General features: G+C 71.5%; 50 protein-coding genes and 1 tRNA gene (2 of these 51 only partly in view). 21 read left to right on the top strand and 30 right to left on the bottom strand.

Translation table 11 applies throughout. From position 1 onward, the window contains the following. Together ABEA10_RS36160 and ABEA10_RS36155 are read right to left on the bottom strand one after the other, a co-directional pair. Positions 1–576, bottom strand: partial view of an alpha-galactosidase gene (locus ABEA10_RS36160; protein ID WP_345471760.1) — the start only. It extends 1,560 nt beyond the left edge of the window; only the first 576 of its 2,136 coding nucleotides appear in the window; the start codon lies at positions 574–576; its stop codon lies beyond the left edge, outside the window. A gap of 8 nt (positions 577–584) precedes the next feature. Then, positions 585–3,014: a carbohydrate binding domain-containing protein gene (locus ABEA10_RS36155; protein ID WP_345471758.1), complete on the bottom strand. Its 2,430-nt coding sequence runs from the start codon at positions 3,012–3,014 to the stop codon at positions 585–587. Between the two features lie 151 nt (positions 3,015–3,165). Between ABEA10_RS36155 and ABEA10_RS36150 the strand changes: the two genes are divergently transcribed. The 7 genes from ABEA10_RS36150 to ABEA10_RS36120 all read left to right on the top strand — a co-directional run bounded on the left by ABEA10_RS36150 (position 3,166) and on the right by ABEA10_RS36120 (position 11,825). Then, positions 3,166–5,190: a hypothetical protein gene (locus tag ABEA10_RS36150; protein ID WP_345471756.1), complete on the top strand. Its 2,025-nt coding sequence runs from the start codon at positions 3,166–3,168 to the stop codon at positions 5,188–5,190. Positions 5,191–5,331: 141 nt separating this feature from the next. Then, positions 5,332–6,936 carry an ABC transporter substrate-binding protein gene (locus tag ABEA10_RS36145; protein ID WP_345471754.1) on the top strand — a complete coding sequence of 535 codons (1,605 nt, stop codon included), beginning with the start codon at positions 5,332–5,334 and terminating at the stop codon, positions 6,934–6,936. Positions 6,937–7,009: 73 nt separating this feature from the next. Continuing rightward, positions 7,010–7,969, top strand: a complete 960-nt coding sequence (locus ABEA10_RS36140; protein ID WP_345471752.1) for an ABC transporter permease — start codon at positions 7,010–7,012, stop codon at positions 7,967–7,969. Beyond that, positions 7,966–8,853 carry an ABC transporter permease gene (locus ABEA10_RS36135; RefSeq protein WP_329255126.1) on the top strand — a complete coding sequence of 296 codons (888 nt, stop codon included), beginning with the start codon at positions 7,966–7,968 and terminating at the stop codon, positions 8,851–8,853. The genes ABEA10_RS36140 and ABEA10_RS36135 overlap by 4 nt, the downstream gene beginning before the upstream one ends. Positions 8,854–8,867: 14 nt before the next feature. Further along, positions 8,868–9,887, top strand: a complete 1,020-nt coding sequence (locus tag ABEA10_RS36130) for an ABC transporter ATP-binding protein (RefSeq protein ID WP_345471749.1) — start codon at positions 8,868–8,870, stop codon at positions 9,885–9,887. Beyond that, on the top strand, positions 9,884–10,894 hold the full coding sequence (locus ABEA10_RS36125; protein ID WP_345471747.1) for an ABC transporter ATP-binding protein: 1,011 nt from the start codon (positions 9,884–9,886) through the stop codon (positions 10,892–10,894). Before ABEA10_RS36130 ends, ABEA10_RS36125 begins: the two co-directional genes overlap by 4 nt. A 37-nt stretch (positions 10,895–10,931) precedes the next feature. Beyond that, complete coding sequence (locus tag ABEA10_RS36120) at positions 10,932–11,825, top strand: IclR family transcriptional regulator (protein ID WP_345471745.1); 894 nt, start codon at positions 10,932–10,934, stop codon at positions 11,823–11,825. A 10-nt stretch (positions 11,826–11,835) separates the two neighbouring features. On the opposite strand, the gene ABEA10_RS36115 is transcribed toward ABEA10_RS36120, so the two are convergent. Both ABEA10_RS36115 and ABEA10_RS36110 read right to left on the bottom strand, forming a co-directional pair. After that, on the bottom strand, positions 11,836–12,726 hold the full coding sequence (locus tag ABEA10_RS36115) for a YwqG family protein (RefSeq protein WP_345471743.1): 891 nt from the start codon (positions 12,724–12,726) through the stop codon (positions 11,836–11,838). A 54-nt stretch (positions 12,727–12,780) separates the two neighbouring features. Then, on the bottom strand, positions 12,781–13,164 hold the full coding sequence (locus ABEA10_RS36110; protein WP_345471741.1) for a RidA family protein: 384 nt from the start codon (positions 13,162–13,164) through the stop codon (positions 12,781–12,783). A gap of 100 nt (positions 13,165–13,264) precedes the next feature. On the opposite strand from ABEA10_RS36110, the gene ABEA10_RS36105 reads away from it, so the two are divergent. Together ABEA10_RS36105 and ABEA10_RS36100 are read left to right on the top strand one after the other, a co-directional pair. After that, positions 13,265–15,031 carry a sialidase family protein gene (locus ABEA10_RS36105; RefSeq protein ID WP_345471739.1) on the top strand — a complete coding sequence of 589 codons (1,767 nt, stop codon included), beginning with the start codon at positions 13,265–13,267 and terminating at the stop codon, positions 15,029–15,031. Next, a complete protein-coding gene (locus ABEA10_RS36100) occupies positions 15,028–15,873 on the top strand; it encodes a PIG-L deacetylase family protein (protein ID WP_345471737.1) in 846 nt (281 codons plus the stop codon). The genes ABEA10_RS36105 and ABEA10_RS36100 overlap by 4 nt, the downstream gene beginning before the upstream one ends. Positions 15,874–15,962: 89 nt before the next feature. Here the strand turns inward: ABEA10_RS36100 and ABEA10_RS36095 are convergent, their stop codons facing one another. From ABEA10_RS36095 to ABEA10_RS36070, 6 genes are all read right to left on the bottom strand, one after another. After that, positions 15,963–17,045, bottom strand: coding sequence for an alanine racemase (locus tag ABEA10_RS36095; RefSeq protein ID WP_345471735.1), 1,083 nt, complete (start codon positions 17,043–17,045; stop codon positions 15,963–15,965). Further along, positions 17,042–17,869, bottom strand: coding sequence for an amidohydrolase family protein (locus ABEA10_RS36090; protein WP_345471733.1), 828 nt, complete (start codon positions 17,867–17,869; stop codon positions 17,042–17,044). Before ABEA10_RS36090 ends, ABEA10_RS36095 begins: the two co-directional genes overlap by 4 nt. After that, positions 17,866–19,440: an N-acyl-D-amino-acid deacylase family protein gene (locus ABEA10_RS36085; RefSeq protein WP_345471731.1), complete on the bottom strand. Its 1,575-nt coding sequence runs from the start codon at positions 19,438–19,440 to the stop codon at positions 17,866–17,868. Before ABEA10_RS36085 ends, ABEA10_RS36090 begins: the two co-directional genes overlap by 4 nt. A gap of 64 nt (positions 19,441–19,504) precedes the next feature. Next, a complete protein-coding gene (locus ABEA10_RS36080; RefSeq protein WP_345471729.1) occupies positions 19,505–20,353 on the bottom strand; it encodes a fumarylacetoacetate hydrolase family protein in 849 nt (282 codons plus the stop codon). After that, on the bottom strand, positions 20,350–21,309 hold the full coding sequence (locus ABEA10_RS36075) for a Gfo/Idh/MocA family protein (protein WP_345471727.1): 960 nt from the start codon (positions 21,307–21,309) through the stop codon (positions 20,350–20,352). Before ABEA10_RS36075 ends, ABEA10_RS36080 begins: the two co-directional genes overlap by 4 nt. Next, on the bottom strand, positions 21,306–22,325 hold the full coding sequence (locus ABEA10_RS36070; RefSeq protein ID WP_345471725.1) for a Gfo/Idh/MocA family protein: 1,020 nt from the start codon (positions 22,323–22,325) through the stop codon (positions 21,306–21,308). The genes ABEA10_RS36075 and ABEA10_RS36070 overlap by 4 nt, the downstream gene beginning before the upstream one ends. 195 nt (positions 22,326–22,520) lie before the next feature. Here ABEA10_RS36070 and ABEA10_RS36065 point away from each other — a divergent pair, with 195 nt between their 5' ends. Together ABEA10_RS36065 and ABEA10_RS36060 are read left to right on the top strand one after the other, a co-directional pair. After that, on the top strand, positions 22,521–23,849 hold the full coding sequence (locus ABEA10_RS36065; protein WP_345471723.1) for an aspartate aminotransferase family protein: 1,329 nt from the start codon (positions 22,521–22,523) through the stop codon (positions 23,847–23,849). Between the two features lie 152 nt (positions 23,850–24,001). Further along, the gene (locus ABEA10_RS36060; RefSeq protein WP_345471721.1) at positions 24,002–25,291 is read left to right on the top strand and encodes an SGNH/GDSL hydrolase family protein; all 1,290 of its coding nucleotides are present in this window, start codon (positions 24,002–24,004) and stop codon (positions 25,289–25,291) included. A 24-nt stretch (positions 25,292–25,315) separates the two neighbouring features. Here ABEA10_RS36060 and ABEA10_RS36055 read toward each other — a convergent pair whose 3' ends face one another. From ABEA10_RS36055 to ABEA10_RS36035, 5 genes are all read right to left on the bottom strand, one after another. Then, the gene (locus tag ABEA10_RS36055) at positions 25,316–26,155 is read right to left on the bottom strand and encodes an alpha/beta fold hydrolase (protein ID WP_345471719.1); all 840 of its coding nucleotides are present in this window, start codon (positions 26,153–26,155) and stop codon (positions 25,316–25,318) included. Between the two features lie 124 nt (positions 26,156–26,279). Further along, positions 26,280–28,277, bottom strand: a complete 1,998-nt coding sequence (locus ABEA10_RS36050; protein ID WP_345471717.1) for an N-acetylmuramoyl-L-alanine amidase — start codon at positions 28,275–28,277, stop codon at positions 26,280–26,282. Positions 28,278–28,431: 154 nt separating this feature from the next. Next, positions 28,432–29,610, bottom strand: a complete 1,179-nt coding sequence (locus ABEA10_RS36045) for an FAD-dependent oxidoreductase (RefSeq protein WP_345471715.1) — start codon at positions 29,608–29,610, stop codon at positions 28,432–28,434. Positions 29,611–29,663: 53 nt separating this feature from the next. Next, positions 29,664–30,590 (bottom strand): 2-hydroxyacid dehydrogenase, encoded by a 927-nt coding sequence (locus ABEA10_RS36040; protein WP_425551008.1) that lies wholly within the window; start codon positions 30,588–30,590, stop codon positions 29,664–29,666. Further along, positions 30,587–31,882, bottom strand: coding sequence for an MFS transporter (locus ABEA10_RS36035; RefSeq protein ID WP_345471713.1), 1,296 nt, complete (start codon positions 31,880–31,882; stop codon positions 30,587–30,589). The genes ABEA10_RS36040 and ABEA10_RS36035 overlap by 4 nt, the downstream gene beginning before the upstream one ends. A 163-nt stretch (positions 31,883–32,045) precedes the next feature. On the opposite strand from ABEA10_RS36035, the gene ABEA10_RS36030 reads away from it, so the two are divergent. After that, on the top strand, positions 32,046–32,819 hold the full coding sequence (locus ABEA10_RS36030; protein ID WP_345471711.1) for an IclR family transcriptional regulator: 774 nt from the start codon (positions 32,046–32,048) through the stop codon (positions 32,817–32,819). A gap of 28 nt (positions 32,820–32,847) precedes the next feature. On the opposite strand, the gene ABEA10_RS36025 is transcribed toward ABEA10_RS36030, so the two are convergent. Further along, the gene (locus tag ABEA10_RS36025; protein WP_345471710.1) at positions 32,848–33,828 is read right to left on the bottom strand and encodes a threonine ammonia-lyase; all 981 of its coding nucleotides are present in this window, start codon (positions 33,826–33,828) and stop codon (positions 32,848–32,850) included. A 309-nt stretch (positions 33,829–34,137) separates the two neighbouring features. Further along, positions 34,138–34,899, bottom strand: coding sequence for an SDR family oxidoreductase (locus tag ABEA10_RS36020; protein ID WP_345471708.1), 762 nt, complete (start codon positions 34,897–34,899; stop codon positions 34,138–34,140). A gap of 190 nt (positions 34,900–35,089) precedes the next feature. Between ABEA10_RS36020 and ABEA10_RS36015 the strand changes: the two genes are divergently transcribed. Then, positions 35,090–35,905 carry a helix-turn-helix transcriptional regulator gene (locus ABEA10_RS36015; protein WP_345471706.1) on the top strand — a complete coding sequence of 272 codons (816 nt, stop codon included), beginning with the start codon at positions 35,090–35,092 and terminating at the stop codon, positions 35,903–35,905. Here the strand turns inward: ABEA10_RS36015 and ABEA10_RS36010 are convergent. Next, a complete protein-coding gene (locus ABEA10_RS36010) occupies positions 35,902–36,540 on the bottom strand; it encodes a TetR/AcrR family transcriptional regulator (protein WP_345471703.1) in 639 nt (212 codons plus the stop codon). The two genes, ABEA10_RS36015 and ABEA10_RS36010, sit on opposite strands and share 4 nt — an antisense overlap. A 167-nt stretch (positions 36,541–36,707) precedes the next feature. On the opposite strand from ABEA10_RS36010, the gene ABEA10_RS36005 reads away from it, so the two are divergent. Beyond that, positions 36,708–37,508: an SDR family oxidoreductase gene (locus ABEA10_RS36005; protein WP_345471701.1), complete on the top strand. Its 801-nt coding sequence runs from the start codon at positions 36,708–36,710 to the stop codon at positions 37,506–37,508. 158 nt (positions 37,509–37,666) lie between these two features. Here ABEA10_RS36005 and ABEA10_RS36000 read toward each other — a convergent pair whose 3' ends face one another. Then, positions 37,667–38,434, bottom strand: a complete 768-nt coding sequence (locus ABEA10_RS36000) for an alpha/beta hydrolase family protein (RefSeq protein WP_345471699.1) — start codon at positions 38,432–38,434, stop codon at positions 37,667–37,669. Positions 38,435–38,463: 29 nt separating this feature from the next. Between ABEA10_RS36000 and ABEA10_RS35995 the strand changes: the two genes are divergently transcribed. After that, the gene (locus tag ABEA10_RS35995; protein ID WP_345471697.1) at positions 38,464–39,003 is read left to right on the top strand and encodes an AraC family transcriptional regulator; all 540 of its coding nucleotides are present in this window, start codon (positions 38,464–38,466) and stop codon (positions 39,001–39,003) included. A gap of 301 nt (positions 39,004–39,304) precedes the next feature. Continuing rightward, on the top strand, positions 39,305–40,486 hold the full coding sequence (locus ABEA10_RS35990) for an IS481 family transposase (protein ID WP_345471695.1): 1,182 nt from the start codon (positions 39,305–39,307) through the stop codon (positions 40,484–40,486). Positions 40,487–40,910: 424 nt separating this feature from the next. On the opposite strand, the gene ABEA10_RS35985 is transcribed toward ABEA10_RS35990, so the two are convergent. Next, positions 40,911–41,825, bottom strand: a complete 915-nt coding sequence (locus ABEA10_RS35985; RefSeq protein ID WP_345471693.1) for a hypothetical protein — start codon at positions 41,823–41,825, stop codon at positions 40,911–40,913. 668 nt (positions 41,826–42,493) lie between these two features. On the opposite strand from ABEA10_RS35985, the gene ABEA10_RS35980 reads away from it, so the two are divergent. Further along, positions 42,494–42,664 (top strand): hypothetical protein, encoded by a 171-nt coding sequence (locus ABEA10_RS35980; protein WP_345471691.1) that lies wholly within the window; start codon positions 42,494–42,496, stop codon positions 42,662–42,664. Between the two features lie 595 nt (positions 42,665–43,259). Beyond that, positions 43,260–43,652, top strand: a complete 393-nt coding sequence (locus ABEA10_RS35975) for a hypothetical protein (protein WP_345471689.1) — start codon at positions 43,260–43,262, stop codon at positions 43,650–43,652. 155 nt (positions 43,653–43,807) lie between these two features. Here the strand turns inward: ABEA10_RS35975 and ABEA10_RS35970 are convergent, their stop codons facing one another. The 5 genes from ABEA10_RS35970 to ABEA10_RS35950 all read right to left on the bottom strand — a co-directional run bounded on the left by ABEA10_RS35970 (position 43,808) and on the right by ABEA10_RS35950 (position 48,786). Then, a complete protein-coding gene (locus tag ABEA10_RS35970) occupies positions 43,808–44,449 on the bottom strand; it encodes a hypothetical protein (protein WP_345471687.1) in 642 nt (213 codons plus the stop codon). A gap of 251 nt (positions 44,450–44,700) precedes the next feature. After that, a tRNA-Arg gene (locus tag ABEA10_RS35965) sits at positions 44,701–44,777 on the bottom strand. A 336-nt stretch (positions 44,778–45,113) separates the two neighbouring features. After that, positions 45,114–47,330, bottom strand: coding sequence for an ArnT family glycosyltransferase (locus ABEA10_RS35960; RefSeq protein WP_345471685.1), 2,217 nt, complete (start codon positions 47,328–47,330; stop codon positions 45,114–45,116). A gap of 68 nt (positions 47,331–47,398) precedes the next feature. After that, positions 47,399–47,746, bottom strand: a complete 348-nt coding sequence (locus tag ABEA10_RS35955) for a TraR/DksA family transcriptional regulator (protein ID WP_345471683.1) — start codon at positions 47,744–47,746, stop codon at positions 47,399–47,401. Positions 47,747–47,781: 35 nt separating this feature from the next. Next, complete coding sequence (locus ABEA10_RS35950) at positions 47,782–48,786, bottom strand: LacI family DNA-binding transcriptional regulator (protein ID WP_345471681.1); 1,005 nt, start codon at positions 48,784–48,786, stop codon at positions 47,782–47,784. Between the two features lie 60 nt (positions 48,787–48,846). Here ABEA10_RS35950 and ABEA10_RS35945 point away from each other — a divergent pair, with 60 nt between their 5' ends. Next, positions 48,847–49,629, top strand: a complete 783-nt coding sequence (locus ABEA10_RS35945) for an SDR family NAD(P)-dependent oxidoreductase (protein ID WP_345471679.1) — start codon at positions 48,847–48,849, stop codon at positions 49,627–49,629. On the opposite strand, the gene ABEA10_RS35940 is transcribed toward ABEA10_RS35945, so the two are convergent. After that, positions 49,623–50,459 (bottom strand): TNT domain-containing protein, encoded by an 837-nt coding sequence (locus ABEA10_RS35940; RefSeq protein ID WP_345471677.1) that lies wholly within the window; start codon positions 50,457–50,459, stop codon positions 49,623–49,625. The genes ABEA10_RS35945 and ABEA10_RS35940 overlap by 7 nt on opposite strands. Before the next feature lie 198 nt (positions 50,460–50,657). Here ABEA10_RS35940 and ABEA10_RS35935 point away from each other — a divergent pair, with 198 nt between their 5' ends. After that, positions 50,658–51,278 (top strand): class F sortase, encoded by a 621-nt coding sequence (locus ABEA10_RS35935; RefSeq protein ID WP_345471675.1) that lies wholly within the window; start codon positions 50,658–50,660, stop codon positions 51,276–51,278. 34 nt (positions 51,279–51,312) lie between these two features. After that, a complete protein-coding gene (locus ABEA10_RS35930) occupies positions 51,313–52,062 on the top strand; it encodes an alpha/beta fold hydrolase (protein WP_345471673.1) in 750 nt (249 codons plus the stop codon). Here the strand turns inward: ABEA10_RS35930 and ABEA10_RS35925 are convergent. The 4 genes in view from ABEA10_RS35925 to ABEA10_RS35910 are tightly spaced (at most 10 nt apart) and all read right to left on the bottom strand, a layout consistent with a single transcriptional unit that may run on beyond the window. After that, entirely contained in the window at positions 51,984–52,868 is an 885-nt protein-coding gene (locus ABEA10_RS35925) for an IclR family transcriptional regulator (protein ID WP_345471671.1), read from the bottom strand. The two genes, ABEA10_RS35930 and ABEA10_RS35925, sit on opposite strands and share 79 nt — an antisense overlap. Before the next feature lie 10 nt (positions 52,869–52,878). Then, positions 52,879–54,525, bottom strand: a complete 1,647-nt coding sequence (locus ABEA10_RS35920) for a thiamine pyrophosphate-binding protein (protein ID WP_345471669.1) — start codon at positions 54,523–54,525, stop codon at positions 52,879–52,881. Continuing rightward, positions 54,522–56,288 (bottom strand): GMC family oxidoreductase N-terminal domain-containing protein, encoded by a 1,767-nt coding sequence (locus ABEA10_RS35915; protein ID WP_345471667.1) that lies wholly within the window; start codon positions 56,286–56,288, stop codon positions 54,522–54,524. Before ABEA10_RS35915 ends, ABEA10_RS35920 begins: the two co-directional genes overlap by 4 nt. Continuing rightward, positions 56,288–56,980, bottom strand: the 3' portion of a protein-coding gene (locus ABEA10_RS35910) for an SDR family NAD(P)-dependent oxidoreductase (RefSeq protein ID WP_345471665.1). 39 nt of this gene lie beyond the right edge of the window; only the last 693 of its 732 coding nucleotides appear in the window; its start codon lies off the right edge, out of view; its stop codon occupies positions 56,288–56,290. Before ABEA10_RS35910 ends, ABEA10_RS35915 begins: the two co-directional genes overlap by 1 nt.

Below are 56,980 nucleotides of genomic sequence, written 5' to 3'. Positions count from 1 at the left end.
CCGCAGCCGGGTCTCCGCGCCCCACATGCCCGTGACGTGGGACAGCCGGTAGTCGTCGCGGTGCGGCAGCGCCCAGGAGGCCGCGTCGAACCGCAGCACCTCGATCGGTTCGGCGTCGCCGAGGTTCGTCAGCGACACGGAGCGTTCGAGCACGTCGGAGTCGGGCCGCAGGCGGTAGCGCAGGGCCACCTCCACGGGGTAGTGCCGGTCGCGCAGCCGGATCGTCAGCCGGTCCACGGTGATCTCGTCGCCGACGGGTTCTAGGTCGAGGCCGCGCGCGCCGTCGGCGAACCGGACCTGCAACGACGGCACGCCGTACCGCACGCCGCCGTCCCAGGCGTACTCCTCGGTGCCGTCGTAGCGGGCCTCGAAGCTGGTGCTGCCCCGCTGCCGGGCCCCCGACTCGGCCCGCACCGGCAGCGCGGCGGCCTCCGCGTCGGTGAGGGCGGCGCCCCAGTAGACGTGCGCCAGGCGGCCGTCGGTGAGCCGCAGGGCGTACGTGGTGTTCGGGGTGTGCAGGAACCAGGTCGCGGTGTCCGGGTCGAACCCGGTTCCCGTGGGCCGGAGCGCCGTCACTGCCCCTCCTAGTCGATCGTGTACGAGTACAGGTCGCCCGCCGTCAGGTCGAACCGCAGCCGGATCGGCCCGGTGGGCAGGGTCGTCTTCGATCCCCAGCTCACCGTCGTGCCGAGCGTGTCCGTGGTGATCGGCGTCGCGTCGGCGGCGGTGTAGCCGGGCACCGGGTTCCCGTCGGCGTCGAGAACCTCGACCCGCAGGGCGCCGGAGCCGGGGGCGGCGTTGACCGTGAGCCGGGTGCCCGAAGGGCTGAGCGTGCGCGTGGTGACCTCGCCGCCGCCCGTACCCGCGTGGAAGGACTCGAACCGGTCCTTCGGCCAGGTCACCAGGCCGACGCGGGCGTTGCCGAACGGCGTCGTGCACAGCCCGGCGGACACGTCGGCGGCCGAGCAGCTGTGCTGGCCGGCGAACGCCGCGTAGTAGAGCCGCACCTGGTCGCCGACGGTCAGCAGGGTGGTGCCGGTCATGTCCCAGCCCCAGTCCCAGGAGCCGGCCGCGCCGGGCGTGATGAGGTTCGCGCGGCTCGGGCGGCTCCAGGTCAGCAGGTCCTGGGAGGAGGCGAGCTCGACGTGCTGGCGCCCCTTGTCGGGGCCTGGATCGGCCAGGGGCGCCGGGCTGTCGGTGATATCGAAGACCCACGGCAGGCCGAGGTACTGCTCGCCGTACCGGATCGCGGGCATGCCGTAGACCTCCGACCAGCGCGCCTGTCCGGACGGCGCCGGGTCGGTGATCGCGGCGTCGTCGCGCGGGTCGGCGGCGAACGACGGGCGCGGCGACGTCCAGTGAACGAAGTCGGTGCTCGTCGACATCCACACGGTGCGCGGCCCGGCCGGGTTGGTGTTCGCGGCGTAGTTCACCGGATACTGCTTCGACATCGCGACGAACCGGGACGTGTCCGGGTCGTAGGTCACGTTGACGACGTCCCAGCCGTTCAGGACCGGCTCGCCGGAGTTCATCTCCGTCCAGGTCCTCCCGTCGTCGGACTGGGCCGCGTAGTAGCGGTTCGGCTGCGGGCTGCCCGGACCGTGGGCGTGCAGCATGAAGTAGCGCGGGCCGGTGGAGGCCGGGTTCGCCACGACGCCGCCGGGGCCGTACGGGTAGACCGAGTGGGTCGCCGTCGACCGGTCCCAGCGGACGCCGTCGGTGCTCTCGGCGTAGCCGGTGCAGTAGCCGCAGGCCGAGCCGTCGGCCGCCGTGTACCACATGCGGTAGCCGCCGCCGGGCGCGGGCAGCACGGTGCCGCTCAGCCGGGGGTTGGCGTCCCAGGTCCCGCCGTTCAGCACGACTCCGGCGCCGACGCTCGCCAGGGCCGGGTCGCCGGTCTTGGTGCCGGGGTGCACCACGCGGGTGAGACCGGAGTAGGACTCGACGCGTTGGTCGCCCACGAACAGCACCGCGCCGGTGCCGACCGCCTCGGCGTACGCCGCGTCCTGGCTCGACCGCAGGACGACGTCGTCCCAGAGAGTCGTGCCCGTCGAGGCCTGGTCGTCGTACAGCCGCACGGTGGTGGTCGTGGCGCCGCTCGGCACGGCCGCGGACGCGGTCACCTTCGTCCAGCCGCTCCCCGCGCCGACGTCGACGCGAGTCGGCGGCTCGATACGGCTGCCGTCCGCGCGGCGGTACTCCAGGTAGAGCGCGCCGGTGCCGCCCGAGGCCCAGGCGGAAGCGGTGATCGTCTCGCCGGTGGTGACCGGCACGGCGCGGCTGAGCGCGGACACCTCGGCGGTCGTGGAACTGTCGGTGATCTTGAGTGCTCGCAGACCGGAGTGCGCGCCCGAGGTGACGACCGTGGCCGAGCCGCCCGGCGCGAAGACGGTCCATTCGGTCGGGCGGGTGCCCTCGCGCCGTTCCTCGAACCCGGCGTTCGGCACGCGCCGCGCCGGAGGCGGCGTGGTGGCGACGGCGACGTCGTCCCACAGCGTCGTGCCCTGGTCGGCGACGGTGCTGTAGGCGAGGACGGTCGCGGTGACCGCGTCGTCCGGCACCACGCCGCGCGCGATGACCTGCTGCCAGCCCGTGGCCGCGCCGGCCGCGGTGCTGACCGCGGCGACGCGGGAGCCCTCGGCGTTCCAGAACTCCAGGTAGAAATGGCCGCCCTGTCCGGAGATCCGATCCATCCAGATGCTCGCGGTCAGCTCCTCACCGGGGGAGGCCGCGAGGTGCTCGCTGCGCAGGCTCGCGCCCGCGGTCGCGGAGGCGTCGGCGATGCGAGCCGCGCCATGGCCGGAGTGGGCCGGGGAGGCGACGACGGAGACGGCGCCGTCCGTGGTCCACCGGGCCGCCGACGAGTCGCTCTCCTCGAAACCGGCATTGGGGACCAGCCGCATGCCGGTCCACGACGTCGCGTACGCGGTGACCGGTAACGCGACGACGGAGCCGCTCACGAGCGCCGCACCGAGGCCCAGCCGGGCCCTCCGCCGGGCGTGCCATCGCACCATGGCCTCCCACCTTCGGTCGGGGGATCCCGGTCGCGCCGGGTGCACCGTTTCTCCATGAAAAGGCATTCCATGTCAAGGCCTGAAGTCTTGACATGGAATGACATTCCACACCACTCTGAGCGCCCCGGACCCGGCCCACAGGAGGTCGTTCATGGTTCAACGCGCTGGCCGGGCGGCGGTACGACGACGTGTCGCGCCGGTCGCCCTGGTGACGGTCATGCTCGGTGCGTTCGTGGCGTACCGGCCCGCCGCAGCGGGCGGCCAGACGCCGCCCGGCACCGACCCCGGCAAGGCCATGACGTTGGTGCCGAACGCCGGCTTCGACGCCGGCGACCGCGCCGGCCATCCGATCGGCTGGTCCGTCGAGGGCGACGAGGCCGGCGCGAACATCGTGAACCTCTCCGCGTACCGCACGGCGGGGCTCGGCTCCCTGGAGGTGAACGACCGGGGCGACGCGGTCACCGTCTCCAGCGACCGGATCGTCGCCGCCGCGGGCCGGGAGTACCGCCTGTCGGCCAAGGTCAAGGGCAAGAGCGGCAAGCCGGCGGCGCTCTCGCTCGGCTTCACCGGCTTCGACGGCAAGGACCTGGGCGACCACGTCGCCACGCCGGAGCCGAGCACGGACTGGCAGACCGTCACGGTCTCCGGCGTCGCGCCGGCCGGCGCCGCACACGTGACGGTGCGCGTCGCCGCAGGGGACGAGGGCGTCTCGTACTGGGACGAGGTGAACCTCGCCGAGGCGCCGCAGGCCTACGACCCGAACCTCGGGCCGGCGCGGGAGCTCTTCCTCGACGACTACCGGATCGCCTCCTCCAAGGACGTCGGCCGGGTCGTCCATCCGGCGAAGAAGCTGCCCGAGCCGGTCATCCGGCCCGACCGTCCGTGGGAGTCGTCGGCCTACACCTACGGCTCGGTGTTCAAGATCGGGGGTGTCTACCGGCTCTGGTACGACTGCAACAACGACGTCGCGCCCGGCTACTACCTGTGTTACGCCGAAAGCCGTGACGGTAGGAAGTGGACCAAACCGCTGGGCCGGGGGAGCGTCGGCTACAAGGACATCCCGGCGTCCAAGACCAACATCGTCATCGCCGGCGGCGGCACCGTCGCGTACAACCCGGAGGCGAGCCCGGACCGGCGGTTCGCCCTGATGCAGTTCCACTCGGGCGTGGTCAACCAGACGCTCGGTTACTACGTGTACTTCTCCAAGGACGGCTACAACTGGACGCTCGGCGAGGACAGGCCGGCCCTCCTCGACGGCGACGTCTCGCAGGTGACCTGGGATCCGCGTACCAAGCGGTACATCGCCACCATCAAGAAGCGGATGTTCACCTCGCGCACGCCTGGCATCTACGACCGCGCGGCGTTCGTCTCGACCAGCAAGGACTTTCTCACCTGGAGCACACCCCAGCTCGCGGTGGCCGGCGACTACGCCGACGACGGCGCGGCCGAGGCCCTGAACGGGCTGGAGGGGCAGATCTACGGCATGCCGGTGCTGCCGTACGAGAGCACCTATGTCGGCATCCCGTGGGTCTTCCTGACCACCGACTACACCACGGGGTCCCAGTCGTCGGCCGGCGCCGGACCGGTGCTGCCGCAGGTCGCCTCCTCGCGTGACCTGACCGACTGGAGCCGTCCCGTACGCGACCCGGTCCTGCGGCCCGGCGACCCCGGGGCCTGGGACGACGGCGCGCTCTACACCTCCTCCAACGCGCTGGTGACGGACCGGACGATCATCATGTACTACGGCGCGTTCAACGCCGGGCACGGCGGTCAGGACCAGACCGCGCCCGACCCCGACGCCTACGTCGGCCAGACCGGCATGGCGACGTGGCGGCGCGACGGCTTCGTGTCGCTGACCAACGCCTCCAGGCCGGGTACCGGCGAGCCGGGCGAGCTCACCACCAAGCCGGTCGTCTTCCACGGCGACACGCTCAAGGTGAACGCCGTCGTGCACTCCCGTGGCTCGCTCACCGTCGAGGTGCTCGACGCCGCGACCGGCAGCCCGATCTCCGGTTACGCCGAAAGCGACGCGCTACCGGTCACCGGCGACCAGTACGCGGCGACGGTGAGGTGGAAGGGCGGCAGGACGCTCGCGTCGCTGTCCGGCCGCCAGGTGCAGTTTCGGTTCCACCTCACCGGGACGGATCTGTACTCCTATTGGGTGCCGTCGGCCTGATGGGGCCGAAAACCCCCTGATCGGCCACGATGCCCTCTTGACGTGGGGGACTCCGCACCTTCATTGTGTACGTGAAATTTCGTTCCATGTCGGTGCGGACCCCCCGGTTCCCCATGAACAGACCGACTTTGCGAGGTTGCGATGGCAAGACGGTTCAGATACGGCGCCTTCGGCGTCGCCGTTCTCGCGGCCGTTTCGGCCGCCGCTTGCACCGGTCCGGCGGCGGACTCGGGCTCCGGCGGTGCGTCCGGTAAAAGCGCTATCAACGTCTACCTCTACCAGGAACCGGCCGGGATCTTCAGTCCGCTGGCCCCCTCCAGCGGCCCGGACAACCAGGTGATGTCGTTCCTCGACCAGGGCCTGCTGGCCGTCGACCCGAACTACAAGCTCCAGCCGCAGCTCGCCCAGAGCTACGACGTCTCCCGCGACGCCAAGACCTTCACGTTCCACCTGCGCCAGGGGCTCAAGTGGAGCGACGGGCAGCCGTTCACCTCCCAGGACGTGCTGTTCAGCTACCGGCTACTGGCCGACCCGAAGAGCACCAGCGCCACGGCGGGCAGCTACACCGCCGTCGAGGGCGTCAGCGACTTCGTGTCCGGCAAGGCCAAGGCCATCTCCGGCTTCAGCGCGCCGGACGACGCCACCTTCGTCATCAAGGCGACCAAGCCGGACATCGGGCTGCTCGCCCAGATCGGCACCGCGTACGTCATGCCCAAGCACATCCTCGGTGACGTGCCGGTCGCCCAGGTCGCCAAGAACTCCTACTTCCGCGCGCCGACGGCGACGCTCGGGCCGTACAAGTTCGTGGACTACAAGACCAACCAGTACGTCCATGTCACCGCCAACCCGGGCTACCCCTCGCCGGCGAAGATCAAGGACGTCTACCTCAAGCCGATGACCTCGGACGTGGCGACCGCCCAGCTCGGCAACGGCGGCATCGACATCGCGTCGTTCTCCCCGGCCGACCTCAAGACCGTGCAGGGCTTCGACGACGTCGCCGTGCAGGAGAAGCCCGGCGCCGGGTTCGTCCGCATCGCGCTCAACCAGACCAAGTCCTCCTTCAAGGACGTCCGCGTACGCCAGGCGTTCCTGTACGCCATCGACCGCAAGGCGCTCGTCGACAAGGTGCTCGGTGGCAAGGCGACCGTGCAGAACTCCGACTTCTTCGCCGGCAACACCCCGTCCGGGATCAACGAGTACGGCTACGACCCCCAGAAGGCCAAGTCGCTGCTCGCCGCGGCCGGCTGGGACCCGAACCGTACCGTCGAGCTGCAGTGGGTGCCCGGCCAGCGCGACCGTGACTCGACCACCACGATCGTGCAGAGCCAGCTCGCCGCGGTCGGCGTGAAGGTCAAGCTCAAGCAGGTCCAGGCCGCGCAGATCGCGCCGACCTACGACAAGAAGTCCTACGACATGACGCTCTACGGCGGCGGCAACTACGCGGTCGACTCGTGGAACGTCAATGTGATCACCGCCTGCGACCAGCAGTACCCCAAGGGCGGCAACATCGTCTGGTTCTGCGACAAGAAGCTGGACGACCAGATGGCCAAGGCCAACGGCACCGCCGACGCCGCGCAGCGCAAGGCGCTGTACGACCAGGCCGTACTGGAGGAGAACTCCCAGGCCGACCTGATGTGGCTCTACGACCCGACGGGTCTGTGGGCGGTGAACAAGCGGATCAAGGGATTCCAGGCGCCCGGCTCGCAGGACAGCGCCTTCTGGAACCCGGCCGGCTGGTCCCTGTGACGACGGTACCGATCTCGGCGGGCCGCGCGCCGACGACGCCGCGCGGCCTGGCCGTACCCACGAGGGGAGGACGATGGGCGCCTACATCATCCGCCGCCTGCTGATCAACATCCTGGTCTTCTTCCTCATCACCGTCGTGATCTTCTGGCTGGTGCACAAGGCGCCCGGCGACCCGATCGCGATGATGGTGCCGCCGGACCAGCTCAACGCGGGGAGCGCGGCCTTCATCGCCGCCAAGCGGCACGAGCTGGGCCTGGACCAGCCGCTGGTCGTGCAGTACTGGCACTGGCTGACCGACGCCCTCCACGGTGACTTCGGGTACTCCCTGGTCAACGGCCGGTCGGTGACGTCGCTGCTGGGCGAGCGGTTCGGCCCGACGATCGAGCTGATGGGCACCGGTCTGCTGCTGTCGCTGGTGATCGCCTTCCCGCTGGGCATCGTCGCCGCGCTGCGGCGCAACAGCAGAGTCGACTACGCCGCGACCGTGGTCAGCCTCGGCTCGGTGTCGATCCCCGCGTTCTTCCTGGCGCTGATCGCCATCTACCTCTTCACGGTGAAGTTCCCGATCCTGCCGTCGTCGGGCATCTCCGACCCGAGCGCGCCGAGCCTGGTCGACTCCCTCCGGCACCTGGTGCTGCCCGCACTGATCCTGGGATTCGCCAACTCAGGGCCGTACATGCGGTACGTCCGCAGCAGCATGATCACCGAGCTGGGCGCCGACTACGTGCGCACCGCCGAGGCCAAGGGCGCGACGCGGCGCCGGGTCGTGGTGCGGCACACGCTGCGCAACTCCCTGATCCCGGTGCTCACCTATGTCGCCGCGAACCTGCCGCAGCAGCTCGCCGGCGCGGTCGTCATCGAGCAGGTCTTCGCCTGGCCGGGCATGGGGCAGCTCGCGGTCAGCTCGGTCGGCCGGCACGACTACTCGGTGATCATCGGGTTCGCCTTGATCATCGCGGTGCTGGTGCTGATCTCCAGCCTGCTCGCCGACGTTCTGTACACACTGGTCGACCCGAGGGTGAGGCTCGGATGAGCGCGATCGAGCTGGAAGCGCCGGCGCCCGAGGTCGCGCGCCGGTCGCCGGGCCGCCGGGCGCTGCGCCGGTTCCTGCGCCACCGGATGGCCGTGGCCGGTGCGGTCGTGCTCCTGCTGATCGTGCTCGCGGCGGTGTTCGCCGGCCCGATCTCCGGGCACGACCCGAACGCCACCGACCTGTTCGCCACCCGCGCCGCGCCCTCGGGCGGACACTGGCTCGGCACCGACGCCACCGGCCGCGACGTCCTCGCGCGCCTGCTGTACGCCGGCCGGGTCTCGCTCGGCGTCGGCATCGCCGCCGCGCTGCTCGCCGTCGTGGTCGGCACGATCGTGGGCAGCCTGTCCGGCCTGCTCGGCGGCTGGGTGGACCAGACGGCGATGCGGCTCGCGGACGTGTTCATGTCCTTCCCGTCGCTCGTCGTCATGGTGGTGATCGCGGGTGTCATCGGGCCCAGCGTCACCGCGATGGTCATCGCCATCGGCCTGTTCCAGTGGCCCCAGTGCGGGCGGCTGGTCCGCGGCGTCACCCTGGCGGTGCGCGAACAGGAGTACGTCCAGGCCGCGCGCGCGGCCGGCGCCGGACCGCTGTGGCTGATGCGCCGCCACATCGTCCCCGCGGCGCTGCCGCCCGTCAGCGTCGTCGCCACCCTCGCGGTGGCGCAGGCGATCGGCCTGGAGGCCACCATGTCCTTCCTCGGCCTGGGCGTGCAGCCGCCCGCCGCGAGCTGGGGGAACATGCTCACCGACGCGCAGAGCCTGACGGTCATCTCGAACATGCCGTGGCTCTGGCTGCCGCCGGGCCTGGCGGTCGCCGTCACGGTGCTGGCGGTCAACTTCATCGGCGACGGCCTGCGCGACGCGGTCGACCCCCGGCGGACGTGAGGAGGAGGACGCCCATGACCGATGCCCCGCTTTTGTCCATCGAGAACCTCGTCGTGGACTTCGACACCGACGACGGCCTCGTGCACGCCGTCGACGGCGTCAGCCTCACCGTGCGCGCCGGCGAGATCGTCGCCGTGGTCGGCGAGTCGGGCTCGGGGAAGAGCGTGACCGCGATGTCGATCCTCGGCCTGGTCCGCACCCCGCCCGGCATCATCCGCGAGGGCCGCGTCCTGCTGCGCGGCGAGGACCTGCGGGCGGCGAGCGGCGAACGGCTTCGCGAGATCCGCGGCGGTGAGGTCGGGATGATCTTCCAGGATCCGATGACCGCGCTGAACCCGGTCATGACGGTGGGCCGCCAGATCGCCGAGGCGCTGCGGCTGCACGACCACGACCTGGGCGCCGACGAGGCGCGGGCCCGTGTCGTCGCGCTGCTGCGCGAGGTCGGCGTGCCGGACGCGGACAAGCGCTACGGCCAGTACCCGCACGAGTTCTCCGGCGGCATGCGCCAGCGCGCGATGATCGCCATGGCCATCGCGAACGACCCGGACCTGCTCATCGCCGACGAGCCGACGACCGCACTGGACGTCACCATCCAGGCGCAGGTGCTCGACCTGCTGCGCACCGCGCAGCGCGACACCGGTGCGGCGACCATCCTCATCACCCACGACCTGGGTGTCGTCGCCGAGCTGGCCGACCGGGTGATCGTGATGTACGCCGGGCGGATCGTGGAGGAGGCCGACGTGCGCGCGCTGTTCGCCCGGCCGCGGCACCCCTACACCGTGGGGCTGCTGTCGAGCGTGCCGCGCGCGGACCTGGACGGCGAGCTGCTGTCCATCCCCGGCAGCCCGCCCAACATGATCGATCCGCCGAGCGGGTGCGCGTTCCACCCGCGCTGTCCGATGGCCCGCGAGCGGTGCCGCACCGAGCGGCCCGAGCCGTACGACCTCGGCGACGGGCGGCGCAGCGCGTGTCACTACGCGGACGAGCTCGACGAGGGCCTGGCGCTGTACGCGGCGGGGAAGGAGGCCGGGTGAGCACGGAGACCGAGCGCGAGGAACTGCTGCGGGTGGAGAACCTGCGCAAGTACTTCCCGATCCGAGGCGGCGTGCTGCGCCGGCACCAGGGCGACATCCGGGCGGTCGACGGCGTCAACTTCACGCTGAACGCGGGGGAGACGCTGAGCGTCGTCGGGGAGTCCGGGTGCGGCAAGTCCACGACCGGCCGGATGATCGTCCGGCTGCTGGAGCCGACCGGCGGCCGGATCCTCTACCGGGGCGAGGACCTGACCGCGGCCCAGGGCGGCCGGCTGCGGGCGCTGCGCCGCGAGATCCAGATCATGTTCCAGGACCCGCACTCCTCACTGTCGCCGCGGATGACCGTGCACGACATCGTCGCCGAGCCGCTGCGCGTCCACGGCCTCTACCGCGACGGGGGCCCGGCGCGGGTGCGGGAGCTCCTCGACCTCGTCGGTCTGTCGGCGGAGTACGAGAACCGGTACGCGCACGAGTTCTCGGGCGGCCAGCGGCAACGCGTCGGGCTGGCCCGCGCTCTGGCCCTGGACCCGAAGCTGCTCGTGCTGGACGAGCCGGTCAGCGCCCTGGACGTGTCGATCCGCGCCCAGGTGGTCAACCAGATGCGCCGGCTCCAGCGGACGCTCGGGCTGGCGTACGTGTTCATCTCTCACGACCTGTCGATCGTGCGGCACATCTCGCACCGGATCGCGGTGATGTACCTCGGCACGATCGTGGAGATCGGCACCCGCGACCAGGTCTTCACGGCGCCGCGGCACCCTTACACGCGTGCGCTGCTGTCGGCCATCCCGGTGCCCGACCCGGAGCTGCGCGGCGAACGCGAGCGCATCACGCTGACCGGCGATGTGCCCGATCCCAGCGATCCGCCCTCCGGATGCCGGTTCCGTACCCGATGCTGGAAGGCGCAGGACGTCTGCGCCACCGAGACACCCGCGCTGACCGGCCGTACGGGCGATGGCCATGCCAGCGCCTGTCACTTCCCCGACAATGAGGTCGCGGTGGTCCCCTGACCGGGATCCCGCTCCCCGTTCCTCGACCGTACCGCCCGTGCAGGAGGCAGATCAGGTGGCCGCTACATCGCGCCGCAAGCAGGCGCCGATCGACGATGCGCGTCCCGCGTCGGCGAACTACCACGCCAACGCTCTGGCCCGCGGCCTCGCACTGCTCGAACAGATGGCCATGCGGCCCGAGCCGCCCACACTGGGCGACTTCAGCGAGTCCACCGCGCTGCCCAAGAGCACCCTCGTACGGCTGCTCAGCGTGCTGTGCGAGCTGGAGTACGCCGTGCGGGTCGACGACCGGCCCTCCTACCGGCTGGGCCACAAGGTGCAGCGGCTGGCGACGGCCTACGTCTCCTCGCTGGACCTGTCCGAGGTCGCCGGGCGCTACCTGCGGCCGGTGGCGGACCGGACCGGCCAGACCGCCAACCTCGGCGTGCTGGACGGCTCGCAGGTGCTGCACATCTGCGTGACCGAGCCGGACCGGCCGCTGCGGTTCATGGCGCCTCCGGGCACGCGCGACCACGCGTACTGCACGGGCCTGGGCAAGGTGCTGCTCGCGCACACCGACCCCGCGCAGGTGCCCGCCTCGACGCCGGACGAGCCGTTCCCGGCCTTCACCGAGGCCACCATCACGACGCTGGAGGCGCTGACCGAGGAGCTGGCGCTGACGCGCGAGCGCGGCTACGCGCTGGACGACAACGAGCGCAGCGGCGGCCTGCGGTGCGTCGCCGTGCCCCTGCTGATCGGCGGTGAGTGCCTGGCGGCGATCAGCGTGTCCGGGCCGTCGGGGGAGTTCACCGAGGAGCAGCGGGAGCGGTACGTCGCGGAGCTGCGCGCCGCCGCCGAGGGCCTGACCTCCGACCCGGACTTCGACGCGGCCCTGCGCATCGTGCACCGTTCCCTGCGCCCGGCCGGTTTCACCCCGGCCGGGGAGCCGTGACCGGCACGCTCTACTGGGTGAAATAGCGCGGCGGGTGCGCGGGGTCGGCGGAGCAGACGAACAGGCCCCCGTGGCCGGCGCGGCCGACCGTCATCCCGACCGGCTGCCGTGCCAGGTCGAACTCCGGGTCCTCCCGCTCCAGGTGGCGTTCCTCCAGCGGCCAGAACCGGTGCGGCTCCCCGTCCGGTCCCCAGGCGCCCAGGGCCCACTCGTAGGTGTCGAGTTGCAGGAGGAGGGCGAGCGGAGCCTCGCAGGCAAGGCAGGTCAGCGACCTGGGCATGTCGCTCACCGACCAGTTCATGCTGCCGCCGACCTTGTAGCCGGGAATGGCGGAGCCGTCGTCGTACAGGTCGCGCTCGGCCGGCCAGGCCGCGACGCGGTCGCGGAGGTCCTCGGGGAGCTCTTCCTCCCATGGGTACTCGACCACGCGTTCCGGCTGAAGGACGCAGGCCCGGGGGATCATGTCCCACTCGTAGTCCCAGTGTTCCTCCGGATCCGGCTGGTCGGTCAGGACGTCGGTGACGTCCGCGGCCCGGCGCCAGAACACGCGGCACGCCTGGCCCCAGCCCTCGGGGTGCGGCCGGTCGTGCCATTCGGGGCACCACAGGATCTGGAGCAGATCCGTACCGGCGGGGAAGCCGGCCTCGGGGACATCGGCGGCGGTGAGCTGCGCGATCGGGACCATCGGGTACGGGTCGGCGGCACCGCCGTGGCTCTTCTGGTCGGTGCACTCCGGCCATGCCTCGCCGGCCGGCCACAGCAGCGGACCGCCGATGTGGCTGTCGCGCATCCCCGGTTCGCCCCGCCGAGGATGCAGCCGGACGGTGGTCCGGGCGTACGGGATCAGTTCGGGGAACACCTGGGCGAGGTCGACGGAGGGCGCGCCGGTCGTGAGAGACATGCCCGGAAGCATCCCAGGTCCGGCGGGGCCTCCGGCCCGGAGGCCCCGCCGGGGTCAGTCCTTGTCGCCGAGGTAGGCGACGGCCTCGATCTCGACGCGGACGTCGGGGTGGCCGAAGTCGACCACGACGGTCGTCCGGGCCGGCGGCACGTCGCCGATGCGGCGGGCGTACAGCTCGTTGAACGGGGCGAACAGCGTCGCGTTCGCCAGGTAGGCGTTGACCTTGACCACGTCGGCCAGGCTCGCTCCGCCGGCCCGGAGGACGGCCTCGACGTTGTCGATGGTGGAGTTCACCTCGGCCGCGAAGTCACCGATGAACACCGAGCCGTCGGCCGCGGTGGCGACCTGGCCGGAGACGAACAGCAGGTCACCGGCGCGTACGCCGTGGCTCAACGGGACGGCCGGCGTGGGGAAGTGCTCGGGGTGGATCGTTCGCATCGCAGTGCCTCTCTCACTCGGGTGCTCCGACCATACCGTTGACATGGAACGGTATTCCGTGTCGTATTCCGGGGGGATGCCGAGAGAGAGGGCACAGCCGATGTCCCGGACCACCAGACTCCTGCACGTCCTGCCCGCCTTCGTCCTCGCCGTCGCGGCGGCCGGCTTCATCGCGGGCCCGGCGAACGCCGCCGTCACGGTGCGGACCTATGAGACCGACCCGGTCGGCCAGGTGCCGTCCGGCTGCTCCACCCCGTCGGGCGCCGCGTCCGCCGTGGTCAGCTCCACCCGCGGGCGGGCCAGCGCACGGTCCCTGCGCGTGTACGACCCCAGCACCACCGCGATCACCAAGATCGCCTGCTCACAGCCGGCGCAGCAGGGTGCGGAGCTGAGTTTCTACGCCTACCCGGCCGCGCTGCCGAACGGCTTCCTGGTCGACCTCCTCGGTCACCAGAAGGACGTCGCGGCCCAGCAGACGGCGTTCCACCTCGTCGTGGACGGCAACGGCCGGATCCGCTGGTACGACGCCGCCAACTGGACCCAGGTCGCGCCGGCCGGCACCGTGCCGCTCACCAAGTGGACCAGGATCGACATCCAGGTGCCCGCGGACATGAGCGCCGCGCACGTCTACGTCGGCGGCAAGTACGTCGGCGACGGCGGACCGGTCGGCGTGCGGGCCCTCACGGACATCACCGGCTACCAGTTCTCCAGCGACGGCACCGCCCCCACGGGCGACGACGTCTACCTCGACGACGTCGGCTACGGCCCGGCGGTGAACACCCCGCCGCCCGGCGGCACGGCGCCGTTCACCATCGCGCCGCCGGTGACGATCGACCAGTCCTCGGACATCGTGGAGATGCCCAACGCCGCCGTCATCGAGCCGCACGGCTCCGGCCGGCGGGTGCTGGTCGCCTACCCGGCGCACGGCGACAACAACACCACGAGCGGCACCCGGATGGCCTACTCCGACGACATGGGCAGGACCTGGGTCGACGACCAGGCCGCCAACCCGATGCCGGACGCGGCCTCCTTCAACCTGACCCGGCTGCGCAACGGCGATGTGCTCGCCGTGTCCTACCACACGTACATGGTCGCGGGCTCCGGCGACCTCAAGGCCGAGGTCGACTCCAGCGTCTCCCACGACGGCGGCGCGACCTGGACCGCCCGTACGGGTCAGATGACGACGCCGACCGCCATGCGCCCGATCTCCACGCAGACCGACCGGCCGGGGTACTCCCAGGGCGGGTTCGTGCTGGTCCACCCGGCCGTGGAGGACCCGGACGGCACGCTCCACCAGTCCGGATACGGTTACTACGCGGGCGACACCAAGTACCGGCAGATCGTGCTGAAGTCCACCGACGGCGGCGTGAACTGGACCCTCGACGCGACCGTCGCGGTGAACCCGAACCTGACGACCGCCGCCGGGTACGAGGGCTTCTGCGAGGGCGCGCTCGAACGCGTCCGGGACGGGTCGCTGCTCATCGTCATGCGGATCGGCAGCTACCTGCCGATGTACGTCTCGCGGTCCACCGACGACGGCAGGACCTGGTCGGCGGCGACACCCCTGGCGGCCGGGCCGGACAGGCAGAACGTGGTGAGCGTGTACCCGTCGCTGTCGCTGCTGCCGGGCGGACCGCTCGTGCTGATGGTCGGCCGCCCCGGGCTGGCGCTGCTCAGCTCGCCCGACGGCAGCGGCCACACGTGGACCCGCCCGGTCGAGGCGGACTACCAGAACTCCGCGAACGGTGTGCTCCTGCCGACCGGCTCGCACAGCATGCTGGTCTTCGGCGACCGCGGCGCGAACTGGTCCCACCCGACGCCGTCGCCCTACTCGATCTGGTCGCGCGCGGTCACGGTGGCCCGATGAAGATCCTCACCATCTACGCCCACCCGGCCGACACGATCACCAACTGTGGCGGGACGCTGGCCCGTCACGCCGCGGCCGGTGACGAGGTCGTGGCGCTGATCCTCACCCACGGCGGGCGCATCCACGCCAACCGGTACGCCGAGGAGTGGCGCAAGGAGGCACCCGACGAGGCGATCGCCGGCGCGGGGCTGGACGACATCGTGGCGCACAAGAAGGGCGAGCTCGAACGCGCCGCCGAGATCGTCGGGATCGGGAAACTGCTCACCCTGGACCTCGACGACACGATGGCGGTGGTGCGCGAGGAGGTCGTGGACGAGGTCGCCGCGGTCATCGCCCGGGAGCGGCCGGAGGTCGTCATCTGCGACTACCCGCAGAACCCGGCGATGACCGCCAACACCCACACGGTCGCCACGATGACCGCGCTCGCCGCCCTCGGCCGCGCCGCCACGCACCTGAAGAACCTGGACGGACGGGCGGAGACGAACGTCCGTCAGGTCTTCTTCACCTCGGTGCCGGTCGCGGTCACCGACGGGCTCAGCCTGTACGGGGTGCGTAACGACCTGTTCGTCGACATCACCCCGGTCGTGGGCACGAAGCTGGCCGCGATGGACTGCTTCGAGAGCCAGGGCTACGCGGGCCTGTTCGCGCGCAAGCTGGTCGAGTCGAGCAACGGGGAGTTCGGCCGGGCGGCCGGGGTCAACTTCGCCGAAGCCTACTCCCGCCTCTACAACGAGACCCACGATCTGCTTCCGCTGACGGAGGCCGCGCTGCGGACCGACCCGCTCACGAGGCACGTGGAGTACTCCCGCATCGACGTACGGGCGAGCTTCCCCACGTCGTGAGGGTGAGGGACGGTGTCCCCGGACGAGCTGGGGACACCGTCTCCTCCGGTGCGGATCGCTCGGTGCCGCTCGTTCGTGTGCGTGCTCGTTCAGTGGCGCGCGTGGACGGGCCAGTGGTCCACGACCTGCTCGTCCTCGACGACGTGCAGGCGGCTCCACATGTTCGTCGTGCCGCAGGCGTGGTTGGGGACCACGCGAAGCAGGTCGCCCACGCGCAGGCTCGCCGTTCCCGAACCGGTCAGGTAGCCGTGCTCCTCGTTGCCGTTGCCGAACACCACGCCCTCCAGCGGCCGGCCGGACACGTCGCAGACGGTGCCCAGGGTGCCGCCCGCGAGGCCGTCGGAGCTCATCGCCTTCACGCCCGCGTCGATGATGACGGTGCCCGGCCGCTGCGCGCTGACCACCCGGGTGAGCACGGTCTGGGCGCAGCGGTCGAGCGTCGCGCTGCCGAGGCGTACCTGGCCCGAGTCGTAGTACACGTAGGTCCCGGGCCGGGCCTCGGTGACGCCCTCGGCGAACGGCGCGGACGTCGCGCCCGGCGTCGAGCCGACCGACACGATCGGGCAGTCGAGCCCGGCCGCGCGCAGGTCCGACACGACGGAGGCCAGCAGATGCCCCGCTCGCCGGCCCGCCTCCTCCAGAGCCGTACGGTCCCGGTGTTTGCCCAGGTGTCCCTCATGGGTCATGACGCCGCGCAGCTCCAGGCCCGGCAGCCCGGCGATCCGCGTCGCCGTCTCCACCGCGCGGTCCGGGTCGACGCCGGTACGGCCGAGGCCCGTGTCGACCTCCAGCAGGAACGGCACGGTCACGCCGCTCGACGCCAGCGGCGCGGCGACCTCGGCCGAGTCCAGCCCGAGCGTCAGCCCGCCGCGCCGGAGCGCCTCCACCGCGAAGGCGACCTTGGCCGGGCCGACCGGCTGGTGCGCCCACAGCAGGTCGCCGACTCCCTCGTCCTGCAGTAGCCGTACCTCGGCCGGCGTCGAGCAGGTGAAGCCGATCGCGCCATGGTCGAGCTGGCGGCGGGCCACCTCCAGGCACTTGGAGGTCTTGAAGTGCGGGCGCAGCGCGACGCCCGCGCCTCGCAGGGAGGCGGCCATGTCCGCGACGTTGCGCTCCAGTCTCGTACGGTCCACCAGCAGCGCGGGGGTCGCCAGCTCGGCGAGCGGTGTCACGCTAGCCCCATCTCGGCCCGCGGGTCGCCGTCCAGCAGCCACTCGATCGTCGAGGACTTGATCGGCGGGAACCCGGACGGATGGGAGGACGCGAGCGACCGCAGGCCCTCGGTTGCCTCGGCCGGGGTCCACAGCGGGAAGTCCGAGCCGAACACCAGCTTCTGCACGACGTCCCACTCTTGCGCGCGGGCCAGTGCGAGGTAGCCGTCCAGCGGCCGGGCCCAGGAGGCCGACACGTCGGAGTACACGCGCCGGTTCTTGCGCAGTGTCACGATCGTCTCGCGCTGCCACGGGTGGCCGAGGTGCGCGATGATCTGTACGAGGTCCGGGTGCCGCCGCGCCACCTCGTCCACGACGAGGGGGTTGCTGACGGACAGGTCGCCGGCCGGGCTCGGCGTCGCGCCCATGTGCCAGAGCACGACCAGCCCGTTGTCGGCGGCGGCCCGGTAGAACGGGTCGTGCTTCTCGTCGCGCGGGTCGAACAGGGCCAGTACCGGGTACAGCTTGATGCCGCGCAGCCCCCGCGCCACACCGTCGGCGAGCTGGTCGAGCACGTCCGGGTCGGTCGGGTCCAGCGCCATGAACCCGATCGTCTCGGTGGAGGTCTCGGCGCAGAAACGCTCGGTGAAGTCGTTCGGCGTGAGCACCCCGGCGGCGGTCGCCCGGATGCCGAACACGCACGCCGCCGTCACCGGGGCCATCGCCCGGTCGTACTCCTCCGGCCCGTAGTCGTGCGCGTCGCGGCCGTACACCGGCCGCCAGTGCTTCTCCCACTCACAGCCCCAGTGCTCGGGCCGGTGACAGTGGGTGTGAAAGTCGATCACTTGTCCTCCTGCTTGGCGCGGAGCACCTCTCCGGGGCGTTCGCCGAGGTGGGTGCCGTCCTGGACGACGATCCGCCCGTTGACCAGGACGGCGCGGACGCCGTCCGGGTACTGCTGGGGGTCGGCGTAGGTGGCCCGGTCGCCGATCCGGTCCAGGGCGAACACGACGACGTCGGCGGCCTTGCCGGGTACCAGCTCGCCGCGGTCGGTCAGCCCGGCGCGGGCGGCGGCGGCCCCGGTGCACTTGCGGACCGCCTCGGCGAGCGGGATCCGCCCGGTCCGTACGTGGTCGGCGAACAGGCGCGGATAGCAGCCGAACGAGCGCGGATGGGGAACGCCGGCACCGGTCGGCCCGCCGGGGTCGAGGGCCTGACCGTCGGAGCCGATCACGGTCGCCGGATGCCGCAGGACGGCCAGCAGGTCCTCCTCGCTCCGCCCGCCGGCCACCATCATCACCGCGTTGCCGAACTCCCCGACCAGGTCGAGGACGACGTCCGCACCGTCATCGGCCAGGTCCGCGACGGTACGGCCCTCGATCCCGGGCCGTTCGGCGGGGATGCGGCTGACCGTGATGTCGGACCAGGAGTTCGGCAGGTCCCGCCACTCCTCGCGGATCCGGTCCCGTACGCCGGTGTCGGCGAGCCGCTGCCGCATGGCGGCCTCGCCACCGGCCTGGGCCCAGGCGGGCAGCAGCTGGGACAGCGGCGCGTTGCCCGCGAGGTAGGGGTACACGTCCGCGGCGACGTCGACGCCGCGGTCGCGCGCCGCGTCGATCAGCTCCAGCGCACGGGCGACCTTGCCCCAGTTGCGCCGCCCGACCGCGATCAGGTGGGAGACTTGGGTGCGGCACCCGGTGGCCTCGGCGACGCGTAGCACCTCGCGCACCGAGTCCAGCAGGTGGTCGCCATAGTCGCGGATGTGCCAGGAGAACAGCCGGTCGCGCGAGGCGGCGACACGGCCCAGCGCGGACAGCTCCTCCTCGCGGGCGAAGGTGAGCGGCGCGTACATCAGTCCGGTGGAGACGCCGGCGGCGCCCGCGTCGAGGGCGTCGCCGAGCAGCCCGCACATCCGGTCCAGCTCCTCCGGCGACGCCGGCCGGTCGCCGAACCCGACCACGCCCGCGCGCAGCGGGATGTGCGCGACGAGTGAGGCGACGTTGACGGCCGGGCGCGCGGCGGCCAGCACGTCGAGGTAGCCGGGCAGGTCGGTCCAGTCCCAGGCGACCGCGGGGTCCAGATCGAGGTACCCGGCCGCGCCGCGCAGCGCGGCGACGTCGCCCAGCACGGGCGTGACACCGAGGCCGCAGTTGCCGATCAGCTCGGTGGTGACGCCCTGCCGGACCTTGCTGTGCGCGTACGGGCTGGACAGCAGGGTCAGGTCGGAGTGCGTGTGCACGTCCACGAACCCGGGGCACACCACGCATCCGGTCGCGTCGAGGGTTCGGGCGGCGGGCCGCCCGGCCAGGTCGCCCACGGCCTCGATCCGCCCATTGGAGATCGCCACATCGGCGGCGCGCTCCGGCGCCCCCGTCCCGTCGGCGACCACGCCGCCCGTGATCAGCAGGTCGGTCATGGGACCTCCTTCGTCGGTCCCATGACCAAGGTGCTCTGCTTGTCGATTCCCTCGCTTCGCTCGGTCATAGGCGCACGCTGTTGACCAGGTCGCCGATGCCGGCCAGCCGCGCGGTCATCCGGTCTCCGGCCTTGAGGAAGCGGCCCGAGGCGAGCCCGACGCCGGAGGGCGTCCCGGTGTAGATCAGGTCACCGGGCTCGAGGGTCATGATGCGGGAGGCGAAGGCGATCTGCTCGGCCACATTGAAGATCATGTCACCCGTGCTGGCGTGCTGCATGACCTCGCCGTTCAGCTCAAGCGAGATCTCCAGGGCCTGCGGGTCGGGCACCTCGTCGGAGGTGAGCAGCCACGGGCCGAGCGCGGCGAACCCGTCGAGCCACTTGCCGCTCAGCCAGTCGAAGAACCCGACGGCGGAGTCATCGGTGTCCCGCTCGTAGCCGTAGTCCATGGCCCGCGCGGACACGTCGTTGCCGACGGTGTAACCGGCGACGTGGTCGAGCGCGTCGTCCACCGCGATGTCCTTGCCGCCGCGTCCCAGCACGACGACCAGCTCGACCTCCCAGTCGATCCGGTCGCTGACCGAGGGCAGCGCGATGTCCTCGCCGGGGCCGCTGATCGCGGTGGGCGGCTTGAGGAACAGGCGCGGCGAGATCCGCGACTTGTCGATCCGCTCGCCGCCGGTCTCGGTGACGTGGTCCTGGTAGTTCGCGGCGACCGCGAGGATCTTGCCCGGCCGCAGGAGCGGCGCCAGCAGGGTCACGTCCTCCAGCGGGTACCGCACGCCGTCCGTGCCGGGTCCGGGGCGGCCGAGCAAGGGGGTGACGTCGCCGGGACCGAGGTCGGTCACGTGGGTGTCGTCGATGATCCGGCCATGGCGGACCTGGCCGTCCTTGCGGTACGTGGCGAGCTTCACTTGCGGCCTTCCTGCGAGTGTTCGGGGGAGAGGGAGACGGGCCGGCCGGTGTCCAGCGACCGCCGCGCCGCCTCGACCACGCGGATCGCGGCGAGCGCGTCGGCGGGGCCGACCTCGGCGGGGCGTCCGCCGGTGATCGCGGCGTGCAGTTCGGTGAGCATCCGCGCCAGGGTGTCCGGCCCGGTCCAGGCGGTCCGTACGCCGGCGGCCGTGCGCAGCGTGGCGCCGGGCTTGGTGGCGTCCACGTTCATGACGCCGTTCGAACCGCTGATCCGGTAGCGGTGCACCGCGAGGCCGCCGGGCCGTACATCGGCCGTACCGGTGATCCGGCCGACGGCGATCGCGCTGGTCAGGGCGCGGTCGTGGTCGAGCAGGAGCAGCGTGACGCCGTCGCCCGCGCGGGCGTGCACGCGGCGTACGGGCAGGCCGGTGAGGGCGAGGACGACGTCGACCGGGTACACGCCGAGGTTGGTCAGCTCGCCGAGCGGGCACGGGTCGCCGCCGGCGACGAGGAAGTCCGCCTGGACGTTCCAGGGCAGGCCGACCCGTCCGGAGGCGAGCGCCGTCCTGGCCGAGCGGAGCGCCGGCGCGAACCGCTGGTGGTGCGCCGGCATGCAGACGGTGCCGGACTCGGCCGCCGCGGCGGCGACCGCCTCGGTGTCCTCGGCGGTGAGGGCGAGCGGCTTGTCGGCGAGCACGTGCCGGCCGGCGCGCAGCGCGGCGACGATCGCCCTGGCGCGCTCGCCGGGCGGCAGGCACACGCTCACGACCTCCGCGTCGCTCTCCGCCAGCGCCGTGTTGAGGTCCGGGTAAGAGGGGACGCCCAGGTCGTCCGCGCCGACGGCGCCGGCGACCGTGAAGCCGGGGTGGGCCTGGAAGGCGGGCAGGTACATGGCGCGCTGGTGGTCCTGCCCACCGCCGAGGCCGCCGAACCCGGCCAGCAGAACGCGCGTCATGAGCCTTCCTCCGTCAGTACGTCGTCGATCCGTACGGGCTCGCCGGTCGCGATGGACCGCTCGGCCGCGACCCCCATCGCGACGGCCAGCACACCGTCGTCGGGACTCATGAGCGGCTCCGCGCCGCCGATGGCGTCGAGCCAGGCTCCGAGCTGGACGGCGAAGCCGTTGGCGCCCGCGGGCGGGAGCAGTCCGGCGCCGGACTCGCCGGTGACGAGGCTCGCCTCGGCGTCCCAGGGCAGGGTCAGCACGCCTCGCTCGCCCACGACCAGCACGTCACGCGCGGCGTACGTGGCGGGGCGGTGGCCCCGGCTCATCTCGCACACGGCGGTCGCGCCGCCCGCGAACCCGACCGTCATCTCCAGGTAGTCGTAGATGTCCAGCTCGGCGGATGTCTGCTTGCCACCTCGCGCGTACACCGTCTCGGGCCGGTCGCCGGTCCACCAGGTGACCAGGTCGAGCAGGTGGACGCCGTTGTGCAGGGCGTGTCCGCCCGAGCGCGCCGCGTCGAGCACCCAGGCGCGCCAGTCGGGCCAGATCCACCCGCCGAGGATGGCCAGGCGGAGGAACTCCGGGCGGCCGAGGTCGCCGAGCGCCTCCTTGACCGCGCGGGCGTAGTCGTAGCAGCGGTGCGTGTGGGCCGGCATGAGCACGCGGCCGGAGTCGGCGAACGCGGCGGCGATGCGGCGCGCGCCGGCCACGTCCGTGGCGAGCGGCTTCTCGATGAGCAGGTGCCGGCCGGCCTCGGCGACGGCCACCGCGATCGGAGCGTGGGTGTGGTTGGGCGTGCAGACGACGACCGCCTCGACCTCGGGCCTCGCGAGCGCCTCGGTCAGATCGGTCCACCAGGGCACGCCGCCGTTCGCGCGCGCGGCCGTGGCCGCGCGACCCGCGTCGACGTCGACGATGCCGGCGAGGTGCGACCGCGGGTCGGCGTGGATCGCCGCGGTGTGCTGTTCGGCGATGAACCCCACGCCCACGACCAGCATGCCGATCGACGCGGAATGATGTTCCATGTGAACGGATACTGAAGCGCCGCGCCGAGGGCTGTCAAGGGTCCGCCGGGGCGATATGGACCAGGTCACACGCTGGGGCGACTCTTGACATGGAATGACTTTCCATGAACGCTTCGTGGAACACGGCCGCGGCCCGGTGCCCGCCGCGACGGTGGCCACGCATGCGCCGGGGCACCACGACTTGGGGGCCTGTCCATGACACCCGCGGACCACACCGGCGACACCTCGACCGGCGCGAAGCTCCTCACCGCCGCCCGGGACGTGATCCCCGGCGGCGTCAACTCGGCGACGCGTCTGGTCGGCGCGCCGTACGTCCTCACCGAGGCCGCCGGCGCGTACGTGACCGACGCCGACGGCCGCCGCTACCTCGACTACCACGCCGCGTTCGGGGCGATCCTGCTCGGGCACAACGCCCCGGAGGTGGACGACGCCGTACGGCGTGCGGTCGGCGGCATCGACCTCGTCGGCTGGGGCGTGACCGAGCCGGAGATCGAGCTGGCCCGGCTGGTGGTGGAGACGATCCCGTCCGCCGAGCAGATGATCTCCGCGATGAGCGGCAGCGAGGCGGTCGCGCAGGCCGTGCGGCTGGCCCGCGCCGTCACCGACCGGCCGCTGATCCTGAAGTTCCAGGGCGGCTTCCACGGCTGGCAGGACGCGGTCGCGCGCAACGTCATCTCCACGCCCGAGCGGGCGTACGGGCGCGACCCGCTCTCGCGCGGCATCCTCGACGACGCGATCGAGTCGACCGTCATCGCCGAGTTCAACGACCTGGACTCCGTACGCGAGCTGTACGAGCGGTACCCCGAGCGCATCGCGGCGGTGATCCTGGAACCGATCCCGCACAACGTGGGCGCCCTCGTGCCGGAGACGGAGTTCCTCCAGGGGCTGCGGACGATCACGGCCGAGCAGGGGTCGCTGCTCATCTTCGACGAGGTCATCACCGGGTTCCGGCACGCGCTGGGCGGCTACCAGCAGATCTGCGGCATCCGTCCCGACCTGACCACGTTCGGCAAGGCGATGGGCAACGGTTACCCGATCGCCGGGCTGGCCGGGCCGCGCGCCCTCATGGAGCGGTTCAGCTCCGCGGGCGGCGACGTGCTGCTGGCCGGCACGTTCAACGGCAATGCGGTGTCCTCGGCGGCGGGCATCGCCACCATCACGTACCTGCGCGACCACCCGGACTTCTACGAGCGCACGCACGCGCTCGGCGACCGGATGCGTACGGGCCTGGGGGCGATCGTGTCGGAGCTCGGCATCCCCGCGGTGCCGGCCGGCTTCGGCGGCGTCTTCGCCCTCTACTTCACCGAGGGCCCGATCCGCGGCTACCGCGACCTGCTCCGCGACAACGACGAGGCGTACGTGGCCTTCCACCGTCGCATGACCGACCGCGGCTTCTTGATGCTGCCGCTGGCACTCAAGCGGAACCACATCTCCGCCGCGCACACGGAGGAGGACGTCGACCGCACGCTGGAAGCCGCCCGCGAGGTGCTGCGAAGCGTCCGCGACGACGGCCTGCTGGGCTGAGCGACGGCGACGACCGGCCAATACCGGTCACCCTGTCTGTATTGTCCTGCCGGAGCCGATCAACACATACTTCGCACCGCTCCAACAGGACCACCGTTCCCGCCGGGACCGGTCGGCCCTCCATCGTCCGCGTCAAAGTCAAGGCGGGTAGCGTGCGCAGTCCTCTCCCAGTCTTCCGGCACTCCCGCCGCGCGATCGCGTTGGCGGCCATCCCCGTCCTTATCGGCATCGCGGCCACCTCCGCCGGCGCCGCGTCGGCGGCGGGCACCAAGGCGGCTCGTGCGCCTCAGGCCGCGGGGTGGGTGACGACCTGGAGCGGCTCCGCGATGTCACCCACACCGCTGGCGTCGTCGGTGCAGTCCCTGAACGACCAGACGGTGCGCGACATCGTCTACACGAGCGCGGGCGGGGACGCCGTGCGGATCAGGGTCACCAACGCGTTCGGCGACGCACCGCTGACCGTGCGCTCGGCGACGGTCGCCCGCCAGTTGCGCGGCGCGGCCCTCGATCCGGCCACGACGCACCGGCTGACGTTCGGCGGCGGACCGTCCGTCGTGGTGCCGAAGGGCGGTTCGGTGCTCAGCGACCTGATCCGGATGCCGGTGCCGGCGCTGAGCTCGCTCGCCGTCAGCCTGTACGTGCCGGGATCGGTCACGCAGGCCACGTATCACCAGTACTCCCAGACGACGAACTACCTCGCGGGCGGCGACCACGCCGCCGACGCCGACGGTGTGGCGTTCACGAAGAACGTGAGCACCTGGTTCCTGCTCGACGCCGTCCAGGTCCGCTCGCACGCTCGGGGCACGATCGTCGCGGTCGGCGACTCGATCACCGAGGTCCAGCAGCAGCGGGACGACAACAGCCGCTGGCCGAACTTCCTGGCCCGTTCGCTCGCCGCCCGGTACGGGAGGAACGCGCCGGCCGTGGCCAACCAGGGCATCTCCGGCAACCGGGTGCTGTCCCCGTCCGCCTGCTACGGAGCCGCGCTGGTAACGCGCCTGGACCGCGACGTGTTCAGCCAGCCCGGCGTACGCGAGGCGGTCCTCCTCGAGGGCATCAACGACCTGGGCTTCAGTCAGGAGCCGGACACCGGCTGCTTCACACCGAACACCGACGTCACCCCGCAGGACCTCATCGACGCGTACGAGCGGATCGCCGCCGCCGCGCACGCCCACGGCGTCCGGATCCTCATCGGCACACTGACGCCGGCCGAGGGCTATTCGTACTGGAGCGCGACGGCGGAGAGCAAACGCCAGGCCGTCAACGCCTGGATCCGCGGAAACCACGTCTACGACGGCGTGATCGATTTCGACGCGTTGGTGCGCTACCCCGGGCATCCCGAACTGCTGGACCCGCGGTACGACAGCGGTGACCACCTGCATCCGAACGCCGCCGGCCGACAGGCGATGGCCGACGCCGTCGAACCCGCCCTCACGCGGTGATGTGCGACACGGGCCGGGCGACCTTCATGTTAGGAACGCCGCGGTGGTCGCGGTGAACCGGGCGGCGTCGTCCAGCCAGGGATAGTGGCCCGCTCCCGGCTGAATGACGACCTCGGCGTCCGGGAACAGCGCGGCGTACTCGACCACGGCGTCCGGAGGGGTGTTCGGATCGACCTCTCCGCCGAGCAGCAGCACCGGCGCGCCGAACGCGGCGAGCGCCGCGCGAGTCGCCTGCGGGTCGAAGGCGCCCGCGGCGTTGAAGGCGGCTGCCACCTCCTCGTTCCGCTCGGCGTTCGCGGCCGCGTTGTGCGCCTGTGCCGCCGCGTCCCAGCGTCCGTAGAAGAGAGGATCGATGGCCTTCCATCGGTCGTCGGTGACGTCGCCCGCCACGACTGCTTCAAGAGCCGAGAAGGCCGCGGCGAACCAGGGCTCGTCCTCGCGGAGCCGCGCGATCTCGAGCCGCGCCTGTCCGGTGACCTCGATGCCGACGGCCCGGGTGCTCGGAGTGATCAGTGCGAGCCTGCCGACGCGTTGGGGGCGCCGGGCCGCGTACAGCGCCGCGAGGTTCGCGCCGGCGCTGTGGGCGAGCAGGTCCAGCCGGTCAAGGCCAAGGTGCTCGCGCAGCGCTTCGACGTCATCGACGAGCCGGTCGCAGCGGTACGAGGCGGCATCCTTCGGTATCGCGGACCGGCCGGTGCCCCGAGGGTCCACCATGAGCAACCGCCGATGTGCGGACAGGCCGCCGAGATCGCCGAGGTAGGCGGAGCTGAGCATCGGACCGCCCGGCAGGCAGACCAGCGGGCTACCCGCTCCGAACACGCGGTAGGCGAGATGGGTCCCATCATGGGCGAAGTAGGTGGGCATGACGGGAATCCTGTCAGCGGCGTTCCGGCCAGGGCAATCGGCCGACCGGGCCGGCGGACGCGAGAGGGCCCTTGCGCCCGGATGGTCCGGAGGCAAGGGCCCCGTGCGGGTCAACTAGGGTCGCTCACTTGGCGCGCAGGGACACGTCCGATGTCTTGACGTAGCCCACCCGGTGGCCGATCTGGATCTGGTAGTAGGCGGTCTTTCCCCTCACCATCACGTGCTCGTTCAGGTTGAAGGTCTTGGCGTAGTAGTACTGGCTGCGGTTTCCGCCGCCCACCGGGTAGCCCTGGCCGGTGGTGAACTGGTACGGCAGCGCCGAGATCTGCTGCACCGGCACGTTCTTCGGGTAGGCCGACGCTTCGGGGAAGGGCCACCCGTACACCGGCACGGAGGTCACCCCCTTCCGCGGGACCGCCACGAGGCCGTGTACGGGGACCGAGACCGGCGCCGAGGCCGGGTCGTGGAACCACGCGCGCTGGCCCAGGTACCAGATCGCGGTCCAGTCGCCCTGCCGGCCGGCGACCAGGTACCGCTGGCCGGTCGCGGCGTGCGCGCCCATGTCCGCCACGTCCATCGTGGCCGTGCCGCCGTTCGCCGGGTGCATGGCGACGTCCTTCACCAGCGGCGCGGACTCGCTCGGCGCCATCCGCAGGACGACCGCCGACGAACCGTGCTGCGGGCAGGGGGTGCTGGAGCCGCTCTTGTCACAGCCCGTGTAGGGCACGTTGTTGGTGGCGTACTCCGGGCGGATCATCACCAGGCCGGACGAACCGGCCTTCGCCGTCCCCTTCAGCGGTTTGCCCATCAGCGCGAAGTAGTGCGCCCAGTCCCAGTACGGGCCGGGGTCGACGTGCATTTGCGCGACGGCGCTCGTCGTCTGTCCGGGCACCATGTCGTGGCCGAGGATGTGCGCCCGGTCCAGCGGTATGCCGTACTCGGCCGCGAGATGGCGGACGAGCTGGGCGGAGCTGCGGTACATCGCCTCGGTGTACCAGGTGCCGCCCTGAGCCAGAACGCCCTCGTGCTCGACGCCGATGGAGGTCGTGTTGACGTACCAGTTGCCCGCGTGCCAGCCGATGTCCTTGGCCCGCAGATGCTGGGCGACGGCGCCGTCCGCCGACCTGATCGTGTAGTTCCAGGCCAGGTAGGTCTTGTCCTGGGCGAGCTGCAGCGACTGGTCGTAGGTGGCCTCGGTGTCGTGGATGACGATGTACTTGATCCTCGTCGTCCGCGGCCGGTCCGAGATGTCGTGGTTGCCGTACTTGGTGGAATCGTTGGGATCAAGCTGGACGTACGGCGCGGGGACCCAGCTGCAGTCGAGGGAGGCCGGGCAGTCGACCTCCGACGACTGCCGGTTCGCGTGGGCCGGGGCACGCAGGGTGGGCTGGGCGGCGAGCCGCATCCCCTGCCCGTCGTCGGTCGTGCGCGACGCGCCGCTGCGCATCACCGAGAAGACCTGGTCGGCGAACCACTGGTCGCCGGTGCGCAGGCTCGACGCCGTGGTGGAGGCACCGCTGGAGGCCGCCCCGTAGGCGGCGATCGCGTCGTGCCAGGCGGCGGGGTTCTGGCTCAGCGGGTGGTGCAGGGCGCGCTGGTACGCCGCGAGCAGCGCCGCTCCACCGACGATGTTCGCCGCGGGATCCGTGCGCAGCCGGGTGACCGAGATGCCGGTGCGCCGCGCCGCCTGCTGGAGCGTCTGAGACGCGTAGTGCTTCGCGGGGTCGGCCGCCGGCGCGGCGATCGGCCGGCCACCCTGGCCCCGGGGGTCACCGGTGCCGTTCTCGATGCCGCGGACGGCGCGCGTCAGCGTGCCGTCGACGAGGTGCATCGGACCGTACCCGGCGCTGACGCTCGGGTGCCCGGCGTTGGTGTTCCAGCCCGACTCCAGGTAGGAAACGGCGAGGAGCACCGACTCGGGAACGTGGTAGGCCTTCGCCGCCCGGGCGTAGTTCTGTTGGCGGGAGACATCGTGTGTCGAGGCCGTTGCGGCGAGTGCCGCCCGCGCGGCGGGCACCGGCCGGTCGCCCTGCCGCTGGGAGACGTACACGGCCGTCAGCGAGGCGACGGCGGCGGTCGACGCGACCAGCGCAACGGTCAGACGAGTGGGGGACTTCGGCAATGTCGGACCTTCGGGAGCGGGGGGTGGCAAGAAACCAGGCGTAAACCCGGAGGTGTCAAGTTAGTGGATCTTTGCGGTGAGTAAGAATGTTCCGTGGAATTCGGTCGGCGACCGTGAGCCGGCGGCGATGACCGTGGCCGTGCCGGGCCTCACGTCACCATTCGGAATTGCTCGTCCAAGCCTCGCCGGCTGTCAGCAGCCCGGCCAGGCTGTGCGCCGCGTCGCGGCCGGCGCGGTTGGCTCCGACCGTGGACGCGGACGGGCCGTAGCCGATCAGATGCACGCGCGGCTCGGCGGCCACCATCGTCTTGTCCATGACGATGCCGCCCCCCGGCCCGCGCAGCCCCAACGGGGCCAGATGGTCCAGCGCCGCGCGGAAGCCGGTCGCCCAGAGGATCGCATCCGCTCGCTGGAAGCCGCCGTCGGCGAGCCTCACCCCGTCGCGTTCGATCCGGGTGAACATCGGATGACGTTCCAACTCGCCGCGGGCCGCGGCGGCACGCAGCGCCGGCGTCCATATCAGGCCGGTCGCCGACACGACACTTCCCGGCGGCAGGCCCTGCCGTACCCGCTCCTCCACGCGCGCGACGGCGGTGCGGCCGAACTCCTGCCGGTCGAACGGCTCATCGATCCAGACCGGCGGGCGCCGCGTGAACCACGTCGCCGTGGCGACCTGGGAGATCTCCACGAGTAGTTGCACGGCCGAGATGCCGCCGCCCACCACCAGCACGTGCCGGCCGGAGAACTCCTCGGCCGATACATAGTCGGCCACGTGCAGCTGCCGCCCGGCGAACTCCCCCTGCCCCGGGTAGTACGGCCAGAACGGCTTCGTCCACGTCCCCGTCGCGTTGACGACCGCACGTGCCGACCATGTCCCCGCGCTCGTCTCCACGAGCAGCCGGCCACGCGGATCGTCGTCGACCCGGCGCACGGCACCGACCCTGACCGGCCTCAGCACCGGTAGCTCGTGCTCCGCCTCATAGGCGGCGAAGTACCTCGGCAGCGCATCGACGCTCGGCTCACATGGATCCGGCTCCGGCTGCGCCATTCCCGGCAGGTCGTAGATACCGTTCACCGTCGCCATCCGCAGCGAGCGCCAGCGGTGCCGCCACGCGCCTCCGGGTCCCGCCTCGCCGTCCAGGACCACGAATCCTCGGTGCTCCGCCGAGGTCCGGCTGGGAACGGCCGCCGGGACGAAGCCTCGGCGCCGCAGGTGATACGCGGCCGAGAGACCGGCCTGGCCCGCGCCGATCACGACCACGCCGACCGGCCGGACGGGTGTCTCGGCGTCGGGCGGCCGGCGCTCGAGAGAACAGATGGTGCTTGACCCCACGTCCCGACAACACCCGCGCCGCCCGGCGGCTTCCTTCGTTCAGCCCTTGCCGCTCATGCCCGGTCGACCACGTTGAGGAGCGGGCGGCCGTCGGCGAAGCGGCGCAGCTGTTCGGCGATCAGGCGTTCGGCACGCGGGTAGAACGTCGCCGAACCGCCCGCGACGTGCGGGGTGATGAGCACGCCCGGGACCCTCCACAGGGGGTGGTCGGCGGGGAGCGGTTCCGGGTCGACCACGTCCAGCGCCGCGTACAGCCGGCCGGACGCGGTCTGGTCCAGCAGGGCGGCGGTGTCGATGGTGCCGCCCCGGCCGACGTTCACCACCAGCGCGCCGTCCGGCAGCGCGGCGAGCTGTTCGGCGCCGAGCAACCCGGTGGTCGTGGCGGTCTGCGGCAGCGTGAGGATCACGATGTCCGCGTCCGGGAGCAGGCCGGGCAGTTCGCCGATGCCGTGCACGCCGGGCCGGGCCCGGCGCGCCACCCGTACGACCTCCACCTCGAACGGCAGCAGCCGTGCCTCGACCGCGGCGCCGATCGATCCGTACCCGATGAGCAGGGCGCGGGAGCCGGCGAGCGAGCGGGTGAAGTGCGGCGCCCAGCGGTGGTCGTCCTGCCGGCGTACCCAGTGCGGGATGTCGCGGAGTACGGCGAGGATCAGGCTCAGCGCGTGCTCGGCGACGCTCGCGTCGTGCAGGCCGCGCCCGTTGCACAGCACCACGCCGGGCGGAAGCCGCGGAAGCAGTTTGTCGACCCCGGCGCTGAGGCTCTGCACCGCCTCCAGCGCGGGCATCCGCGCCAGCAGAGCGGTGGCCTCGGGCTTGGCGTACGGCAGCACGTAGAACCGCACGGCGGACAGGTCCGGCGGCGGCTCACCGGTGCCGTCGTACACCGCGACCGGCAGCTCGTCCGGCCAACCGTCCATCAGGTCGGCGACGTGTGCCCAGGGGACCAGCGCCCTGGGAGCGCGAGGTGTCTGCGTCATGCGGCTCTCCCGCCCGTCCGTACGAAAGGCATCACCGCCGAGGCCGCGGCCAGGGATCCGGCCAGCACCAGGAAGGACGCGCTCCGGCCGTCCGTCGCGTCGTTGAGCCAGCCCACGAGGTACGTACCCAGGAAACCGCCCAGGGCGCCGAAGGCGTTGATGAGCGCGACGGACGGCCCCGCCACGGGCCGGGGAAGCAGCTCGGGAATGTAGGCGAAATAGGGGCCGTACGGCGCGTACATCGCACCGCCGGCGATCAGCAGCAGCACGAACGAGGGCCAGAAGTGCGCGGCGCCGACCAGGTACGACCCGTAGAAGGCCAGTGCGCCCAGCACGAGCCACGGCCACACATGGCGGCTTCGCCGGGCGCTGCGGTCCGACATCCGGGAGTTCACGACCATCAGGATGGCGGCCAGCAGGTACGGCGCCGCCGAAATCAGGCCGGTCGCGCCGATGCCCGCGCCGGAGCCGGCCTTCACGATCGAGGGCAGCCAGAAGACGAACCCGTACACGCCGAGGCTCCACAGCAGGTACTGCACCGACAGCAGGACGACCACGCGTGAGCGGAAGGCCGCCCAGTAGCCGTTGACCGGGGTGATGTCCTGCTGCTCGTCGGCCAGCGTGCCGGTCACCGCGTCCCGTTCGGCCGGGTCGAGCCAGGCGGCCTGTTCGGGGCGGTCGTCCACCTTCGCGCGGAAGTAGAAGGCCCACAGGATCGCCGGCAGACCCTCGATGACGAACATGCCGCGCCAGGACGTGAGCTCGACCAGATAGCCGGACAGCGCGGTCAGCCACAGCACCGTGACCGGATTGCCCAGGATGAGCACGCTGTTGGCCTGTCCGCGCTCGGATCTGGTGAACCAGCGGCTCAGCAGGATCACCATGGCCGGGAGCACCGCGCCCTCGACGACGCCGAGCAGGAACCTCACCGCGACGAGCGCCGTCGCCGAGGACAGCAGCCCCTGCACCGACGCCAGCACGCCCCAGGCGAGCAGGCTCCAGAAGATCAGCCCCTTGACGCTGCGGCGGTCGGCGTAGATGGCCCCCGGCACCTGGAACAGGAAGTAGCCGAGGAAGAACGAGGCCCCGATCAGCGCGGACGTGCCGCCGGTCAGGCCGAGATCGCTCTTCATGCCACCGGCGATTCCCACCGAGAAATTGGATCGGTCCAGGTAGGCGAGGCTGTAAGTGACGAAGGCGATGGGCAGCAGCCGTACCCAGCGCTGCCGGCCGGGCAGGGCCTGCTCGCGTGGGATGGGCCGGAGGGGACTGTCTGGGGCGGAGGCGGTCACGGAGCACTCCTTTGTCTGCGGGGAGATCTTTCCGTAATGTGGAAAGGCTATCCGGGATGCGGTAAGGTGAGTGTCGTGCTCGCGTGTCGTCGGCGTCAAGGGCTGTTCACGTGGGTTTCGGACGTCGAGGCTGTCCGTATCCGGCGGGAAAGGTGCTGACGAAATGGCCGCGAAGGGGGATCGATCGGACTCCGACGCCGTGGGCAAGGCGCTGCGTCTGCTGTGCCTGCTCGGTGAACATCCCGAGGGCGTCGGTGTCTCACGGCTGGCCAGAGACGCCGGCTACCCGGTCAGCACCACCCACCGGCTGCTCGGTTCGTTGCAGCGGGACGGGTTCGTCCGCAGCGACGGCGAGAGCCGGCGCTACAGCCTGGGGCTTCGCATGTTCGAGCTGGGGCAGCGCGTGTCGCAGGCCCGCGGCTTCACGGGCGTGGCGCTGCCGGTCATGCGGAGGGTGACGGAGCTGACCGGTGAGCCCACTCTGATGTCGGTGCTGGACGGCCGGCACCAGCTCTACGTCCACCATGTGCAGGGTCCGCGCCGCATCCGGGTCATCGGGGAGCCTGCCAAGCACGGGCCGCTGCACTGCACGTCGATGGGCAAGTGCCTGATCGCCTTCGCGCCGGACGAGGTACGCGCGGAGCTGGTCGAGGAGCTGGAGCTGACGCCGCTGGGCCCGGCCACCATCACCGACCGCGCGCGGTTCCGCGAGGAGATCGACCGCGTACGGGAGCAGGGCTACGCGGTGTCCGACGAGGAGCACGAGGCCGGCATCCGAGCGGTGGGCGTGCCGATCGTCGGGCCGGGCGGGACCGCGCTGGCGGCCCTGTCCACACCGGCACCCGCGTACCGGGTGACGATGCGGGAGCTGACCGGGTCGTTGCCCTTCCTGCTCGAGGCGGCGGCCGAGCTCGCCGTCCTGCTGCCCACCGTCTGACCCCTGCGCGCTCGGATGCGAGCGATCGTCAGGGAGCCGTGCCGACCCAGCGGTGATAGGCGTCCACGTCGACGTTGCTGCCGCACACGATGGTGACCACGTGGCGGCCGGCGAAGCGGTCAGGATCTTCGAGGATCGCCGCGACGCCGAGCGCTGCCGACGGTTCGACGACGAGGCCGGCGTGGTCGAGGAGCATCCGCATGCCGGCGATGATCGAGCTCTCCTGGACCAGGACGGCGTCGTCGGCGACCAGGAGGAGGTCGTCCAGGACGGCCGGGATGGGACACCGGCCGGCGACGCCGTCGGCGATGGTGTCGGCCGAGTCGGTGGTGACGACGCGCCGGGTGCGCCAGGAGCGCGTCATCGCCGGTGCGCCGAGCGGCTGGACGCAGATCACCTCGACGCCGGGTGCCAGGGCCTTCACCACATGGCCCACGCCGGTGGCCATCGCCCCGCCGCCCAGAGCGATCAGAACGGCGTCGAACGGCGGCACGGTGTCCGCCAGGTCCTCCACGAGTTCCAGGCCGATCGTGGCCGCGCCCTCGCAGGTCTCGATGTCGAGGCTGTCCTCGACCAGCCGGATGCCGTCGTGCCGCGCGATGGCCGCCGCCCGCTCGCGGGCCAGCTCGTGGTCCCCGTCCACCAGCTCCAGCCTTGCGCCCAGTGCGCGGATGCGATCGAGCTTGGCCACCGTCGCGTGGCGGGATGCCACGACGGTGACGTCGAGCCCCCGGCCGCGACCGGACCAGGCGAGGGCCTGGCCGAGGTTGCCCGCGCTGGCGCACACCACGGCGCGCGGACCGTCGTCGGGGAGCAGGCTCGCGACCAACTCGGTGCCGCGGGCCTTGAAGCTGCGGACCGGGTTCGCCGTTTCGAGCTTGATGCTCACCGCGCACCCGAGGCCGGGCTCCAGCGCCTCGCAGCGGTACAGCGGAGTGTCGAGGAAAACCGGGTCGATCATCCGGCGAGCCGCCCGGATCCGAGCGGTGTCGAGGCGCGTCTGCTGCACGGCACAGGAGCGTAGCGCCGTCGGCGCCGCTCCCCTCGGGCGAGCACCCGGTGCTTCGGCGCGCCGCTCCTCGCCGACGGCCGCGCCACCGCGTGTCAGCGGGTGGCGCCGGCCTCCCGCAAGGGCCGGAAGAACGTACGGATCTGCTCGGCGGCCGTTTCGGGTTCCTCCAGCGGCATGAAGTGCCCGCCGGCATCGGCGTCACGCCACTGCCGGATGTCGGTGTAGCTGTGCTGGGCGAGTTCCCGCGGGTAGCCGGCGTCAGCATGGCCGGGTGCGGTGACAGATCACAAGTCCCGGCTGTCGTGCCTACTGACGGCTCGGGAGGATCGACAGCGCCTGCGATCGCTGGGCGACCAGATCGTCGTAGGTGCCGTCGCGCTCGGCCCACCGGTGCATCAGCACGCCCTTGACGAGGATCTCGCGCGGGGTGGGGTCGGTCTGGAGCAGGTCCATCACCTCGGTGGCGAACTCGGCCAGGTCGAGCGCGCGGGGGTTGACCCGAGCCTGCTCCGGCGTGGTGGCGACGGCCGGGGGGATGAGTTCGGAGACCTCGACGCCGGTGCCGTCCAGCTGCGCGCGCAACGCCTCGGAGTAGGCGTGCACCGCGGCCTTCGAGGCCGCGTAGGTCGGCATGACCGGGAACGGCAGGAACCCGATGCCCGAGGTGACCGTGATGATGGTGCCGGCGCCGCGCCCGACCAGGTGCGGGGTGAAGGCGTCGATGACGCGGATGGTGCCGAGGAGGTTGGTGTCGATCGTCTGCCGTGCGGCACCGAAGTGCCCGGGATCGCGCAGGTCCTCGGGGATCATGACCCCGGACATCGTCACGATCGTGTCGAGGCCCGGGTGGCTGCGGAGTACCGCGTCGCGGGCACGGTCGACGCTGTCCTGGTCGGTCACGTCGATGGGAACGGTGTCGAACCCCTCGGCCGCGAGCCGGTCGAGCAGGTCGGCTCGCCGGCCGCCGACGACGGCGGAGCTGCCGGCCGCGGCGAAGCGGCGAGCGAGCTCGAGACCGATGCCCGAGGTGGCGCCGGCGATGAAGACGGTGCGTTCGGTGATGTCCATGGATCACTCCCGCTCAGGGCGCGCCGGTCGGCGACAGGCCTGTGACCGGCGCGGTTTCGGTATCGCCGCCTCTTCCGCGCGGCGACACCTTCAGTGTTGGCCCGTTCTCCGCCGGGAGGGAGTGCCCCCGTCTTCCGGGGTCCTGTCAGGGCCCCCTTTGGCGCAGAGAGTCCGAATTACGATGGCGAACATGAGCGACGACGACCGCGCCAACCTGCTCGGCGGTTACCTCCGTGCCCGGCGGGCCCTGGTCACCCCGGAGCAGGTCGGGCTGGCGCGGGGGAGGAACCGGCGCGTTCCGGGGCTTCGCCGTGAGGAGATCGCCATGCTCGCGGGCATCAGCGCCGACTACTACCTGCGGCTGGAACGCGGCCGCGACAGGCATCCCTCACCGCAGGTTCTCGAATCGCTCGCGCGGGTCCTGCGCCTCGACGAGCTCGAACAGGAGTACCTTCTCGCCCTGGCCGCCGCACGCCCCAGGCCTCAGCGGCGCAGGAAGCCCGAACGCGTCCCCGCCCGGTTGCACCAGCTCCTGGCGAGCGTGCAGATCCCCGCCTTCGTGGAGGGGCGCGCGTTCGACGTGCTCGCGTCCAACCGGCTCGCGGTCGCGCTCTCTCCGCGCCTCCAACCCGGGTACAACCGCCTGCGGTCGCTGCTCCTCGATCCCGAGGAACAGGCGTTCCAACAGGACTGGACGCGCGCCACGGAAGGATTCGTCGCCGCCTTCAGGAAGAGCGTCGGCGACGACATCGACGACCCGAGGTTCGTGGAACTGGTGGGCGAACTCGCCCTGTCGAGCGAGCGCTTCCGAACCCTCTGGGCACGCCACGACATCCGCAACCTCGACGGCGGCACCACGACCGTGAACCATCCCGTCGTCGGTGAGCTGCGCCTGCACCGGGACAAGCTCCCGGTGGACGACCTGCTCGTGGTCCTCTACTACGCCGATCAGGGCAGCGAGAGCGACGAGAAACTACGCCTCCTCGCCTCCCTGCAGCAGTACTAGCCGGAAGGCTCCGTGTGCGTCCGTCGCACGCCATTGGGCAGCCAGCACTCCAGTGCCATGTCGGCGATGTCCTGGAGTTCGTCCCGGCCGAGGCCGCCGGCGGCCTGGACGGCGATGCCGAACGTCACCGTCATGACATATCGGGCGAGCCGTCGGGGGTCGGCGTCGCGCGGCAGATCGCCCTCGTCGACGGCCCGCTGGAAACGCTCCTCAAGGCGTAGAGCCCAAGAGTTCCGCCACTCGACCAGCATGTCGTGCGCGGGCCGCCCCGCTTCGCTCGACGCCAGCGCCTGCACGCCCAGGCATCCCGCAGGGCCGCCGGGACGCGTCGTGGTCCGAACCGCTCCGCGGAGAATCGCCTCGGCCACGCCTCGTGCGGTCGGCTCCTCCAGGGCACGCGTCCCGTAGTCGGCCGGGCCCTCGGTGTAGCGCTCCAGCGCTTTGCGGAACAGCTCCTTCTTGTCGCCGAAGGCCGCGTACAGGCTTGGCTTCGTGATGCCCATGGCCTTGGTCAGATCGGTGAGGCTGACCCCCTCGTATCCCCGTTCCCAGAACACCCGCATGGCGCGCTCGAGCGCCTCGTCGACATCGAATTCCCGAGGCCGACCCATGACGACGCTCCGCGAACCGGCCATGTGTGCAGCGTACTCCACCCCCGAGCCCAACGATTTCTATTCCGCTCGGAATATAAGTCTGGGAGTCGAGGTTCGCCCCTCTGCGACAGCCGACGCGACGAGGGCGCGGGAGCGTCGCACGTCATCAGCGCCCACTACCGCCCGATCCCGGGCGACAGAAAGGCATCATGTCTGACACCGACCTGCGCGACATCGAAGCGCTCAACGCCCGTAAGTCCGACGGCATCGCTGTTGTCACCGGCGCCAGCCGCGGCATCGGGGCGGCCATCGCCGGCCGTCTCGGCGCCGACGGGTACACCGTCGCAGTTCACTACCGCCAGGACTCGGCCGCCGCGGCCGACGTCGTCGAGAAGATCACCGCGGCCGGCGGCACGGCGTTCTCCTTCGCCGCCGACCTCGCCGAACCCGACACCGGCACCGCCTTCTGGGCTTCCTACGACGCGGCCGCGGGCGCGCTGCGCGACGTGCCCGTGCGGGTGCTGGTGAACAACGCCGGGATCGTCGTGAACGGCGTCATCGAGGAGACCGCCACCGAGGACTTCATCCGCCAGCAGCAGATCAACACCACCGCGCCGTTCCTGATCATCAAGGCCGCCCTTCCGCGCCTGGCCGAGGGCGGACGCGTGGTGAACGTCTCCTCAGGCGCCACCCGCGTCCCCATCCCCGGCATCATCGGATACACCATGACCAAGGGAGCCCTCGAAGCTCTCACGCTCCCGCTCGCCCAGCACCTCGGCCCACGCGGCATCACCGTCAACGCCGTCCGACCCGGCACCACCGACACCGACATGAACGCCGACTGGTTGCGCGGCAACTCCGAGGCCATGGCCTCCGTCGTCGCGCAGCGCGCCCTCGCCCGCGTCGGCGAACCCGCCGACATCGCCGACGTCGTCGCTCTTCTCGCCTCCCACGACGCCCGATGGATCACGGGCCAGATCATCGACGCCACCGGCGGCGAGCGCCTGTAGGCGGTACCCCTCCGGGGACAGGGGCGAGATCCGGGTCAGCGGTCACCGCTGGCCCGGATACTTTCCGAGGGCCGCGTTCTTTCGGGCCGGAGGGGCCCGGCCGGGCAGGACGCCGCGTCGTCGTTGGTCCTTGCGGCGCTGCCGCGTGCGCGGAGGGTCTACTTCGACTCGACGCGTCCGATCGGTGCAGTGCTCGCCGGCAGCACAGCATCGATCGGACGCGTCGAGAATCTCCAGTCGAGTCTTCGGCGCGGGAGCCGCGGTGTAGGGATCGCTTGCCAGTCCTGTCGGTCGGAGAAGAAGGGGTGCCAGTCCTTCTCTCCGACGACGATGAGGACCTTCGGCGTCATGCCGTCGAAATTGGTGGTGGTGAGCGTCGCATAGGGCTGCGCCGCCGGGCCGTTCAAGTCCTCGCCGCGGCCGGGAGCGGCAATCATGACACGAGCGCCGAAGCGTCCGTCGACGGCTCCCACCGTCGACCCGCCGCTGGTGTCGGTGATGGTCTGGCCCGAGATCAGGCCGACCGCGTGACCGCCGGCCGAGTGACCGACAGCGGCGATCCGGCCGGCGTCCAGGCGCCCTGCCAGTCCCGGAACGGTGCGCTCGATATCGCCGAGGTGGTCCACGATCTGGCGAAGATCTTCGGCCCGTGACTTCAGGTACAACGGTGCATCCGGGTCATCGACCTCTCGTAGGCCGAGGAAGGTGGCGTCGAGGTGCGTGGGCTGTATCACGACGAACCCGTGCGCGGCGCAGAAGTTCACCATCGGACCGTAGCCGCGGTCCCGACCGGCCGCTCGTGGCTGCGCGCCGAGGGCGGCGCCGGTGACGGTCCGCCCGTGGAGTTCGAGCCCGAGGCGGGGAAGTACGCCCTGCGCGTCGGCGACGCGGATTTCGCCGTCGACGACGTCATCCTCGGCGGTCACGTCGAGCTCGACCCGGCCGGTGCGGCGCTATGACGCAGGCGCTGCCGCCCGTGGCGCTCATCCGAGCATCCGATTCCGCCGCGCCCGCCCTGCGCGCGTGCGTCGATCGGCTGGTCGAGGAGGTAACGGGCGAGCGGATGGGGGCTGCCTTCGCGGTACGCCAGCACGCCCAGCTGTTCCTCCTGGAGGTGTTCCGGGCGTACCTCGGCCACGCCGAGCTGGGATGGCTGCGGGCGCTGACCGACGACCGGCTGCGTCCTGCGCTGACTCTCATGCACGGCGACCCCGGGCGGCCCTGGGGACTGGAGGAGCTGGCTCGTGCGGCAGCGATGTCGCGGACGTCGTTCGCCGTGCGCTTCCGCTCCGTGGCGGGTGTCCCCCCGCTGACCTACCTCAACTCCTGGCGGATGCTGCTGGCCCAGCGGGCGCTGCGCGACGACGACGTCCGGATCGGGGCCCTCGCCGCGCAGCTGGGCTACACCTCGGAAAGCGCCTTCAGCACCGCCTTCAAACGCGAGGTGGGCGAGGCGCCCCTGCGCTACCGGCGTCGGCTCCGGCAAGCGTCGTGACCATCGGCGTCGACGGCGGATCCCATGTGCTTCCTGCAGGCAAGCGCCGTCGACGATGCCCCCGCCGACTTCCTCGGTACCACCGACCTGCAGCCCGCCGAGCAGGCCGCGCTCGACCACGGCGAGACCGTACGGCGGGGCCAGGGCTTTCGATTGGCCTGGGCGGGCACTGGCGCGCCCGGTGGTGTGCTCGCTCGGTGGTGCGCTCGCTCGAGGTGCGCTCGCTCGAGGTGTGCTCGCTCAGGACATAGGAAACGCATGTCTCAAGCCATAGGAAACACCTGGGCGGCAGAGTCTGGCGGTGTCGAAAGCCAGACTTGTGATCACCGCGGTGGTCGTTGAGGGCCGTTCTCAAGCCGAGGTCGCTCGCGCCTACGGGGTCTCGAAGGGGTGGGTGTCGAAGCTGGTCGCCCGGTACCGGGCCGAGGGCGCGACCGCGTTCGAGCCGCGGTCACGGCGCCCGCATACCTCACCGGCCGCGATCGACGCCTCGACGGTGGAGCTGATCATCCGGATCCGCAAAGAACTGTCCGAACAAGGCCTAGACGCCGGGCCCGAAACGATCGCCTGGCACCTGCAACACCACCACCAGCGGAAAGTGTCGCGGGCCACGATCAGCCGCTACCTGACCCGTCATGGCCTCATCACCCCCGCCCCCAAGAAGCGCCCACGCTCGTCCTACATCCGCTTCCAAGCCGAACTGCCGAACGAAACCTGGCAGGCCGACTTCACCCACTACCGCCTGACCGATGGCACCGACACCGAGATCCTCACCTGGCTGGACGACCACTCCCGCTACGCCCTGCACGTGACCGCCTGGCCCCGCATCACCGGCCCCATCGTGCGCGACACCTTCCGCCAAGCCGTACGCACCCACGGCGTCCCCGCCTCCACCCTCACCGACAACGGCATGGTCTTCACCACCCGCCTGGCCGGCGGCAAAGGCGGCCGCAACGCCCTGGAGAACGAACTCCGCCGCCTGCACATCCGCCAAAAGAACTCCACCCCAAACCACCCCACCACCTGCGGGAAAGTCGAACGCTTTCAGCAGACGATGAAGAAATGGCTCCACGCCCAGCCCCACCAGCCCACCACCATCGCCGACCTGCAAGCCCTCATCGACCGCTTCACCGCCGCCTACAACCACCAGCGCCCGCACCGGTCGTTGCCGCGCCGAGCCACGCCCGCCACCGTCTATAACGCCCTGCCCAAAGCACTGCCTGCCGGCAGCCGCCAGGCCGACACCCACACCCGGGTCCGCCACGACCGCATCGATGACTCCGGCGTCGTCACCCTGCGCACGGGCGGCCGGCTCCACCACATCGGCATCGGACGAACCCACGCCCGAACCCACGTCATCATGCTCATCGACGATCTCCACGTCCGCGTCATCACCGCCACCACCGGAGAACTCCTCCGCGAACTGACCATCGACCCCACCCGCGACTACCAACCCCAAACAAGAAACCCTCCGACCCCGTAGGTTCGGAGGGTTTCCGATGTCCTGAGACATCACATGCGCTCGCTCGAGGGATTCGAACCCCCGACCGTCGGATTAGGAGTCCACGTCGCCTATTGAGGGCAACATGCGCGCTGACCTCGGACGATTCGACTCATGCCTACGACCTCGCTGAGCTGCGTACAGACCTCAACCGGTTGACCCTCCTGCTCGGCACCGGTGATGTGCGAGGGTCTGTTCAGCGCCAAAGCCGCGTGGCGCAGCGACGGACCAATACCTGACCGAGCCGGCGTTCTACCTGTGTTCCGGCCCGGACGACACCATCGTCGACAACTTGTGCGTGTCGCCGGCGCCCGGCGCCAGCGACGTCATCGCCGTCCCTGTGGGCGATCCCGCTGAGCAGCGACGCACCGTGGAGCTGCTGGCCGCCCTCGACGAGCCGACCCGCCTACAGACCCCGCTCCTTGCGCCACGCGTGCACGTAGCCCGCGGCCGCTCCGTACGCCTGCATGCTTAGATCGTTCTCCAGCGTGCGCACTGGAACGGACCGGATGGTCCCCGTGCGCACGTCGTACCCGCTGAGGACGGCCGTCCCATGAATGGTGGCCCCAGACTCCGTGCTGCCCGCGAAATGGCTGGCCATCATGTTCCTGGTGTGCACGTTCTTGTCGGCGTGGTAGTTGTCGTCCCACCGCAAAATCGCATCCTCGGGCAGGTGGGAACCACCACCCCGCGCCCTCGTGTGGAAGAGCGTCAGGCCGGGCGCGCGCCCGGGTCGGGACACGGCGGCCGGGCCCTGGACGCGCGCCGGGTGGTCGGCCGGGTAGTTCAGCAGGTCGGCGATCTGACCGGCCGCCTCACGCGGATCCTTGGCCAGCGTCAGGAGCTTCAGTTCCTTCTCGCCGGCCTCGATCCGGGCCACCACGATCCCGCCGCACACGTCCTCCGGCGTCCTCGGCTTGGGCGCGAACACCCGCCAGGTGGGATGGACCTCCAGTGCGTCGCGATCGGCCGGTTCGGCCCGCGGGTCGTCCATGGCCGCCAAGGCCAACCCGGCCTCGGACGCGGGCCACCGGTTCTTTTGGCTCGCGTAGGCGTACAGAGCATCCGTGGATCGCGGATCGCGGAGCAACAGGAGTTTGTAGGCCGCCCACTTGGCCGTGTCCAAGCCCATATCCAGTTCTTGGCAGATCTTCTTGAGGGTCTTCTCCGTGACCTCGATACTCTCGCCGCCCTTGAGGCGCGCCTCGCACTCGTTGCAGAAACCCTTCGGGATGAGTTTCCGGCCCTTCAGCGTGAAGTTGCCAGGGTCACCCTGCCGGCAGAGCTGGCACTTGGGTCGGCGCCGTGAGAGCACTGACATGGTTGGATCATACGACGATGTCGCCTTCATGCCGGCGGGTCCGCGCCACACGGGCAGCCGGCGCGCTCAGCGCGTGGCGCCGCCCACTGCTGGGCGATGGCGGCCTGGCGCCGGCTAGCGTGAACCAGGGCCTGGCCGCTGTGGACCTGCTGCACCATGTCGGCGCGGACCTGACCCTCACCCTGAAGCGGGCCCGGGTGCCCCAGCCCGGCGCCCTCAAGGCGCTGTATGTGAGGGGCACGTTCTCATGGTTCGCTGGTACCGAGCCAATTGCAGCGTGAGCGTCATCCGTTGCGTTCCAACCGATCAGGCTGAAGGCCAGCCGCGTCGCGCCGGTCTTGTTACCCACCGGCTCCCAGTCGCCGGCCAGCAACGTCCGCGCGGCGATCAGCTCTTCCAGCTCCCACTCCCGACGCACCCCAGCCGCCCTTCCGCCCGATCGATCCCTGAGAACGGTCAACACGATCGGGCGGCGGGCCGACGCCACGACCCGGTATGGCCGACCTGTGATGGTTACGAACCGCAACCGTGGTCTTCCTCACCGCTACTTTGGGGCTGGGGTCACGTTCGGGAGAAGGACGCCGGATCGAGCACCACGTGTATGAGGTCGTCAAGGTCGCCCGGCTGCCGATGAAGACCTCGATGGCAGGACGGCGATCGCCGTCACGTTGCTGGTCGGTACCGGGGCCGGCATCCAACCCAACAATGACCCCGCTACTCCCTGGCGATACATCGACGGCGAACACCGCGTCGCCGCCCACTTCGAACAGGGCGTACGTCGAACGGTCATCCAACGGTTCGAACTGCTCGACCTGGCCACCGGCCAGCCCATCGAATAGCCGCCGCCCTGATTACCGCCGGTCATGCGATACGAGTGCCGGATTGGTGAGAGGTAAGAAGCTGCTCGCGCTCCTCGCTACCCAGGGATGTGTTGGATCAGGTCGGCGGGCAGCGTGCGGTAGGCCTCGGCGGCCGCGCGTGCCACCGTCTTGGCCGTCTGCACGCCTATGACCAAGGGAAGCGGCTTGGTCGCTTACGCTCTGCCCTCGCACTTCCCCCGGACAGCGTCTTGCCATGGGTAGTCTCGTCCGTCAGCCGTAGTTGGTGAACTGGCAGAGGCGTTGCCGTGGCCTGGATGAATGCATATACCATGCTCCCTGCCTAAGGAATTCGCGTCTCAGCACTTCTCGTTGGTTCGGGCTTGATCGCGTTCTCGTGTGCCCTCGATGTGTCCCGGCAGCGTCGTTCGGACCGCCTTCTAAGTCTCAGGATTCAGTAAAGGGATAGCAAGGATTCCGGCTTGTGATTATTTGGGAGGTAAAGCTGGCTCGTAGGATTTACGCTCCACTGGCCAGGACATGAGGAAATGGTGATTTTTTTTGCTTCTTGTAGTGGAATGCTGGAAGATGTCACCTGGAAGGGGGATGATTAGTAATGACCAAGCTGAAGAGGGTACTGCTTGTCATCGCTCTGGGGCCGCTCGCGTTGATAGGCCTCTCAGCTCATGCCCAGGCGAACGAAAAAAACGATGATACTGCCGGTGACTGGAGCGGTACCTGCACGAAGGTCGCAACAGGGTCCACCTGGCATCTCGAAATCGCTATTCGCGACGATGGTACTTATAGTTGGACGAGCAGGTTCCCTGCGTCGGAGGGGACCCCGGCTTCGACCGTTCGTGCCACGGGCAGGGTCGATCGTGCGGCAAGGCAACTGATCGATGATGAGCCGGAGCAGCACGGCAAGATCGACGGCTACTACTCGATAGACGGCGATCACATGAAGCTTGATACAGGTAATGGGATGGCGCAGTGCTCGCTCACGCGATAACCGGTACCACGAAGCCTTGGCTTCGCGGGTGCGGGCAGGAAGGCACCATCGAAAGCCGTGACCTGCCGGCAAGCCGTGTCGGCATGAGAGGCCTGAACTCAGGGCACCATCGATCGGTTGGCCCAAGAGGGACGATCTCGAGGGAGGAGTCCCTGTCAACTGATTGGCTGCTGCCACCATATGTCGATTCCCACATCGTTGCCCAGGGCATCGTCGATGGTTCGGTGCAGTGCGAGGTCCACGATGCGATCGTCGCTCGGGCGGAAGGGTTTGAGAGGATTCTGCGTCCCGAGCAGAGGTCCGAGGGCGTCGATGGTCGGTTTCCATAGCGTCGACCAGTTGCGTGCGCTGGATACCCCGAATCGGATGCACAGCGCCACCGAGCCTTGAGGCAACGGGGTGCCGATGACGGCGCTGCATGCGCCATGGATCCGCTGCTTCCACGCGGGCGACTCGGTGGAACCGGTTGTGCGTAGCTGTAGCTGTGGCTCGCCTGGTGAGCTGCTCTCCTGGGCTGGCAAGCCGACGGCGATCGTCGAGGCGTCCGCGTGCTGCTTGCGCCCGAACACCGCATCGAGGCGTCTGTGACCGACCCGCCGCGCGATTGGCAAGAGATAGTTGTCGAGGTCACGGCCGCCGCTGGTCAGCGCGGTGCTTGCAGGAAGGCCGACGGTCAGTTCAAGTGTGAGATGGTCACTCGTTGTTGGGACGTACGCGCCGATCAGCGCCTCGATCTCGTCCAGGTAGGCGCTTAGTCGCCGTTGATCCGGGTGATCCGCCGCATTCCAGCTCTCCAAGACCGGAGCAGACGGCAGGACACGTGGCGCGGCGGCTGGCCGGGCGAAGAGTGTCTCCACAGCTGCAGTATCGCCCCGGAACACTGCAGGGTGCCTAGTCAACCGGATCACCGAGGCGCTCCTGAGCAGCGAGACTTGGGCACGTATTTGGCACAGTTACCCGCCGGGAGCCGATGTCAGTCGGAGGCAGCCGGACACCATGCGAACGGCACCTGAGCGCGTATGTGCAGGTCAGATGCCGGTTGGGGCGGTGGCGCGCCCAGAGGGATTCGAACCCCCGACCGTCGGATTAGAAGTCCGATGCTCTATCCGGCTGAGCTATGGGCGCCGGTCGATCAGAGTGTACGGACTCCGGAGCGTTGATGTGATGCCGGTGGCCGCTTACCGCCATCGACCCCCTGTCGGGCGGGCTCCGGCGTGGCCGGAACCGGCCGTATCCCCTGGAGCTGCGGCGATGCATATCAGTCGCATAACTTGTTGGATCTTTGTCTGACATAGACGATCAACCGGAATCCACCTGTCCTGTTACGGATTGTCACGACTCGGAGTGAGGGGCCGGTTCCGGCCACGCGCGGGTGGTCGTTCGGTGCGACCGGAAACCCTTTATCGGAGGGTTCGTCGACCGGAGTGCCGAGGTGATGACGGGCCGCGCGGCCGGGGGCTCCTACCCGAGGTCGTAGACCGTTGTGCCGTCGACGGTCTTGGCGGTGTACGTCTTGGCCACCCACGTGGCGATCTGCTGTGCGTCGTCGCTGCCGGAGCCTCCGCGGCCGCCCATGGGCATCGAGGTGGCGATGAAGTAGTGGACCTTCTTCTCGCGTACGTACTGCTGGAAGCGGGCCAGGGTGGGGGCCGGGTCGGTGCCGTTGAACCCGCCGAGCGCCATGACCGGGTCGCCCGTGGCGAGCTGGTAGCCGGCGGCGCTGTTGGAGCCGACCGTGGCGGCCGCCCACGTGTACTTGCCGGCGTTCTGCCGCAGCAGCGCGGTGAGCGCCGCACCGGGAGCGGGGGCGTCGAGCAGCGCGCCGGGTCCGCCCATGCCGCCGCGGCGCATCCCGCCGCCGCCCGGGCCACCGCCGCCCGGCATGCCACCGCCCGGCCCGCCGCCGTTTCCGGTGCCGTTCGGCGGCTGGGGCATTCCACCCTGTCCACCGCCCGCTCCGGGGAAGCCGCGCTGCCCGCCTCGCGTACCGTTGCCGGGCGGGCCGCCGGGGAGCGCTCCGCGACCGCGCGTTCCGCCCGGACCGCCGCCCATTCCGGAGGGGCCGGCCGACGGGATGGCGCCGTTGTGCGCGGTCGTCGCGGTGTCGACGGCGTACGCCGCGGGTCCCGCGATCGAGACCGCGATCGCGAGGACGCCGCCGGCGGCCAGTACCCGCCCGGCGAGACCGGACATCCCATGGTCGTCCCGGGACGAACCGGCCGCTGAGCGGTGCGCGAGCCAGGCGCCCGCGAGCAGGCCCACGGCGGCGATCAGGCCGCCGGCCAGCACGGGAAGGCGCAGCCAGGGCGCGAAGTCCGGTGTACGCCCGAGGAGGCGGTACGACCACCAGGCCGTCAGGACGACGACCGCGACCAGCGCGCCCGTGGCAGCCGGGTGCCGGCGCCGCGCCCACAGGACCGTGCCGCCCAGCCCGGCGAGCGCCGCGATCGGCGGTGCCAGCGCCACGGTGTAGTAGCCGTGGAAGATCCCCTGCATCAGGCTGAACACCACGTCGGTGACCAGCAGCCAGCCGCCCCACACGAAGAGGGCGGCCGCTCCGGTGTCGGTTCGCAGGCCCCCGGAGGCCGGGAGGGCGGCTCGCGGGGCCTCGTCGTCGCCTTCCACGCCGTCCTCACCTCCCGCGCTCCCACGCTCGGCGGCGCGGCGCATGTGGCCGGCGGCGAGCGTCCACAGGCTCGCCACCAGCAGGATCAGCGCGGCAGGGAGCAGCCAGGAGATCTGCCCGCCGAGTTCGGCGCCGAACATGCGCATCCAGCCGGCGTCCTGGTTCGTGTTGCCCAGGCCGCCCGTCTCGTCGCCGTTGAGACGGCCGATGCCGTTGTAGCCGAGGGCGAGTTCGAGCACGCTGTTGTGCTGGGAGCCGCCGATGTACGGCCGGGAGCCCGCGGGGACGGCGGCGACGATCGCGACCCACCAACCGGCCGACACGATCATCACCACCGCGGCGACGGCCAGCTGCCACAGCCGGCGGCGCAGGGGAGCCGGCGCCATGATCAGGTACACCAGCCCGAACGCCGGCAGCACGAGGAACGCCTGGAGCATCTTGGCCAGGAACGCCAGCCCCACGCAGCTCGCGGCCACGACCAGCCACCGTGTGCTCGCCCGCTCCTGCGCGCGCAGCAGCCCGTACGCCCCGGCGGTCAGCAGCAGGACGAGCAGCGCGTCCGGGTTGTTGTAGCGGAACATCAGCGCGGCGATCGGCGTCGTCGCGAGGGCCGCGCCGGCCAGCAGCGCGCCGCACGCGGCGGCACGCGGGCCGAGCGGCCGGAGCGAACGCCGTACGCTCGCGTACAGCAGGCCGACCGTGGCCACGCCGATGAGGGCCTGCGGCACGAGGATGCTCCAGGAGTTCACCCCGAAGAGGCGCGCCGCCAGGTCCATCGGCCACAGGGCCAGCGGTGTCTTGTCGACGGTGATGAGGTTCGCCGCGTCGGAGGAGCCGAAGAAGAACGCCTTCCAGCTGTGCGCGCCCGCCTGGACCGCCGCCGAGTAGAACGCGTTGGCCCACTTGGAGGAGCCCAGCCCCCAGATGTAGAGCACGGCCGTGGCGGCGAGCAGCGCGATCAGCCCCGGGCGTGCCCAGGCCGGGTCGCGGGAGGATCGGGCCGCCGGCACGGCGCGCCCGGGAGGCGGGGAGACAGACGTCGGCAGGCTCATGGATCAACGGTCGGCGCCCGAGATTGGCCTTTCGATGAGGCGATCATTAAAGGCGCGTGAGAACCCGATCAACGCCGGGAGGCGCAGCCGATGCAGGTGCGGGCCGTGGGGCGGGCGGCCAGACGCTCGGCGGCGATCGGGTCGCCGCAGACCTCGCACCGGCCGTACGCGCCCTCGTCGAGCCGGCGCAGGGCGCGGTCCAGCTCGGACAGGTGGTGGCGCGACTGGTCCAGCAGGGCCTCGATCTGCTCCCGTTCGAACGCGATCGTCGCGCCCTCCGGGTCGTGTTCGTCGTCCACGCCGGTCGACACGGTGGACTCGATGACGCCCTCGCGGTCGTGCGCGAGCGCCGCGATGCGCTCGAGCGTCTTCTCGCGCTCCGCGTTCAGCTGATCTGCCAGTGACGACGGATCCATTACAGGAGGAACGACCTGGTGCGGCCACGAATTCCTCAGGTGGAACCGCGAACGGCCACCTCGAGCCGGAGCATGACCTCCCGCACGGCCCCGAACCCGGTCCCGGCCCCGCTTCCGCGCTCGTCGATCCGCCGCAGCAGCAGCTCCATCGCCGTCCGTCCGGACTCCTCCAGCGGCTGCCGTACGGTCGTCAGGCCGAGGGCCTCGGCCAGTTCGCCGTCGTCGAAGCCGACCACGGCGACGTCTCCGGGCACCGCGAGGCCGAGCTCGTGGGCGGCGCGCATGACCCCGGCCGCCAGGGTGTCGTCGGCGGCGAACACCGCGGTCGGGCGCGGCTCCGCGGACAGCAGCTCGCGCGCGGTGGCCAGGGCCTGTCCGAGCTCGTGACGGGCGAGCCGTACGACGGGCGTGTGACCGGCGTCGGCCAGGGCCGCGCGAAAGCCGGTGAGCCTTCGCTGCGACGGTGAGACGTACCGGTCCGACCGCTGTTCCTCGCCGACGAAGGCGAATCTCGTGTGCCCCCGGGACAGCAGGTGCTCGGCGGCGAGCCGTCCGCCGGCCTCGTCGTCGGTGTGGACGGAGTCGAAGCCGGGGTGGCGTACGTCCACCAGCACGGTGGGCAGGTGCAGGTCACGCAGCCGGGTGGCCACCGTGTCGTCCAGCGGCCGGCTCACCAGGATGATCCCGTCGAGCCGGCCGGTGACCGGGAGACTGGCCAGGAGCGGCGAGGGGCTCCGCGCGGCCGACTCCTGGTCGAACAGCACGATCTCCAGCGGGCGGCGGCCGATGGCACTGATCACGCCGTTCACCCGGCGGGCGGCCGAGGGGTAGGCGGAGAACGCCGCGAGCACGCCGATCCGGCCGACCCCGCGCCGCGCCCGCGCGACGGCGTCGGCCTTGGGCACGAAGCCGAGCGCGTCGACGGCCGCCAGGACCTTGCGGCGGGTCGGCTCGCTGACCCGCTCGGGCGCGTTGAGCGCGAGCGACACCGTCGAGACGCTGACGCCCGCCTCGACGGCCACATCTCTGATCGTGGTCATCGAACTGTTTCGATCGAAGTTTTTTGTCACACTAGGGCAGAAACGGCGAAAGGAGAAGTCGTGGGCCGTTCGTACGTGGTCACGGGAGGAGGCCGGGGCATCGGCCGCGCGGTGGCCGAGCGCCTCGCTCGCGAGGGCGGCACCGTCGTGGCGATCGAGCGCGATCCGGCGGCGCTGACCTGGGTGGACGGGCAGGTCGGCGCAGGGCGTGTCATCGCGCTGGCCGGGGACGCCGCGGACGAGAGTGTCGCCGAGCGCGCCGCCGACCTCGCCGAGGCGGCCGGGCCCCTCGCCGGCTGGGTCAACAACGCGGCGGTGTTCGGGGCGGCGGCGTCCTTTCACACCGTCCCGGTGCGGGAGATCCTCGACCGCGTCTCGCTGAACCTAGGCCTCGCCCTCGTCGGCTGCGCGACGGCCGTGCGGCGTTTCCTGGCCGCCGGCACCCCCGGCGCCATCGTCAACGTCTCCTCGCACCAGGCGCTCCGCGCGGTCCCGGGCTGCGTGCCGTACGTGACGGCCAAGGCCGGGATCGAGGGGCTGACCCGGGCGCTCGCGGTGGAGTACGGGCGGCGGGGGATCCGCGTCAACGCGGTCGCGCCGGGGTCCGTCGGCACCGAGCGGTACGCGGACTTCCTCGCGGGTCAGGCGCCGGACGACGCGGCGTGGATCGAGGAGGAGATGGCCCGCGCTCATCCGGCCGGCCGCGTGGGCCGGCCGGATGAGGTCGCGGCGGCGATCGCGCATCTGCTCTCGGCGGACGCGAGCTTCGTGACCGGCGCGACCGTGCCGGTGGACGGCGGCCGCTCGGTGCTCGCACGCGATCCCGAGGCGCTGGATCAGTAGACGACGCTCAGGTATCCGTTGGCGACGAGCCACGTGACGTTCAGTGTCGAGGGCGCGCCGGGGAGGTAGGCGCTCATCAGCACGTACTGCCGGCCTCCGCCCCGCTGCTGGAACGCCGGCGCGATCGGTCCCGCGTCCACGTCGAACGCCCGGCTCACCCGGTACAGGTGGTAATTGCACAGATGTGACGGATCGCTGCTTTTCGTGTTGAGGCTGTCCGGCGGCAGCGCGCGGGCACCGAAGGCGCTGCCCGCCGGGGCGAGAAAGGTGCCGTACGGGCTGCCGAATCGGTCGAGAAGTGAGCCTTCGGGAAGTGTCTCCCGTTCGCGAAGAACGCGGCCGTTGCTCCAGCCACCGGAATGGGCGAACCCGAGATCCGGGGGATAGCGCCAGTAGGCCGGATTGGCCGTCTCGTCCCAGTAGCGGGTGATGAATTTCGCCGGGCTCAGCCCGCCGTACCGGACATAGCCGCGGACCAGGGATCCGAAATAACCGACACGAGGCAGATGTGCGGGGCCGAGCTCACCGTGGTCCTTGACGTACGGGCTGCCGCACGCGTCCGGTGTGGAGCGGACCGCCGCACGCGCCGCCGCCGCGGCTGCCTCGGGCGTCCGCGGCACGTCGGGGCGGGCCGCTACCAGGGCCGGAAGAGTGTGCGGCCGCTCCGCCGCCGGCCGCTGCACGCCCGGCTGCTCCACGGCGGGGCAGGCCGTGCCGGTGCAGGAGCCGTCGGCTCGCGCGCCCCGGTCCGGCGGCAGCGCGACGGCCGCCAGCACGCTCGCCGCGCCGAGCGCCGTGGCGGCTGTGATACGTCCTCGAATGCCCTTCATCAAGCCCCCTGTCGCATTTCTCCCGTGCCCTCGTGGAACGAGGTCGCCGGCGGCTCACGGTACAGAAATGCGCGACCGAAAAGTCTGTCGAGGAGAAAAGCCCGGATTGTGGCCTGTCGCGGCTGTTCAACTTTGTGTTGCTGTCATTTTTACCGGGTGATCTGGTATTCGGCCGACGGGCTCGGGTATCACCCTTACGTGTCGAACGGAAACGCTGTCGCGGCCGTCCTCCTGACGGCCGCCATTCTCACCGGGATGCACGAGGCGCGCGGAGGCTCCGCGCGCCGGCACGTTCCCCACCGGCACTGGTCGAGCTCCGCACACTGGTCGAGCCCCGAGCGGGTCGAACTGGGCAACGCGACCATCCCGGTCCACGCGGTCCGCCGGCACACGTCGCACACGTCGCACACGTCTTCCACGTCGCCGTCGAGCGTGCGCCCGGAGGGCAAGAGCGCCGTGGTCCACCAGGCCGGCGCCGAGGAGTCGCCCGAGATCATCATCGGCTACGTCGATCCCGAACACGGCCCGGCCGCCTTCCACCGCCTGACGAAGGTCGCCGAGGGCGACCGGGTGAAGGTGGTCCGGCGCGACCACAGCGTCGCCTGGTTCAAGGTCGATTCCGTACGCCGGCTGGAGCGGGTCCCGTCCGGTGACCGGCGCTCGGCCGACGCGGTGAGGCACGCGATCGCCCGCGAGCATTCGGCCACCGGCCGCCCGGAGCTCCGCCTGATCTCCGTACGCCGCGGAGCGGACCCTCCGCGCGGTGACACCCCGCGGAACGTCGTCGTCTCCGCCCATCTCGACCGCCCGTCCGGCTGAGACGCAACCGGTAAGGTCGGCATGAGGAGGGGCGATGCCGACCCGAGACGACGAGCGGGCCACGCGAGAGCCGGTGGTGCTGGCCATTCCGGGCACGCTCTGCGCGCCCGCGGTGTTCCGGCCGCTGGCGCGACGGCTGGCGGGCCAGGCCGAGTTCGACGCGGTGTCCTGGATGACCGATCCCGGTCCGTGGGACCTCGGCGCGATCGCCGACCGGCTCGCCGCGCGCATCACGCGGCGGCACGGCGCGCCGGTCGTGGTCGTCGGCCATTCCACCGGCGGCGCCATCGCGCTGCGCCTGGTGGCCGGGCACCCCGGGCTGGTGGCCGGCCTGCTGCTGGCCGACACCGGTGCGCACATGCGGGGCCACGGCGACGTGGACGCCATTCTGGCGGCGCTGGCCGACGACTGGGGCCCGCGGTTGCACGCCGGCGTGCTGGACCGGTCGTTCGCCACCCCACCGGATCCGGCGTTCCGCGACGAGCTGCTCGCCTACGCCGCCCGGGTGCCCGTCCAGGCGGCGCTGGAGGCGTTGCGCAGCCAGCGGGACCTGGATCTGACCCCGGGGCTGGCCGCGATCGACTGCCCGGTCACCGTGGTGCACGGCCTGCGCGATCCGGCGAGAACGCCCGACCAGGCACGGGAGCTGGCCGCGGCCATCCCGGGCGCGCGGCTGCGCCTGCTCGACACCGGGCACACCCCGATCTACGAGGCCCCGGACGAGGTGGCCACCGAGCTGCTCGCCCTGCTCGCGCGCCGGCACGAACGCCCGGTGTCGCCCTGATCGACCGCGGGGCCGTGGTCGAGGGCCGGGGCGGGGACGACGAGCGTGCCGTTCGCGGTCGCGTGGGACAGCTCGCGCGACAGTGACAGCGCCGACGTTCGCACGGCCGGGGCGAGGCGGTCCAGGTCCAGACGGCCGGCGTGGCCGGTGATGGAGATCGCGGCGATGACGCGCCGCCGGTGGTCGAACACCGGAGCGGCCACCGCGGACACCCCGACCTCCGACTCCTCCCGATTGATCCCATAACCCCGCTCCAGCGTGCGCGCGAGGTCGCGGACCAGCAGGCCCGGCATCGTGATCGTGTGCGGCGTGTAGCGCGCCAGGCCCGCGCGCAGGACGCGGCGCAGGCGTTCGGGCGCGCCGAAGGCGAGGAACAGTTTCCCGGTCGCCGTGCAGTACGCCGGCAGCCGTCCGCCGACGCGGGAGATGATCGGCATCGACCGGCGTCCGCTGACCTTCTCCAGGAACAGCGTGTCGATGCCGTCGAGCACGGCCAGATGGACGTTCTCGTGCGACGCCTCGTACAGGTCCTCCAGGTAGGGCAGGGCCGCCTCGCGCAGCCCGCGCGGGCGGGGCACCCGCTGGCCGAGCACGAACAGGCGCATGCCCAGCCGGTAGCCGTTCCCGGTGCGCTCCAGGGCGCCCCAGCCGACGAGCTCGCCGAGCAGCCGGTGCACGGTCGGTTTCGGCAGGCCGGTGCGTGCGGCGAGTTCGGTGAGCGTCAGGTCGACGTCGGAGGGGCCGAAGGCCCCCAGTAACGTCAGGCCGCGGGCGAGGACCGACTTGGGGGCGGGGGAGCCGTCCATGTCCGCAGCCTTATCCGCCGGGCCGCGTCGCGCAATGGCCCGCGACCGGTACATCGACGAGCAGGGGACGATCGGAACCGGCGGCGAGAGTGTCGCGCAGCTCGGCCGCCGACTCCACCCGTACGACATCGAGGCCGAAGAACCGGGCGGTACCGGACCAGTCCAGCGCGGGCGGAGCCAGGTCCAGCCCGACGTACGAGCCCAGTGCCGCCGACCGGCTCTTGCGCTCGTCGAGCGTGTCCTTCAGCGTCCGGTACTCCCCGTTGTTCATCACCACGAACGTCACCGGCACCGCGTACCGTGCCGCCGTCCACAGGCCCTGCAGGCCGAACATCGCGCACCCGTCGCCCAGCACGGCGACGACCGGGCGGTCCGGAGCGCCCAGGCGGGTGCCGATCGCCGCGCCGATGCCCCAGCCGAGCCCGCCGCCGACGGTGTGCGCGTACGAGCCGGGCCGGTCCTGGCGCAGCACGGTCCGCAGCCGCATCCCCACCGTGATCGCCTCCTCCACGACGACGGCGTCCGCGGGCAGCCCGGCGGCGACCGCGTGCGCCGCCGCGAGCGGGTCCAGCGGCGCGCCGCCGTACGCCGCCGTCGCCGCCTCGTCGGTCGCCGCCCGCGCGTGCGCGTGCGCCGTACGGGCGGCCTCGAGACGCTCGTCCGCCCCGGCGATCGGGCCCAGGGCCGCGGCGAGCGACCGCAGCGTCGTCCGTACGTCGCCGACGAGGCCCGCCGCGACGGCGAAGTTGCGGGCGATCTCCGCCGGGTCGGCGTCGAGCTGCACGATCGGCAGGCCCTCCGGCACCGCGGGACCCGGCGTGTAGTGGTGCGGCATGAAGGCGTGGCACCCGACGATCAGCGCCGCGTCGTAGGACGCGAGCGTCTCGCGGATGGCCGCGTTGCGCGGCAGCAGCATCCCGGCGTACAGCGGGTGGGTGCCGGGGAAGTTCACGCCGTCGTTCATCGGCTGGTGGTAGACGGTGGCGCCCAGCCGCTCGGCGACCGCGACGAGTTCGCCGACCGCGCCGCCGCGCCCGACGCCGTCCCCGGCCACGATGACCGGGCGCGACGCGCGGGCGAGCATCTCCGCGGCCGGGCCGACTCCGGCCGCCGGCCCGTACGCCGGGGTCGGCGAGCGGTCCGGCACGTCGACGTCGGAGTCCTCCTCCAGCACGTCCATCGGGATGGAGACCAGCACCGGGCCGGACGGCGGACGTACCGCGGCGGCGAAGGCGCGGCGCAGCACGATCGGCAGGTCGCGGGCGTGCTGGACCTCCACGGCCGCCTTCGTCGCGGCGCCCGCCAGGCCCACGACGTCGCCGGAGAGCATCGGGTCCTGGGCCAGGTGACGGCGGTCCTGCTGGCCCGCCGTGACCACCATCGGCGTCCGGGAGCGCGAGGCGTTGAGCATGCCGATCAGGCCGTTCGCGACGCCGGCCGCGACGTGCAGGTTCACGAACGACGGGCGGCCGGTGGCGCGGGCGTACCCGTCGGCCATCGCCACCACGGACGCCTCCTGCAGGCCCAGCACGTACGACAGGTCGGGCACGCCGGCCAGGGCGTCGATGAGCGGCAGCTCGGTCGTCCCGGGGTTGCCGAAGATCCGGCTCACCCCCTCGCCACGGACGATCTCCAACAGGGCGTCGATGGGTCTCATCCGGTGAGTTCCTTCCCGAGGCGGTCGGCGACCCTGGCGGCCAGCGCCATGATGGTCAGGGACGGGTTGACCGGCAGGGACGCCGGGATCAGCGAGGCGTCGCCGACGTACAGTCCGGCGACGTCGTGGGACCGGCCGTTCGCGTCCACGGCCGAGCGCGCGGGGTCGGACCCCATCGGCACGCTGCCCTGCATGTGCGTGGTGCTCAGCCCGGTCCACAGGACCTCGCGGGCGCCGGCCGCGCGCAGCGCCTCGACGGCGAACCGCCGGCCCGCCTCCAGCCGGGCGCGCTCGGCGGCGGAGAACCGCTTGGCGACGACGATCTCGCCGCGCGGGTCCAGGTCGATGACGCCGGTGTTCTCGTCGCTCGCCATCACGAGCATCCCGGCCCAGTGCCGGTACGCCCGTACGCTGCCGGCCAGACGCGTGCCCCAGAGGGGGCGGCCGTCCGCGTCGGTCAGGCTCTCGGCGAACGACACCGGGTCCTGGACCGTGGGGCCCTCGACCACGAACTCCTCCCGGTGGTCGAGGCAGTGCCCGGTGATCGGGTAGACGCGGTGGGCGTCCTGCGGCTCGTCGAAGCGGCCGTAGACCAGGCGCGCCGGGTGCAGGCCGAGGGTGCGGCCGACCCGGCGCGGGTAGTCGGGGCTGTTCAGCAGGATCCGCGGGGTGCCGAGCGCCCCCGCCGCGAGCACCACCGTACGGGCCCGTACGACGCCGGTGTCGCTGGCGACGCCGGTGACCGCGCCGCCGGAGATCAGCACGCGCTCGGCCCGGGTGCGGGCGGCCAGGCGGATCTCGCCCCGGGCGAGGGCCGGCGCGATGAACGTGTTGAGCGCCGACTTGCCGGCGTTCGTCGGGCAGCCCTGCAGGCACGAGCCGCACTTGGTGCAGTTGTAGTCGGTGTAGGACCGGACCGGCTCGAACGTGGCGCCGATCGCGGCCAGCCCGTCGCGCAGCCGGTACGCGCACGGCGTCCAGTCGGCGCGCTCCCGTACGCCGAGGCGCCGCTCGACCTCGGTGTACCAGGGCAGCAGGTCGGCGAGGGAGAACGGCTCCCCGCCGTCGCCGAGCAGGCCGGTCCGGCGGTGGAAGGCGGCGACGTCGGCCTCGCCGGCGCGCATCGCCACCTTGGTGTTGATCACGGTGGAGCCGCCGACGCACCGGCCGCCGAGCAGCGCGACCGGGTCCTCGCCGTCGGCGTACCGGACCGGCCACCACAGCCGGTGCCGCGCCTCCAGCTCGAACCGGGTGTGCGTCGCGGCCGGCCACAGGCCGCCGGCCTCGATGAGGAGCACGTCGTGCCCGGCGCGGCCCAGGTCGGCGGCGATGAGCCCGCCGCCGGCGCCCGAGCCGACGACCACGACCTCGGCCTCCTCGGGCAGCGGGCCGGCGGGCGGGGGCGGTTCGGTGAGGAACGACCAGTCCCGGCGGAGCCGGCGCGCCTGGGGCGGGTCGAAGCCGATGTCCTCCCACCCGGTCGGCCCGGTGTGGCCGGGGACCGCGAAGCCGCCGTAGTACGCCTCGATGGCGAGCCGCCTGATCAGGGCGAACGCCGATGACCCGGCGAGCGGTGCCAGCGCGTCCGGCCCGTGCCCGGCGGCGGGCGCGAGGAGCCCGATCGCGGCGTGCAGGGCGTCCTCCTCCGCCGGCGACATCGCGGCGACCGCCCGCGCGATGTACTCCTCGGGCCCGATCGCGCGTGAGCCGGGAACCAGGTCCGCGCACAGGTCGGCGAGGACCCGCGTCTCCCCGGCGTTCATCAGTGCTTCGCGGATCCGCCGTCGACGTTGATGGTCTGCCCGGACAGGAACCCGCTGCCCTCGTCGCAGACGTACAGCAGCGTCGAGACCAGGTCGCGCGGTTCCTCGACGGCGGGCACGACCTGGAGGTCGCGGACCCGCTCGAACCCGCCGTCCGCGCCGACGGTGCGCTCGGCCGTTCGCGTACGGGTCATCCCGGGGGCGATCGCGTTGACCGTGACGCCCTCGCCGCCGACCGCGCTCGCGAGCGCGCGGGTGAAGCCGACCAGCCCGGCCTTGGAGGTGGTGTAGGCGACCATGTCGGGCGGCCCGAGGAACACCACGGCCGAAACGATGTTGACGACCCGTCCCCAGCCCGCGGCCCGCAAGTGAGGCAGCGCGGCCCGCGTGACGAGGAACGGCCCCTCGAGGTTCAGCCGCATGATCCGCCGCCAGTCGTCCAGCGTCGTGTCCTCGAAGGGGATCGACGGGTAGATCCCGGCGTTGTTCACCACGATGTGCAGGCCGCCGTGGTGACGCACGACCTCGTCCACCGCCGCGGTCACGGCGGACGGGTCGGTGACGTCGGCCCGGACGCCGAGGAAGGAACCGCCGCCGATCCGCTTTTCGGTCTCGGACAGATCCGCGACGTCCAGCCCTGCCACACGTCTGCCCCCGGCGGCCAGGGCCACGCAGAACTCCTGTCCCAGCCC

Origin of the sequence: Actinoallomurus oryzae (genome assembly GCF_039541955.1) — a bacterium.
GTDB classification, from domain to species: Bacteria; Actinomycetota; Actinomycetes; order Streptosporangiales; family Streptosporangiaceae; genus Actinoallomurus; species Actinoallomurus oryzae.
The sequence above is the reverse complement of the archived record's forward strand: the minus strand, read 5'-3'. Positions and strand labels throughout refer to the sequence as shown.

Coding starts and splice junctions, on each gene's coding strand:
- ABEA10_RS36135 (WP_329255126.1), top strand. CDS start 7,966: ATGAGCGCGATCGAGCTGGAAGCGCCGGCGCCCGAGGTCGCGCGCCGG.
- ABEA10_RS36145 (WP_345471754.1), top strand. CDS start 5,332: ATGGCAAGACGGTTCAGATACGGCGCCTTCGGCGTCGCCGTTCTCGCG.
- ABEA10_RS35985 (WP_345471693.1), bottom strand. CDS start 41,825: ATGTCAGTGCTCTCACGGCGCCGACCCAAGTGCCAGCTCTGCCGGCAG.
- ABEA10_RS36085 (WP_345471731.1), bottom strand. CDS start 19,440: ATGACCGACCTGCTGATCACGGGCGGCGTGGTCGCCGACGGGACGGGG.
- ABEA10_RS35955 (WP_345471683.1), bottom strand. CDS start 47,746: ATGGATCCGTCGTCACTGGCAGATCAGCTGAACGCGGAGCGCGAGAAG.
- ABEA10_RS35995 (WP_345471697.1), top strand. CDS start 38,464: ATGACGCAGGCGCTGCCGCCCGTGGCGCTCATCCGAGCATCCGATTCC.
- ABEA10_RS36030 (WP_345471711.1), top strand. CDS start 32,046: ATGGCCGCGAAGGGGGATCGATCGGACTCCGACGCCGTGGGCAAGGCG.
- ABEA10_RS35925 (WP_345471671.1), bottom strand. CDS start 52,868: ATGGACGGCTCCCCCGCCCCCAAGTCGGTCCTCGCCCGCGGCCTGACG.
- ABEA10_RS35920 (WP_345471669.1), bottom strand. CDS start 54,525: ATGAGACCCATCGACGCCCTGTTGGAGATCGTCCGTGGCGAGGGGGTG.
- ABEA10_RS35915 (WP_345471667.1), bottom strand. CDS start 56,288: ATGAACGCCGGGGAGACGCGGGTCCTCGCCGACCTGTGCGCGGACCTG.
- ABEA10_RS36055 (WP_345471719.1), bottom strand. CDS start 26,155: ATGCCCACCTACTTCGCCCATGATGGGACCCATCTCGCCTACCGCGTG.
- ABEA10_RS36070 (WP_345471725.1), bottom strand. CDS start 22,325: ATGGAACATCATTCCGCGTCGATCGGCATGCTGGTCGTGGGCGTGGGG.
- ABEA10_RS35950 (WP_345471681.1), bottom strand. CDS start 48,786: ATGACCACGATCAGAGATGTGGCCGTCGAGGCGGGCGTCAGCGTCTCG.
- ABEA10_RS36020 (WP_345471708.1), bottom strand. CDS start 34,899: ATGGACATCACCGAACGCACCGTCTTCATCGCCGGCGCCACCTCGGGC.
- ABEA10_RS35930 (WP_345471673.1), top strand. CDS start 51,313: ATGCCGACCCGAGACGACGAGCGGGCCACGCGAGAGCCGGTGGTGCTG.
- ABEA10_RS36140 (WP_345471752.1), top strand. CDS start 7,010: ATGGGCGCCTACATCATCCGCCGCCTGCTGATCAACATCCTGGTCTTC.
- ABEA10_RS36150 (WP_345471756.1), top strand. CDS start 3,166: ATGGTTCAACGCGCTGGCCGGGCGGCGGTACGACGACGTGTCGCGCCG.
- ABEA10_RS36155 (WP_345471758.1), bottom strand. CDS start 3,014: ATGGTGCGATGGCACGCCCGGCGGAGGGCCCGGCTGGGCCTCGGTGCG.
- ABEA10_RS36065 (WP_345471723.1), top strand. CDS start 22,521: ATGACACCCGCGGACCACACCGGCGACACCTCGACCGGCGCGAAGCTC.
- ABEA10_RS36115 (WP_345471743.1), bottom strand. CDS start 12,726: ATGTCTCTCACGACCGGCGCGCCCTCCGTCGACCTCGCCCAGGTGTTC.
- ABEA10_RS36075 (WP_345471727.1), bottom strand. CDS start 21,309: ATGACGCGCGTTCTGCTGGCCGGGTTCGGCGGCCTCGGCGGTGGGCAG.
- ABEA10_RS36110 (WP_345471741.1), bottom strand. CDS start 13,164: ATGCGAACGATCCACCCCGAGCACTTCCCCACGCCGGCCGTCCCGTTG.
- ABEA10_RS36040 (WP_425551008.1), bottom strand. CDS start 30,590: ATGACGCAGACACCTCGCGCTCCCAGGGCGCTGGTCCCCTGGGCACAC.
- ABEA10_RS35975 (WP_345471689.1), top strand. CDS start 43,260: ATGACCAAGCTGAAGAGGGTACTGCTTGTCATCGCTCTGGGGCCGCTC.
- ABEA10_RS36005 (WP_345471701.1), top strand. CDS start 36,708: ATGTCTGACACCGACCTGCGCGACATCGAAGCGCTCAACGCCCGTAAG.
- ABEA10_RS35940 (WP_345471677.1), bottom strand. CDS start 50,459: ATGAAGGGCATTCGAGGACGTATCACAGCCGCCACGGCGCTCGGCGCG.
- ABEA10_RS36105 (WP_345471739.1), top strand. CDS start 13,265: ATGTCCCGGACCACCAGACTCCTGCACGTCCTGCCCGCCTTCGTCCTC.
- ABEA10_RS36010 (WP_345471703.1), bottom strand. CDS start 36,540: ATGGCCGGTTCGCGGAGCGTCGTCATGGGTCGGCCTCGGGAATTCGAT.
- ABEA10_RS36100 (WP_345471737.1), top strand. CDS start 15,028: ATGAAGATCCTCACCATCTACGCCCACCCGGCCGACACGATCACCAAC.
- ABEA10_RS35960 (WP_345471685.1), bottom strand. CDS start 47,330: ATGAGCCTGCCGACGTCTGTCTCCCCGCCTCCCGGGCGCGCCGTGCCG.
- ABEA10_RS36015 (WP_345471706.1), top strand. CDS start 35,090: ATGAGCGACGACGACCGCGCCAACCTGCTCGGCGGTTACCTCCGTGCC.
- ABEA10_RS36130 (WP_345471749.1), top strand. CDS start 8,868: ATGACCGATGCCCCGCTTTTGTCCATCGAGAACCTCGTCGTGGACTTC.